This window comes from Arthrobacter sp. TJ-265, assembly GCF_058269135.1.
This window is the reverse complement of sequence record NZ_JBZCND010000002.1, coordinates 1-56,822: the sequence shown is the minus strand read 5'-3', so window position 1 is coordinate 56,822 and position 56,822 is coordinate 1. Positions and strand designations below refer to the sequence as shown.

The 56,822-nt window shown below is 71.2% G+C and carries 51 protein-coding genes, 1 tRNA gene, 1 pseudogene and 1 riboswitch (1 of these 54 running past the window's edge); of the genes and pseudogenes, 35 read left to right on the top strand and 18 right to left on the bottom strand.

Going from position 1 to position 56,822, the window contains the following annotated elements; all coding sequences use genetic code 11:
- The 3 genes in view from ligA to AC4D2E_RS08965 are tightly spaced (each overlapping or abutting the next) and all read left to right on the top strand, a layout consistent with a single transcriptional unit that may run on beyond the window.
- Nucleotides 1–970 carry the final stretch of an NAD-dependent DNA ligase LigA gene (gene ligA / locus AC4D2E_RS08975; RefSeq protein WP_490952379.1) on the top strand. The gene continues 1,358 nt to the left of window position 1, outside the view, so the window shows 970 of its 2,328 coding nt (coding positions 1,359–2,328); its start codon lies beyond the left edge, outside the window; its stop codon occupies nt 968–970.
- On the top strand, nt 967–1,878 hold the full coding sequence (locus AC4D2E_RS08970; RefSeq protein ID WP_490952378.1) for an inositol monophosphatase family protein: 912 nt from the start codon (nt 967–969) through the stop codon (nt 1,876–1,878). The genes ligA and AC4D2E_RS08970 overlap by 4 nt, the downstream gene beginning before the upstream one ends.
- Nucleotides 1,875–2,339, top strand: coding sequence for a DUF2087 domain-containing protein (locus AC4D2E_RS08965; protein WP_490952377.1), 465 nt, complete (start codon nt 1,875–1,877; stop codon nt 2,337–2,339). Before AC4D2E_RS08970 ends, AC4D2E_RS08965 begins: the two co-directional genes overlap by 4 nt.
- 45 nt (nt 2,340–2,384) lie before the next feature.
- On the opposite strand, the gene AC4D2E_RS08960 is transcribed toward AC4D2E_RS08965, so the two are convergent.
- Nucleotides 2,385–3,890, bottom strand: a complete 1,506-nt coding sequence (locus AC4D2E_RS08960; RefSeq protein ID WP_490952376.1) for a glycosyltransferase family 39 protein — start codon at nt 3,888–3,890, stop codon at nt 2,385–2,387.
- A 351-nt stretch (nt 3,891–4,241) separates the two neighbouring features.
- A pseudogene (locus AC4D2E_RS08955) lies at nt 4,242–5,704 on the bottom strand (HNH endonuclease).
- Nucleotides 5,705–5,809: 105 nt separating this feature from the next.
- On the opposite strand from AC4D2E_RS08955, the gene AC4D2E_RS08950 reads away from it, so the two are divergent.
- Complete coding sequence (locus tag AC4D2E_RS08950; RefSeq protein ID WP_490952375.1) at nt 5,810–6,040, top strand: hypothetical protein; 231 nt, start codon at nt 5,810–5,812, stop codon at nt 6,038–6,040.
- Between the two features lie 272 nt (nt 6,041–6,312).
- Here AC4D2E_RS08950 and AC4D2E_RS08945 read toward each other — a convergent pair whose 3' ends face one another.
- Complete coding sequence (locus AC4D2E_RS08945) at nt 6,313–7,770, bottom strand: peptidase M16 family protein (protein WP_490952374.1); 1,458 nt, start codon at nt 7,768–7,770, stop codon at nt 6,313–6,315.
- Between the two features lie 194 nt (nt 7,771–7,964).
- Here AC4D2E_RS08945 and AC4D2E_RS08940 point away from each other — a divergent pair, with 194 nt between their 5' ends.
- The 11 genes from AC4D2E_RS08940 (at nt 7,965) to AC4D2E_RS08890 (ending at nt 18,924) form a co-directional block, all read left to right on the top strand.
- Nucleotides 7,965–8,435 (top strand): Hsp20/alpha crystallin family protein, encoded by a 471-nt coding sequence (locus AC4D2E_RS08940; protein ID WP_104168352.1) that lies wholly within the window; start codon nt 7,965–7,967, stop codon nt 8,433–8,435.
- A 71-nt stretch (nt 8,436–8,506) separates the two neighbouring features.
- Nucleotides 8,507–9,040, top strand: coding sequence for a GNAT family N-acetyltransferase (locus AC4D2E_RS08935; RefSeq protein ID WP_490952373.1), 534 nt, complete (start codon nt 8,507–8,509; stop codon nt 9,038–9,040).
- A 108-nt stretch (nt 9,041–9,148) separates the two neighbouring features.
- Nucleotides 9,149–9,445 (top strand): Asp-tRNA(Asn)/Glu-tRNA(Gln) amidotransferase subunit GatC, encoded by a 297-nt coding sequence (gene gatC / locus AC4D2E_RS08930; protein ID WP_104168350.1) that lies wholly within the window; start codon nt 9,149–9,151, stop codon nt 9,443–9,445.
- A 3-nt stretch (nt 9,446–9,448) separates the two neighbouring features.
- Entirely contained in the window at nt 9,449–10,954 is a 1,506-nt protein-coding gene (gene gatA / locus AC4D2E_RS08925) for an Asp-tRNA(Asn)/Glu-tRNA(Gln) amidotransferase subunit GatA (protein WP_490952372.1), read from the top strand.
- Entirely contained in the window at nt 10,954–12,468 is a 1,515-nt protein-coding gene (gene gatB, locus AC4D2E_RS08920) for an Asp-tRNA(Asn)/Glu-tRNA(Gln) amidotransferase subunit GatB (RefSeq protein ID WP_490952371.1), read from the top strand. The genes gatA and gatB overlap by 1 nt, the downstream gene beginning before the upstream one ends.
- A gap of 103 nt (nt 12,469–12,571) precedes the next feature.
- The gene (locus AC4D2E_RS08915; RefSeq protein WP_490952370.1) at nt 12,572–13,477 is read left to right on the top strand and encodes an aminoglycoside phosphotransferase family protein; all 906 of its coding nucleotides are present in this window, start codon (nt 12,572–12,574) and stop codon (nt 13,475–13,477) included.
- A gap of 179 nt (nt 13,478–13,656) precedes the next feature.
- Nucleotides 13,657–14,700 (top strand): L-threonine 3-dehydrogenase, encoded by a 1,044-nt coding sequence (tdh, locus tag AC4D2E_RS08910; RefSeq protein WP_104168346.1) that lies wholly within the window; start codon nt 13,657–13,659, stop codon nt 14,698–14,700.
- Between the two features lie 14 nt (nt 14,701–14,714).
- Entirely contained in the window at nt 14,715–15,953 is a 1,239-nt protein-coding gene (locus AC4D2E_RS08905) for a glycine C-acetyltransferase (RefSeq protein ID WP_490952369.1), read from the top strand.
- 64 nt (nt 15,954–16,017) lie between these two features.
- Complete coding sequence (locus tag AC4D2E_RS08900; RefSeq protein WP_490952368.1) at nt 16,018–17,115, top strand: NAD(P)/FAD-dependent oxidoreductase; 1,098 nt, start codon at nt 16,018–16,020, stop codon at nt 17,113–17,115.
- 123 nt (nt 17,116–17,238) lie between these two features.
- The gene (locus AC4D2E_RS08895) at nt 17,239–17,721 is read left to right on the top strand and encodes a cation:proton antiporter regulatory subunit (RefSeq protein ID WP_104168343.1); all 483 of its coding nucleotides are present in this window, start codon (nt 17,239–17,241) and stop codon (nt 17,719–17,721) included.
- Nucleotides 17,722–17,730: 9 nt separating this feature from the next.
- Nucleotides 17,731–18,924: a cation:proton antiporter gene (locus AC4D2E_RS08890; RefSeq protein ID WP_490952367.1), complete on the top strand. Its 1,194-nt coding sequence runs from the start codon at nt 17,731–17,733 to the stop codon at nt 18,922–18,924.
- Nucleotides 18,925–18,951: 27 nt separating this feature from the next.
- Here AC4D2E_RS08890 and AC4D2E_RS08885 read toward each other — a convergent pair whose 3' ends face one another.
- Entirely contained in the window at nt 18,952–19,797 is an 846-nt protein-coding gene (locus AC4D2E_RS08885) for a siderophore-interacting protein (protein ID WP_490952366.1), read from the bottom strand.
- Between the two features lie 46 nt (nt 19,798–19,843).
- Entirely contained in the window at nt 19,844–21,427 is a 1,584-nt protein-coding gene (gene hutH, locus AC4D2E_RS08880) for a histidine ammonia-lyase (RefSeq protein ID WP_104168340.1), read from the bottom strand.
- A 101-nt stretch (nt 21,428–21,528) separates the two neighbouring features.
- On the opposite strand from hutH, the gene AC4D2E_RS08875 reads away from it, so the two are divergent.
- The 7 genes from AC4D2E_RS08875 (at nt 21,529) to AC4D2E_RS08845 (ending at nt 29,218) form a co-directional block, all read left to right on the top strand.
- Entirely contained in the window at nt 21,529–22,218 is a 690-nt protein-coding gene (locus AC4D2E_RS08875; RefSeq protein ID WP_104168339.1) for an IclR family transcriptional regulator, read from the top strand.
- A complete protein-coding gene (hutU, locus tag AC4D2E_RS08870) occupies nt 22,215–23,891 on the top strand; it encodes a urocanate hydratase (RefSeq protein ID WP_490952365.1) in 1,677 nt (558 codons plus the stop codon). The genes AC4D2E_RS08875 and hutU overlap by 4 nt, the downstream gene beginning before the upstream one ends.
- 29 nt (nt 23,892–23,920) lie before the next feature.
- Complete coding sequence (locus AC4D2E_RS08865) at nt 23,921–25,138, top strand: allantoate amidohydrolase (RefSeq protein WP_490952364.1); 1,218 nt, start codon at nt 23,921–23,923, stop codon at nt 25,136–25,138.
- Entirely contained in the window at nt 25,135–26,565 is a 1,431-nt protein-coding gene (locus tag AC4D2E_RS08860; protein ID WP_490952363.1) for a formimidoylglutamate deiminase, read from the top strand. Before AC4D2E_RS08865 ends, AC4D2E_RS08860 begins: the two co-directional genes overlap by 4 nt.
- Entirely contained in the window at nt 26,565–27,767 is a 1,203-nt protein-coding gene (gene hutI, locus AC4D2E_RS08855; RefSeq protein WP_490952362.1) for an imidazolonepropionase, read from the top strand. The genes AC4D2E_RS08860 and hutI overlap by 1 nt, the downstream gene beginning before the upstream one ends.
- Before the next feature lie 857 nt (nt 27,768–28,624).
- Nucleotides 28,625–28,747 carry a type B 50S ribosomal protein L36 gene (ykgO, locus tag AC4D2E_RS08850; protein ID WP_490952705.1) on the top strand — a complete coding sequence of 41 codons (123 nt, stop codon included), beginning with the start codon at nt 28,625–28,627 and terminating at the stop codon, nt 28,745–28,747.
- 15 nt (nt 28,748–28,762) lie between these two features.
- The gene (locus AC4D2E_RS08845; RefSeq protein WP_490952718.1) at nt 28,763–29,218 is read left to right on the top strand and encodes a hypothetical protein; all 456 of its coding nucleotides are present in this window, start codon (nt 28,763–28,765) and stop codon (nt 29,216–29,218) included.
- Here AC4D2E_RS08845 and AC4D2E_RS08840 read toward each other — a convergent pair.
- From AC4D2E_RS08840 to AC4D2E_RS08810, 7 genes are all read right to left on the bottom strand, one after another.
- Entirely contained in the window at nt 29,131–29,727 is a 597-nt protein-coding gene (locus AC4D2E_RS08840) for an ArsR/SmtB family transcription factor (protein WP_490952361.1), read from the bottom strand. The two genes, AC4D2E_RS08845 and AC4D2E_RS08840, sit on opposite strands and share 88 nt — an antisense overlap.
- 58 nt (nt 29,728–29,785) lie before the next feature.
- Nucleotides 29,786–31,579, bottom strand: coding sequence for an ABC transporter permease subunit (locus AC4D2E_RS08835; RefSeq protein ID WP_490952360.1), 1,794 nt, complete (start codon nt 31,577–31,579; stop codon nt 29,786–29,788).
- Nucleotides 31,576–32,961, bottom strand: coding sequence for an ABC transporter substrate-binding protein (locus AC4D2E_RS08830; RefSeq protein ID WP_490952359.1), 1,386 nt, complete (start codon nt 32,959–32,961; stop codon nt 31,576–31,578). The genes AC4D2E_RS08835 and AC4D2E_RS08830 overlap by 4 nt, the downstream gene beginning before the upstream one ends.
- Nucleotides 32,962–33,098: 137 nt before the next feature.
- Entirely contained in the window at nt 33,099–34,373 is a 1,275-nt protein-coding gene (locus tag AC4D2E_RS08825; protein WP_490952358.1) for an MFS transporter, read from the bottom strand.
- A gap of 32 nt (nt 34,374–34,405) precedes the next feature.
- The gene (locus tag AC4D2E_RS08820) at nt 34,406–35,209 is read right to left on the bottom strand and encodes an ABC transporter ATP-binding protein (protein WP_490952357.1); all 804 of its coding nucleotides are present in this window, start codon (nt 35,207–35,209) and stop codon (nt 34,406–34,408) included.
- Nucleotides 35,206–35,907 (bottom strand): ATP-binding cassette domain-containing protein, encoded by a 702-nt coding sequence (locus AC4D2E_RS08815; RefSeq protein WP_490911095.1) that lies wholly within the window; start codon nt 35,905–35,907, stop codon nt 35,206–35,208. The genes AC4D2E_RS08820 and AC4D2E_RS08815 overlap by 4 nt, the downstream gene beginning before the upstream one ends.
- Nucleotides 35,908–36,270: 363 nt before the next feature.
- The gene (locus tag AC4D2E_RS08810; protein WP_490952356.1) at nt 36,271–36,555 is read right to left on the bottom strand and encodes a DUF1540 domain-containing protein; all 285 of its coding nucleotides are present in this window, start codon (nt 36,553–36,555) and stop codon (nt 36,271–36,273) included.
- Nucleotides 36,556–36,745: 190 nt separating this feature from the next.
- Here AC4D2E_RS08810 and AC4D2E_RS08805 point away from each other — a divergent pair, with 190 nt between their 5' ends.
- Nucleotides 36,746–37,549 carry a CPBP family intramembrane glutamic endopeptidase gene (locus AC4D2E_RS08805; RefSeq protein WP_490952355.1) on the top strand — a complete coding sequence of 268 codons (804 nt, stop codon included), beginning with the start codon at nt 36,746–36,748 and terminating at the stop codon, nt 37,547–37,549.
- A 7-nt stretch (nt 37,550–37,556) separates the two neighbouring features.
- Here the strand turns inward: AC4D2E_RS08805 and AC4D2E_RS08800 are convergent, their stop codons facing one another.
- Nucleotides 37,557–38,198 carry a VOC family protein gene (locus AC4D2E_RS08800; protein ID WP_104168328.1) on the bottom strand — a complete coding sequence of 214 codons (642 nt, stop codon included), beginning with the start codon at nt 38,196–38,198 and terminating at the stop codon, nt 37,557–37,559.
- A 177-nt stretch (nt 38,199–38,375) separates the two neighbouring features.
- A riboswitch (SAM riboswitch) is annotated at nt 38,376–38,491 on the top strand.
- An 80-nt stretch (nt 38,492–38,571) separates the two neighbouring features.
- Here AC4D2E_RS08800 and AC4D2E_RS08795 point away from each other — a divergent pair.
- From AC4D2E_RS08795 to AC4D2E_RS08785, 3 genes are all read left to right on the top strand, one after another.
- Nucleotides 38,572–39,888, top strand: a complete 1,317-nt coding sequence (locus AC4D2E_RS08795) for a bifunctional o-acetylhomoserine/o-acetylserine sulfhydrylase (RefSeq protein WP_490952354.1) — start codon at nt 38,572–38,574, stop codon at nt 39,886–39,888.
- Nucleotides 39,889–39,894: 6 nt separating this feature from the next.
- Nucleotides 39,895–41,037, top strand: coding sequence for a homoserine O-acetyltransferase MetX (metX, locus tag AC4D2E_RS08790; RefSeq protein WP_258069947.1), 1,143 nt, complete (start codon nt 39,895–39,897; stop codon nt 41,035–41,037).
- A 114-nt stretch (nt 41,038–41,151) separates the two neighbouring features.
- Nucleotides 41,152–41,394, top strand: a complete 243-nt coding sequence (locus tag AC4D2E_RS08785; RefSeq protein ID WP_490952353.1) for a hypothetical protein — start codon at nt 41,152–41,154, stop codon at nt 41,392–41,394.
- Nucleotides 41,395–41,506: 112 nt separating this feature from the next.
- On the opposite strand, the gene AC4D2E_RS08780 is transcribed toward AC4D2E_RS08785, so the two are convergent.
- Nucleotides 41,507–42,325, bottom strand: a complete 819-nt coding sequence (locus AC4D2E_RS08780) for an SGNH/GDSL hydrolase family protein (RefSeq protein WP_490911094.1) — start codon at nt 42,323–42,325, stop codon at nt 41,507–41,509.
- Nucleotides 42,326–42,464: 139 nt separating this feature from the next.
- Here AC4D2E_RS08780 and AC4D2E_RS08775 point away from each other — a divergent pair, with 139 nt between their 5' ends.
- Entirely contained in the window at nt 42,465–43,145 is a 681-nt protein-coding gene (locus tag AC4D2E_RS08775) for an alpha/beta hydrolase (RefSeq protein WP_490952352.1), read from the top strand.
- 19 nt (nt 43,146–43,164) lie between these two features.
- On the opposite strand, the gene AC4D2E_RS08770 is transcribed toward AC4D2E_RS08775, so the two are convergent.
- Complete coding sequence (locus tag AC4D2E_RS08770) at nt 43,165–43,410, bottom strand: RNA-binding S4 domain-containing protein (RefSeq protein ID WP_490952704.1); 246 nt, start codon at nt 43,408–43,410, stop codon at nt 43,165–43,167.
- A 31-nt stretch (nt 43,411–43,441) separates the two neighbouring features.
- Between AC4D2E_RS08770 and AC4D2E_RS08765 the strand changes: the two genes are divergently transcribed.
- Entirely contained in the window at nt 43,442–44,404 is a 963-nt protein-coding gene (locus tag AC4D2E_RS08765; RefSeq protein ID WP_490910668.1) for a DMT family transporter, read from the top strand.
- Nucleotides 44,405–44,494: 90 nt separating this feature from the next.
- On the opposite strand, the gene AC4D2E_RS08760 is transcribed toward AC4D2E_RS08765, so the two are convergent.
- Nucleotides 44,495–46,117, bottom strand: a complete 1,623-nt coding sequence (locus tag AC4D2E_RS08760; RefSeq protein ID WP_490952351.1) for a M28 family peptidase — start codon at nt 46,115–46,117, stop codon at nt 44,495–44,497.
- 273 nt (nt 46,118–46,390) lie between these two features.
- Here AC4D2E_RS08760 and AC4D2E_RS08755 point away from each other — a divergent pair, with 273 nt between their 5' ends.
- Together AC4D2E_RS08755 and AC4D2E_RS08750 are read left to right on the top strand one after the other, a co-directional pair.
- Nucleotides 46,391–47,779 (top strand): glycine--tRNA ligase, encoded by a 1,389-nt coding sequence (locus AC4D2E_RS08755; protein ID WP_490952350.1) that lies wholly within the window; start codon nt 46,391–46,393, stop codon nt 47,777–47,779.
- Nucleotides 47,779–48,690 carry a GNAT family N-acetyltransferase gene (locus tag AC4D2E_RS08750; protein ID WP_490952349.1) on the top strand — a complete coding sequence of 304 codons (912 nt, stop codon included), beginning with the start codon at nt 47,779–47,781 and terminating at the stop codon, nt 48,688–48,690. The genes AC4D2E_RS08755 and AC4D2E_RS08750 overlap by 1 nt, the downstream gene beginning before the upstream one ends.
- A gap of 13 nt (nt 48,691–48,703) precedes the next feature.
- Here the strand turns inward: AC4D2E_RS08750 and AC4D2E_RS08745 are convergent, their stop codons facing one another.
- Nucleotides 48,704–49,519 (bottom strand): lysophospholipid acyltransferase family protein, encoded by an 816-nt coding sequence (locus AC4D2E_RS08745; protein ID WP_104168319.1) that lies wholly within the window; start codon nt 49,517–49,519, stop codon nt 48,704–48,706.
- Nucleotides 49,520–49,626: 107 nt separating this feature from the next.
- Nucleotides 49,627–50,361 carry an alpha/beta hydrolase gene (locus tag AC4D2E_RS08740; protein WP_490910663.1) on the bottom strand — a complete coding sequence of 245 codons (735 nt, stop codon included), beginning with the start codon at nt 50,359–50,361 and terminating at the stop codon, nt 49,627–49,629.
- Between the two features lie 119 nt (nt 50,362–50,480).
- Here AC4D2E_RS08740 and AC4D2E_RS08735 point away from each other — a divergent pair, with 119 nt between their 5' ends.
- The 5 genes from AC4D2E_RS08735 to AC4D2E_RS08715 all read left to right on the top strand — a co-directional run bounded on the left by AC4D2E_RS08735 (nt 50,481) and on the right by AC4D2E_RS08715 (nt 56,733).
- Entirely contained in the window at nt 50,481–51,860 is a 1,380-nt protein-coding gene (locus tag AC4D2E_RS08735) for a YibE/F family protein (RefSeq protein WP_490952348.1), read from the top strand.
- 197 nt (nt 51,861–52,057) lie between these two features.
- A complete protein-coding gene (gene dusB, locus AC4D2E_RS08730; protein ID WP_490952703.1) occupies nt 52,058–53,209 on the top strand; it encodes a tRNA dihydrouridine synthase DusB in 1,152 nt (383 codons plus the stop codon).
- Nucleotides 53,210–53,279: 70 nt separating this feature from the next.
- A complete protein-coding gene (locus tag AC4D2E_RS08725; RefSeq protein WP_104168316.1) occupies nt 53,280–54,563 on the top strand; it encodes a deoxyguanosinetriphosphate triphosphohydrolase in 1,284 nt (427 codons plus the stop codon).
- Nucleotides 54,564–54,647: 84 nt separating this feature from the next.
- A complete protein-coding gene (dnaG, locus tag AC4D2E_RS08720; RefSeq protein WP_490952347.1) occupies nt 54,648–56,606 on the top strand; it encodes a DNA primase in 1,959 nt (652 codons plus the stop codon).
- A gap of 54 nt (nt 56,607–56,660) precedes the next feature.
- Nucleotides 56,661–56,733 (top strand) — tRNA-Asn (locus AC4D2E_RS08715).
- Nucleotides 56,734–56,822: the final 89 nt, after the last annotated feature.

Here is a 56,822-nt window from a genome sequence, read left to right as displayed (position 1 = left end):
CATCCGCTGCCCCAACGCCCGCTCGTGCCCCTCGCAGCTGCGCGAGCGCGTGTTCCACCTCGCAGGACGCGGCGCCTTCGACATCGAGGCCCTCGGCTGGGAGGCGGCCATCGCCCTCACGCAGCCCGCCGAGCCCTCGGTACCGCCCATCACCACCGAGGCCGACATCTTCGACCTCACCCCGGAGAAGCTGGCGGACGTCAGGATCGAGCGGGACAAGAAGGTCAAGGGCGTCGTCACGGGCCGCGAACTCGTGCCCTACTTCTACTCCAAGGGCACCGCGAAGAAGCCCTCCGAACCCAGTGCCACCACCCGGAAGCTCTTCACCGAACTGGAGAAGGCGAAGACGCAGCCGCTGTGGCGCGTGCTCGTGGCGCTCTCCATCCGGCACGTCGGCCCCACCGCGTCGCGCGCCCTCGCCACGGCCTTCGGCTCCATGGAGCGGATCCGCGCCGCGAGCGAGGAGGAGCTCGCCGGCGTCGACGGCGTCGGCCCCACCATCGCCGTCGCGCTCACCGAGTGGTTCGCGGAGGACTGGCACCGCGAGATCGTGGACCGGTGGGCCGCGGCCGGGGTCCGCATGGAGGACGACGTCGACGAGAGCACGCCGCGCACCCTCGAGGGCCTCACCGTCGTCGTGACGGGGTCCCTCGAGCGGTACAACCGCGACGAGGCGAAGGAAGCGATCATCACGCGCGGCGGCAAGGCCGCCGGCTCGGTGTCGAAGAACACGAGCTACGTGGTGGCCGGGGAGAACGCCGGCACCAAGCTGGAGAAGGCCGAGACGCTCGGCATCCCGGTCCTCGACGAGGAGGGCTTCATCGCCCTCCTCGAGAACGGCCCCGCAAATGGGGAGCCCGACGACGGCGGACCGGCCGGGAACGACGGCGACGAGAGCGAGGACACCGAGCTGGCCGAGGAGCTCGAGGCCAGGGCCGGCACGGATCCGGACGGACGGACCGTCCGATGACCGCCGCGCCCGGGACCGGCGACGCCCGGGCACCCGCCCCGGAGGTGCTCCTCCATCTGGCCCGGCAGGCCGCCGCGGCAGGCGCCGCCGTGCTGGCCCGGCGTGATCCCGAGGCGCTGGACGCCACCAGCAAGAGCTCGGACAGCGACTGGGTGACCGCGTTCGACGTCGCCGCGGAACACGCGGTCCGGACCGTCATCGCGGGCGCGCGGCCGCACGACGCGATCACGGGCGAGGAGCTCGGCACCACGGTGCCCGGCGGGTTCACCCCGGGCGGCGACGGCGTCCGCTGGTCGATCGATCCCCTCGACGGCACCACCAACTTCATCCGCAACATCGTCTACTACGGCACGTCCGTGGCCGCCGCCGGCCCCGACGGCACCTGGCTCGCCGGCGTCGTCCACGCGCCCGCGCTGCACCGCATCTACTGGGCGTCCCGCGGCGGGGGAGCCTGGCTGAGCGACCACGGGGCCGTGCGGCGCCTCGGGGGCCCGCGCACCAGGCAGGGACGGCTCCTCGGCACCGGATTCTCCTACGACGCCGCCATCCGGGCGGAGCAGGTCGTCGCCCTCGGGACGCTCCTCGAGGGCTACGGGGACGTCCGCCGCCTCGGCTCGGCGGCCCTGGACCTGTGCCTCGTGGCCGACAGCACGCTCGACGCCTTCGTGGAACGCGGCCTGCACGAGCACGACTACGCGGCCGGCGCCCTGATCGCCGAGGAGGCCGGCCTGTCCGTCCACCGGCCGGCGCTCCGACCCCTGCTCGACGGCGGCCCTACCGAGGCCGAGCGGCTGGCGGAGGTCACCGCGGCCGCACCCGCCGCGTTCATCGGCTCCCTCACCGGGTCTGTGCCCGGTTCCGCGCCCGGGTCTGTGCCCGGTTCCACGCCCGGTGAGGGCCGGGCATGACCGCTCCGTCCTGGCAGAAGGTGCTGTCCACCCTGGCCGGCGGCCGCTCCCGCGAACTGTATGCCCGGGCCGTGCTCGGGCAGCCGCTCGACGCCACACCGAAGGAGCTGCAGCGGCTGGTCGATGCCGGACTGCTGACGCCGGAACACGCCGTCGCGGAGGGGCTCTTCACGGACGTGCTCGCCGCCGCGGCGCCCACCCCGAAAGGGGTGGACCGGTTCTTCCGGGACGGGCGTGTCGACGGCCTGCCGCGCGCCGGGCAGGACCGCACCGCCCTGCTGGCGCACCTCGCCGGGAGGCTCCTCCCGGCCGACATGGAACTCGGCGAACCCGAGGTCAACCGTCTGCTGGCGACCGTCACGCACGACATACCGACGCTGCGCCGCGCGCTCGTGGACCACGGGTATCTGGAGCGCTATCCGGACGGGACGGGCTATCGACGGGTCACAGAGGCTCCCTGAAACACGGCCAGGCGTTCGGTCGGGGTGCCGTCGGCCCAGGTGCCGTCAGTCCAGGTGCCGGAACCGCGGCCAGAGCTCCGACCACGGCCGGGTCCGCTCGCACACGAGGACGGGCTGCCCCTGTTCCTCGTTGTCGACGTCGAGCCCGTTGTCCAGGCGGACCACCTCCTCACAGGACACGAACAGGGTCGACGCCAGCCCGGCCTGCCCGCCGATCACGATCACGGTGCGCGCATCCTCAGGAGGCGTGGAGAGGTAGTACAGCTCGTTGTGGCCGCTGTGCGCCGGGGGCAGTCCGCGGGCGGGCCCGTACCGGTGCAGGGCCCCGGCCTCACCGTAATTGCTGGCGATGAGGGTGGCGTCGGACGGGTCGGGAAGACTCGCGACGACGCCGCCGATCTGGTCGACATACGCGGGCCAGCCCACCTGATCGCGCGCCAGCTGGTTGATCTCCGGGACCAGGGTCCGGCCCAGGACACCCACGGGGATGACCGGGAGGGTGATCGCCATGGAGACGACCGCGTTGACGGCCACCACCGCCCACACCGTGCGGCGTCGCCCCCGGGAGCGCATGATCGCGGCGGCGGGGACACACCCGACGGCGAAGAGCACGACGACGAGCCCGGCCGGGTAGTAGATCTGTCCTCCGGCCAGGAAGGCGAGGGCCAGGAGCACCACGAACGCGGCGGCGATGAAGCGCACCTGTCTCCATTCAGCGCGGCGCAGCAGGTGCCACCAGCCGAGGCACCAGACCAACGCCAGCGGCGGGCCGAGGGTGACGACCAGGAACCACCACATGTCCACGCGGGTGTCCGCGGCGTTGTTCTCGTTCAGGGCCGCCCCCATGGACAGCTGCGGCCAGTCATGGGCCCACTGGAACAGGACGTTGGGCGCCGCCACGGCCAGGGTGAGGGCGCCGCCGAGCCATGGCCACGGCGTCGCGAGCAGCCGGCGGGGGCCGGCGACGAGCAGCCCGGCCAGGAGCGACATCAGCAGGCCCGCGATCAGCAACTTGTTGTAGGTGGCCAGGCCGGCGACGATCCCGGCCGCCAGCCACCACGCGGGCGCATCCCGAAGGACTGCCCGGACCACGCACAGGACGACGGCGGGCCAGAACACGAGGTCCACGGAGGCGGTCAGCATCACGTGACCGAAGAGCAGGGGGACCACGCCGAAGCCGAACCCCCACGCGCACAAACCCTGTGCGTACGCCGCGCCGCCGAACTCCCGCGTAATCAGGACCACGACCACGAGTGCCAGGAGGGTCGAGAGGGTCGCAGGGATCCGGACGGCCCACACCTCGTCCGCGATGAGGCCGAAGGATCGGACCAGCCACGGCGTCAGGGGCGGCTGGTCGATGTACCCCCACGCCGGGGGAAGCATCCGAAAGTACAGTTCGTCCCGGTGATAGCCGTAACTTCCGGACACGAGCGTGAGCAGCAGGCAGAGCACCGCTGCCGGGACCGCCACCGTGCGACCCGCGAAGGGTGGCAGGGTGCGCGTCGGCGGCGCCCGGTACATCGCGGGCCGTGCCGTCCAGTCACCGCTCATCGGGACGGCTCACGTCGGTGCCGTCGACAGAGTGGGCGCGGGTGGACAGCAGGCATACGATCTCCCCTTCGTCGCGTGCTTGGCGGATGTCAGCGCGGGCTTAGCAGGAAGCTTGCAGTGTTGCACCCCTGCCGTCACCGCACCAGTGGCCGTTCCGGTCCTGCGCCTCGGCGGTGCCGATCCCGCCCATGGAAGCTACCGGGTCGGAGCTGCCGGCCCCGCGAGTCCGGACGTCACGTCGCCCGGAGGTCACGGCTCGACGTCGACTGATACGAGCATGACCTGTGGAACCGTCTGGCGATCCACCCTGCCCTCGCGGTGGGCGGGTCGGTCAGGCGTTCTGCCTGCCGGTCAGGCGAAGAGCAGTTCGGCTCGTCGGGACCGCCGCGCGTAGGGGTATGCCGGAGTGCTGTGATCGTCCGGGGCCTGGCTCAGCGATGGTGGAGGTGTCGGCGGGTGGGCCCGTCCCTCCAGACCCTGCGCATTCCCCCACTCCTGCTCGCGTTCATGCTCCGGACGGTGCGCGTATTCTCGCTCGTGCCCGCGTTCGCGTTTGTTCGGGCTGCTGCCGGGGAGGGGCGGTGCGGTGGAGTGGTAGGTGTGGCCGGTGGGCGTGCTGATCTCGATGACGTGCCGGCTCCCTGGGCTAGAGCGTGGCCTTGTGTGCCAGCCGGGGAGTTCCTTGGTGTGGTTGCACGCCTCACACAGCCCGGCACCGTTGGACAGGCTCGTGGGCCCGTCCTTGTGCCAGGGGATGATGTGGTCGTAGTGGCGGATCGGCGCATCACAGTACGGGGCCCGGCACAGATGGTCGCGGGCCTGGATGAACCGGCGCTGCCCGGCCGTGAAAAGCCGAGCCCGGGACTCGACGGCCACCAGCTCCCCGCTACCGGGGGCGGTATACAGGCGCCGCAGCCAGACCTCGAATGCCCGCCGGTGATCTGCTGACGGGCCGGAGGCCCGCTCGGAGGCCGGCCCGGTGGTGAGGAGGTCCCGCGCCCAGCCGGCCGGGACGATCCCGTAGCCCGGCAGCCTCGCGGGTTCGCTGTCGCCCTGGAACAGGGTCCGGTCCGTCATGACCAGCTGCACCTCGACCCGGGAGAACCCGCCCGGGGTGCCGGTGGTCCGCTCCACCAGCGCATCGGCCATCAGCTGGCCCGACTCCGGGGATCCCCGGCGGCCCGCCGGGTGTCGGCGTGCCGGGTCAGTTCCGCGTGCACCGCGACCCCCTGCGCGACCGGCAGCAGGGCGGTCAGATACGTCATGGTGTCCGGCGCCGGTCGCAGACTCACCCGCCGGTCCGCCGCCGCGTGGCTCGCCCGCTGGGTCACCGAGCGCGGGTCCCTCCGGTACGCCGCCGCCCGCGCCGCGGCCACGATCTGCCGGTCCCCGGCCCCGTCGAAGGCACCCGTGTCCGCGGCCAGGTCCTCATCGACCGCGCACCGATCCGCAGCGGAGAGGCACGCCGTCTCCCGGACCAGCAGCGTCGCCCGCCACTCATTCAACAACCCGGTTTCGAGGGCGGCCATCGTGTGCGGCATCTCCGTCACCAGAGCCCGCGCGAACCCGAGCAACCGTCCGCCCCGGGCCGGGGACTCACGCCGGGCCAAAGCCACCTGCGCCGCCACACCCCTGCCCCGCTCCGCCACCGGCACACCGGCCGCGGCCTGGGACCGGCGCTCATCCAGGTCGAACGCGACCGCGATCCGGGCCTGCCGGGCGGCGATCGCCGACGTGTAATCCTCCAAGGACCGCATCTCATCGATCAGCTCCGCACCACCGGCACCCATGGGAAGCGAGAGCATCTCCTCCATCAACTCCCGCACCCGAGCCGCCGACGAAGAGGCAGGGACAGCAGCAGGTGCGACGTGGTCTGCCGAGGACGTGGCCAGGCCGGCAGTAGCCGAAACGTCGCCCTGATGCTCAGCCCCACCGAACATGGGAGCGCCTTGGTGGGCAGCGCCACCGGTCACGGTGGCGCTGAACCGATGAATCTGTTCGCGCAGCTGCTGGATGAATTCAGCACTCCCGGGGCCCGTTGGAAGGGACGCCACCAGATCGATCAGATCCTGCACAGAGTCAGCATGAACCGCAGCGGACGGGACAGCGCCACGCCGCAGAGCACCACCAGGATCGGTGGTTTCAGGTGAAGCGTTCGAGCTGCTGGCCATACTGAATTCTCCCAACCACCACCGACATTCTGAGGTCGTCACGGCCTGCCGGTGCACGGTGAAGTCCCGCCGGTTGCCGGTGGCGGCGCTCGTCCTCCACTCGTCCTGAGGCGACGGAGATCGGCCTGACCCCGGAGGACACCAAGGGAACTCGAGCTCATCGCCACCACGGCGACCGTGGCGGGTGAAACCATCCACGCGATGCCGTTCGAGGTCGGGCAGGACACCGACATCGAGGACGGGAGGACCGATCAGCCGATGTCGACCCGATAGGTGAGGGCGCTGTCGACGCGGTCCTCGATGAGCGCGAGAGCTTCATGGCCTCTGGCAAACCACGATCGCTGCAATTCCAGTGATACGGCGTCGACGCCGTGAAGAGCGATCCCGTAAGGCGTGTACTCGAGTCCGCGGACGTCGTCCCAGAAGATCGTCGTGACCGCCTGGTCCACGAGGCTGACGCCGTCATCGCCGACCACGAGACGAGCCTTCGACGGGACGCCCTGGAAGGAGCCCCGGAGGCTGCGCTTGAAGGATCGCCCGGACACCGGCTCATGGTTCTCGCCGCCGAGCATTCGGAGGGACGGATCCGACGTGGATGTTCCCTCGGGCATGCCGACCATGAGCGTCAGGTCGAGGAGGGAGAGCGCGTTCTGCGCCGACTGCCGGGTCACCGCGGCGGTGTCGGTGACCATCTGCTCCGGGCTGATGAGCTGCTCGCCGAGTAGATAGCGTCGCGCGGCATCCGTGGCGGCGACGGCCGCTGAGCGAGGATCGGCGGCGAAATCCGTGATGTCGTCCGTGAGTTGCCGCAGTTCCAGTTCATCGGGCCCGTGGGAGCTGAGGTCATCGAGGATGCTTCGGAGCTCGCGCAGCGCCAGTTCTGCGTCCTCCTTCCGCGGATCGGCGGTGAGGCAGACGACGCCTCGCCCCCCTCCGGCCTCCAGGACGTGATGGCCGACGTCGTAGATGATTCCTCGTTTCCTGCGCAGAAGGTCGAGTGCACGCTGGCACGCGACCTGCGCGATGACGGACGCGCTGTTCCTCGCCAGTTCGGAACCGGATTCGAACTCGAAGGACAGGGCGAGGGGAGGCCCGCCCAACTCGAACCAGAGTGGCGTCGGGAGGCTCGTGATCGGACGGGCGGCGCGCGGGGGCTGTGCTTCGCCTGGAGGCAGGACCAGTGAAAGGCCCGGAGGAGGAGGGCCTGTGAGCGCCAGTGCGGCATTGCCGCTGGTGAAGTACTTGCTGATGGCTGCTATGACAGCACTGTCATCGATGCTGTTCAGCGCCGGCTGATCGACCCCTGCAAGGCCGAGTGAGGAGAGCCCGTACCTGCGAAGTAGATGCTCCGCGACCGCGGGTTCGACGACCGAGGACGCTTCTGCAACCAGCACCTTCTTCTCGATGTCCAGCGAGCTCACGTCGGGAGTGCGGATGCTTGCGCAGATGTCCCTGAGGAACGCGATCACCTGCTCCGGACGGCCGGTCGCCTCGAACGAGGTGAAGCTCAGTTCCACGGTCGCATTGTGGTCGTACCGGGGCGAGGGTGCTCCAGCCATCACGAGGTGTTCGGCGAGATGGGTGATGCCCGACGTCACCAGCGACTCGTCCCGGACGCCGACACGGAACACGAGTTCGGCGCTCAACGGAGGAGGACCCTCGACCCAGAAGACCGGTATGCCGTCGACCTCGGCCCTGTTGAGTGTCATGCGCCTGATCCTAGGACGGTCAAGGTCGCTCTTCGGCGCGACACGAGGAATGGTGCGGACAGCTGCCCGACCGGCGGCCGCTCACCGGACGGAACGGGGGGTCTTTCGTCCCTGTCGGCGCCGGCGGCGTCGGTGTCTACTCGGAAGGACCTGCCCCTGATCGGGCCGATCCCATCGAGTGTCTGGAGTTCGTCATGACTGATGCGCGGCGCTGGCCTCCGTTCGGCTCCAGCCGGCGGAACTTCCCCTTCAACGCGGGCACCAGGTCCCCCATGGACCTGCTGGATTCGATGGAGCGGCTGTTCGAGTCGTCGTCGTCCGGGCCGGCCTCGATCCGGGTCGAGGAATTCGTCGACGGGACCGACATGGTGGTCCGCGCGGAGATGCCGGGACTCGATCCCGACCAGGACATCGAAGTGAGCATCGAGAACGGCTTCCTGCGGATCCGCGCCCAGCGCGAGGAGAACGAGGAGCACAAGGACAAGGACCGGTACCGGTCCGAGTTCCGGTACGGATCCTTCCGCCGCGACATCGTGCTCCCCGACGGCGTGAAGGACGAGGACATCCGGGCCACCTACGCCGACGGCGTGCTGGACGTGCGGACGCCGCTGCCGGACAGTACGAAGCGCGAGGGCCCGAGGAAACTCCCCATCACCCGCGCCTGACCCGGCCCGGAAAGGATCGGCGTCCGCCGGGCCGGCGTCCCGGCGGCGTCGACGCGTGGCAAGATGAGCCGGTGACCAACGCACCCTCCGGGGACGCCCTCTCGGACGCCCGCATCACCATCCGGCCCATCCAGCCCGGGGACTACGACGACGTCCGCCGCATCACGCGCGGCGCCTACCTCGAGGCCGGGTACTTCGCCGACGAGGCGCACCCCTACATGGCCGTGCTCTCCGACATCGAGCACCGCGCCGAGCACGCCGAGGTCTGGGTGGCCGAGCGCGACGGCGTCGTCGTCGGGTCGGTCGCTCTCACCTTCGCGGGCCAGCGGTACACCGACATCGCCGTCGAGGGGGAGCTGGAGTTCCGGATGCTCGCGGTGGACCCGGCCGTGCAGCGCGGCGGCATCGGCCGCGCCATGGTGGAGCGCATCATCGGGCACGCGCGCACCCTGCCGGGCATCGAGGCCGTGAGCCTCACGAGCGGCTCCGACATGGTGCGGGCGCACCGCCTCTACGAGTCGATGGGCTTCGTCCGCATGCCGGGCCGCGACTGGGAGGTCCCCAACGAGGACATCCTGCTCTGGGTCTTCCGCCTGTCCCTGTAGGCGCACGCGTCCGCCGTCGTCGGGTCCGGTCTCCGCTGATGCCGGGCGCCGAGCGCGCCAGCACTAGACTGGAGGAAGATACCCACCTCCGACTTCCAGGGGAGATCCATGGCTGAGATCAACCGGGACGACGTCGCGCATCTTGCGCGGCTCGCCCACATCGACATGACCGACGACGAGCTCGACCGCATGGCCGGGGAACTCGCGGTGATCGTCGATTCCATCAAGAGCGTGAGCGAGGTCGCCGGCGACGACGTCCCCGCGACGAGCCACCCGATCCCGCTGAGCAACGTGTTCCGCGACGACGTCGTGGGGGAGACCCTCAGCAACGAGGAAGCCCTCCTCGGCGCTCCCGACAACGCCGACGGCCGCTTCAAGGTCCCGGCAATCCTGGACGGGGAGTAACCCATGACAGACCTGATCCACCTCTCCGCCGACGCCCTCGCGCAGAAGCTCGCCGCGAAGGAGGTCTCCGCCGTCGAGGCGACGCAGGCCTACCTGGACCGCATCGACGCCGTGGACGGCGCGATCAACGCGTTCCTGCACGTCAACACCGACGAGGCGCTGCTCGTCGCCGCCGGCGTCGACAAGGCACGTACCGACGGCGACACGCTGCACCCGCTCGCGGGCGTCCCCATCGCCGTGAAGGACCTGATCGTCACCAAGGGCCAGCCCACCACGGCCGGGTCGAAGATCCTCGAGGGCTGGCAGAGCCCCTACGACGCCACCGTGGTCCGCAAGCTCCGTGCCGCGAGGATGCCGATCCTCGGCAAGACGAACCTCGACGAGTTCGCCATGGGCTCCTCCACCGAGCACTCCGCGTTCGGACCCACCCGCAACCCCTGGGACCTCGACCGCATCCCCGGCGGGTCCGGCGGCGGGTCCGCGGCCGCCGTCGCCGCGTTCGAGGCACCGCTGGCGCTCGGCACCGACACCGGCGGCTCCATCCGCCAGCCCGGCGCCGTCACCGGCACGGTCGGCGTGAAGCCCACCTACGGCGGTGTCTCCCGCTACGGGGCGATCGCCATGGCGTCCTCGCTCGACCAGATCGGCCCGGTGTCCCGCACGGTCCTCGACAGCGCCCTGCTGCACGAGGTCATCGGCGGACACGATCCCCACGATTCGACGTCGCTCACCGACCCGGTGGGCGCACTCGTCGAGGCCGCCCGCCTCGGCCAGGTCGACGGCATGCGCATCGGTGTCATCAAGGAGCTGCAGGGCGAGGGCTACCAGGCCGGCGTCCTCACGCGCTTCCACGAGTCGCTCGAGCTGCTGCGCTCGGCGGGCGCCGAGATCGTCGAGGTCTCCTGCCCCAACTTCCAGTACGCGCTCGGCGCCTACTACCTGATCATGCCGTCGGAGGCCTCCAGCAACCTGGCCAAGTACGACGGCGTGCGCTTCGGCCTGCGCGTGGTGCCCGAGGGCATGCCCACGATCGAGCGCGTCATGGGCGCCACCCGCGCGGCCGGCTTCGGCGACGAGGTCAAGCGCCGCATCATCCTCGGCACCTACGCGCTGAGCGCCGGCTACTACGACGCCTACTACGGGTCGGCGCAGAAGGTGCGCACGCTCATCCAGCGCGACTTCGCCGCCGCGTTCGAGCAGGCCGACGTCCTGATCTCGCCGACCGCCCCGACCACGGCGTTCAAGCTGGGCGAGAAGCTCAACGACCCGCTGGCGATGTACCTGAACGACGTCGCCACCATCCCGGCGAACCTGGCCGGCGTCCCCGGGCTGTCCCTGCCCGGTGGCCTCGCGGACGAGGACGGGCTGCCCGTCGGCATCCAGCTCCTCGCCCCCGCCCGCAAGGACGCGCGCCTCTACCGCGTGGGCGCCGTCCTCGAATCGCTGCTCGAAGCCACGTGGGGCGGGCCGCTGCTGGCCCAGGCCCCCGAGATCACAGGTGGTAAGTAATGACTGCTGTAACCGATGAGGTCCTGTCCTTCGACGAGGCCATGGAGAAGTACGATCCCGTGCTCGGGTTCGAGGTCCACGTGGAGCTCAACACGCGGACGAAGATGTTCTCCTCCGCGCCCAACGCGTTCGGGGACGTGCCCAACACCAACGTGACCCCGGTGGACCTCGGCCTGCCCGGCGTCCTGCCCGTCGTCAACGGCGTCGCCGTCGAGTCCGCGATCAAGATCGGCCTGGCGCTCAACTGCAGGATCGCCGAGAAGTGCTACTTCGCGCGGAAGAACTACTTCTACCCGGACACCCCGAAGAACTTCCAGACCTCCCAGTTCGAGGACCCGATCGCCTACGACGGCAGCATCGACATCGAGCTCGCCGACGGCACCGTCTTCACGGTGGAGATCGAGCGCGCCCACATGGAGGAGGACGCCGGCAAGCTCACCCACATGGGGGGCGCGACGGGCCGCATCCAGGGCGCCGAGTTCTCCCTCGTGGACTACAACCGCGCGGGCGTGCCCCTCATCGAGATCGTCACGAAGCCGATCGTCGGCGCCGGCTCGCGTGCCCCCGAGCTCGCGAAGGCCTACGTGGCCGCCATCCGCGAGATCGTCAAGAACCTCGGCGTCTCGGACGCCCGCATGGAGCGCGGCAACGTGCGGTGCGACGCGAACGTCTCCCTCAAGCCGAAGGGCCAGGAGAAGTTCGGCACGCGCACCGAGACCAAGAACGTGAACTCGCTGCGCGCCGTCGAGCACGCCGTCCGCTACGAGATCCAGCGGCACGCCGCCGTCCTCGACTCGGGCACGCCGATCCAGCAGGAGACGCGCCACTGGCACGAGGACACGCGCTCGACGACGTCGGGACGCCCCAAGTCCGACGCCGACGACTACCGCTACTTCCCCGAGCCGGACCTCGTGCCGGTCGTGACGAACGACGCGTGGATCGAGAAGCTCCGCGCCGAACTCCCCGAGCCGCCGGCCGAGCGGCGCAAGCGCCTGCAGGCCGACTGGGGCTACTCCGACGCCGAGTTCCGCGATGTCGTCAACGCCGGGGTCATGTCCTCGATCGAGGACACCATCGCCGCCGGCGTCAGCGCCGCCGTCGCCCGCAAGTGGTGGATGGGCGAGATCTCCCGCCGCGCCAAGCTGGCCGACGTCGAGCCCGCCGAGCTCGGCGTCACGCCCGAGCTGATCGTCGGGCTCAACGCGCTCATCGAGACCGGCAAGATCAACGACAAGCTCTCCCGCGACGTGTTCGACGGCGTCCTCGCCGGCGAGGGCACGCCCGCGGAAGTCGTCGAGAAGCGCGGCCTCGCCGTCGTGTCCGACGACGGCCCGCTGCTCGAGGCGATCGACGGCGCCCTCGCGGCCCAGCCCGACGTCGCGGACAAGATCCGCGGCGGCAAGGTCCAGGCCGTCGGCGCGATCGTGGGCGGCGTCATGAAGGCCACCCGCGGGCAGGCCGACGCCGGCCGCGTGCGCGAGCTCATCCTGCAGCGCCTCGGCGTCGAGGGCTAGCCCCCGACGCCGGGCTGCCGGGGCGGAGCGCGGGGCAGGCCCGGGGGCGACGTTCCCGCGGGTCCGCCCCGTCGCTCCGGTCCTGCGTACCGAGGAGGTCCACGTGGCCGTGAGGCCCCAGGCGGAGGTCGACGTCGCGGCGTCCCTCGTCGTCGCCCTGCTCGGCCTCCAGATGCCGGATCTGGCGCACCTGCCGGTGCGGTTCGTGGACGGCGGCTGGGACAACACGCTGTTCCGGGTGGGGGAGGACCTCGTGGCGCGCCTGCCCCGGCGCGCCGTCGCCGACGCGCTCATGGTCGCGGAGCAGCAATGGCTGCCTGGTCTCAGCGCGCCCCTGTCCGTCGCGACGTCGGCGCCCGTGCGGATCGGCCGACCCGGTGCCGGATACCCGTGGCACTGGTCCGTCTCCCGATGGATCGACGGCGCGAGCGGCATCACGGTCCCGCGGGCCGGGCGCTTCCCTGCCGCCGCCCCGCTCGCGCGCTTCCTCGCGGACTTCCACCGACCCGCGCCCGCCGACGCCCCCGTCAGCCCCGTGGGGCGTGGCGGCCCGCTGGCAGCCCGCGACGGCGTCGTCCGTCCGCGGCTGGCGTCGCTCCCGGAGATCCCCGGCGCACTTGCGGCTTCCCTGCAGCGCGTCTGGGACTCCGCCCTCGCGGCACCGAGGTGGTCGGGGGAGCCGCTCTGGCTGCACGGTGACCTGCATCCGGCCAACGTCGTCCTCGCGCCCGACGGCGGGCTGGAGGGCGTCGTCGACTTCGGTGACCTGTGCTCCGGGGATCCCGCGATGGATCTCGCGGCGGCGTGGCTGCACTTCGACGCCGTCGGTCGGTCCGCGTTCCGCACGGCACTCGAGGGGCTGCGCCCGATCGACGCCGCCACCTGGGATCGGGCCAGGGGCTGGGCGCTGAGCATGGGGAGCGCCATGGCGGCATCCTCCGACGACTCCCCGGCGTTCCTCCGCCTCGGCGTCGAGACCCTGGCCGCCGTCCTCGACGACGCGCCGTAGCCTGCCCGCGGGGGGTCCATCCGGCCCTGCCCACCCGCCGCGACGGCGCACCCATGATGACGGCCCGCCGCCGCACGCCGCTGCTACTGTTGCTCCGGGCACATTCCGCCCTCGCACTCGTACCGCACGGCCCCGACGCGATCCGTCGGGGACAGGCGCGGCATGGAAGGAACCGTTCAGTGAAGGCGCTGTACAAATCCGGGGCACACCCCGGCTTCGAGCTCGTCGACCGGCCCGAACCCGACGCCGGGTGGGGTGAGGTCAAGATCCGGGTCATCACCACCGGCATCTGCGGCACGGACCTCCACATCGAGAGCTGGGATCCCTGGGCGCAGGGCATGATCGACGGTCCCCTGATCCCTGGCCACGAGTTCTACGGCGAGGTCGTCGCCCTCGGCGAGGGCATCCGGGACGTCCGCATCGGGGACCGCGTCTCCGGTGAAGGCCACATCGTCTGCGGGATCTGCCGCAACTGCCGCGCCGGCCGCCGCCAGATGTGCATCCGCACCTCGAGCGTCGGCGTCCAGCGCGACGGCGCGTTCGCCGAGTTCGTCGTCGTACCCGAGACCAACGTCTGGGTGCACGACGCGACCGTCACGCCCGAGCTCGGCGCCGTCTTCGACCCCTTCGGCAACGCCGTCCACACCGCGCTCAGCTTCCCGCTCGTCGGGGAGGACGTGCTGATCACCGGGGCCGGCCCCATCGGCCTGATGGCGGTTGCCGTCGCCCGTCATGCCGGTGCCCGCAAGATCGCCATCACCGACGTCTCCGCGCCGCGGCTCGCCCTCGCCCGCGGCGTCGGGGCGGACCTCGCCATCGACGTCAGCCGGAGGCGCGTCGCCGACGCGCAGCGCGAGCTCGGCATGAAGGAGGGCTTCGACGTCGGGATGGAGATGTCCGGTCATGCCACGGCACTGCCCGAGATGATCGACAACATGAACCACGGCGGGCGCATCGCGATGCTCGGCCTGCCGGCAGGCCCGATCTCCATCGACTGGGGGAAGGTGGTCACGCATATGCTGACCCTCAAGGGCATCTACGGCCGGGAGATGTTCGAGACCTGGTACGCGATGAGCGCCATGCTGCAGTCCAACGGGACCCTGCGCGAGGCCGTCTCGTCCGTGGTCACCGACTGCCTGCCCGCCCGGGACTGGCAGCAGGGCTTCGCAACAGCGCGCAGCGGCGCGAGCGGCAAAGTGGTCCTCGACTGGACCACCTTCTAGGAGGCAGGAACACCATGTATTCAGCAGTCCGCGACCAGTTCGCCGGAGAACTCGACGAGATCCGCAGTGCAGGCCTGTTCAAGCACGAGCGCCGCATCTCCTCACCGCAGTCCAGCCACATCACGGCCGGCGCGCTGGGGGCCGACGACGCCCGGGTGCTGAACTTCTGCGCCAACAACTACCTCGGCCTCGCCGACCACCCGGAGATCATCGCCGCGGCCAAGACCGCCCTGGACGAGCGCGGCTTCGGCATGGCGTCCGTGCGCTTCATCTGCGGCACCCAGGACCTGCACCTCGAACTCGAACGTCGCGTCTCGCGGTTCCTCGGCACCGAGGACACCATCCTGTTCTCCTCCTGCTTCGACGCGAACGGCGGCGTGTTCGAATCGCTCCTGGGACCGGAGGACGCCGTCATCTCCGACGCCCTGAACCACGCGTCCATCATCGACGGCATCCGGCTGTCGAAGGCGCAGCGCCTCCGCTACGCCAACCGCGACATGGCGGACCTCGAGGCGAAGCTGCAGGAGGCGTCGGGGGCACGACGGCGCCTGGTCGTCACCGACGGCGTCTTCTCCATGGACGGCTACCTCGCCCCCCTCGAGGCCATCTGCGACCTCGCCGAGCGCTACGACGCGATGGTCATGGTGGACGACTCGCACGCCGTCGGGTTCATGGGTGCCACCGGCGCCGGGACGCCCGAACACGCCGGGGTCGCCGACCGGGTGGACATCTTCACGGGCACGTTCGGCAAGGCGCTCGGCGGGGCGTCCGGCGGCTACGTGGCCGCCCGCGCCGAGATCGTCGCCCTCCTGCGGCAGCGCGCGCGCCCCTACCTGTTCTCGAACTCGCTCGCACCATCGATCGTCGCCGCGACCCTGACCGCCCTGGACCTGGTGCAGAACAGCACCGACCTGCGGTCCACACTGACCGCCAATGCCGCGCTGTTCCGCCGCCGCATGACGGAGGAGGGCTTCGACCTGCTGGAAGGGGAGCACGCGATCGTCCCGGTCATGTTCGGCGACGCCGTCCTCGCGGCCCGCACGGCCGACGCCATGCTCGCGCAGGGCGTCTTCGTGACGGCCTTCAGCTACCCCGTGGTCCCGAAGGGCGCCGCCCGGATCCGTGTGCAGCTCTCGGCAGCGCACACGGCGGAGGACATCGAGGCCTGCGTGCAGGCGTTCGTCGCCGCCCGCGCCGAGGTGGCCGCGAGCCCGGCCGACGTCGGCGACGCCCCGGGCGCACACGTCGGCTGAGGAACAACGGGAAGGGCACGGAACGGAGGCGCCGGCTGGGGGAGGGCGAGCCTAGGATGACGGGATGAGCTCCCTCGAGTGCGACGTCCTGATCATCGGCGGCGGGATCGCCGGCCTCTCGCTGGCCTCCGCGCTGGCCCCCTTCTCCAGCGTGGTCCTCGTGGAAGCCGAGCCGACCCTCGGCTACCACACCTCCTCCCGCTCGGCGCGGCAACTGATCCCCAGCTACGGCCCCGAGCCCGTCGTGGACCTGACCCGGCGCACCCTCGAGCTGCTGGGCGGCGTGCAGTCCTCCACGGGGCTCCCCCTGACCGAGCCGCGGTCCTTCCTCCTGATCGGATCCGAGGCCGACGTCGACGCGCGGGCCAGCGTCGCGATGCACCGCCTCACCCACGCCCAGGCCCTCGACCTCTGCCCGCAGCTGCGCCCCGAGGCCTTCGCGGCCGCCGCCATCGACACGGACTGCGTGGGGACGGACACGGACCTGCTGCTCGAGTACCACCGGCGGAGCGCGAGCGACGACGGCGTCATCATCCTCACCGGGGCGCAGGTCACCGAGGCCCGCTACGACGGCTCCGCGTGGAGCGTCCGCGCCGGCTACCGGCCGATCACCGCGGGGGTCGTGGTCGACGCGGCGGGAGCCTGGGCCGACGGCGTCGCGACGCTGTGCGGCGTCGCGCCCCAGGGACTCGTGCCGCACCGACGGACCGCGGCGATCGTGGCGGCGGGCAACGCGCCGCGGGCAGGGTCCCCGATGGTCGCGGCGGCCGACGAGTCCTTCTACTACCGCCCGGACGCCGACGGCGTCCTCATCTCGCCCGCCGAATCGGAACCGGCGGAGGCGGGGGACGCCCAACCGCACCCGGGCGACGTCGAGCGCCTCATCGAGCGGCTCGGAGCCGTGACGACCCTCGGGATCACGGCCGTCCACCGATCCTGGACGGGGCTGCGGACCCAGCGGGACTCCACCGTGCCGGTCGTGGGGTTCGATCCCGGCCACCCCGGGTTCTTCTGGCTCGCGGGGCAGGGCGGGTACGGGTTCCAGACGTCGTCGGGCATCGCCGAACTGGCCTCCGTCCTCCTCACCGGCGCCGATCCGGCCGATCTCGGCGCCGACCCGGACCGCGTGGGCGCCGCGGCCGCCGCGCTCCGTCCGGCCTGAGGACCATCCATCCGGAGCCCGATCCGTCGGCGCCGAACGAGGCCTCGACGCCCTCAGCGAACGGGCCGCGCCACCAGCGCCCTGCCCGCCGGCGAGCAGTCCACGCAGGTCTAGGATGATCGCATGAACGTCATCGAAACGCGCCTTCCCGGCATCGGGGTGCGGCGAGAGATCGTCACCGGGTCCGGCCGGAGGGTCGGCATCGTCGCGCAGCGCGACGGCGAGCTCGACCTCATCATCTCCAAGGCCAATGACCCGGACGCCTGCGTCGCCTCCATCCCGCTGACCCCGGACGAGGCGGCGACGATCGGCAGCCTCCTCGGGTCCCGGCAGCTCGTGGCCCAGCTGACGGAGGAGCACCGGGACCTCCCCGGGGTCTCGACGCGCCAGTTCTACATCGACCACGGATCGCCCTTCGACGGCCGCACCCTCGGTGACACCAGGATGCGGTCGCGCTCCGGCGCATCCCTCGTCGCCGTGCTCCGCTCCGGCCAGGTCCAGGCCTCACCCGCCCCCGACTTCACGCTCGCCGGCGGCGACCTGCTGGTGGTGGTGGGGACCTCGGAGGGCCTGGACACCGCAGCGGACATCCTGCGCAACGGCTGATCGCCGTCTATGCACACGACCGCCCTCACCCTGATCGAACTCGGCGCGATTCTCCTGTTCCTCGGGGTCCTCGGGCGGCTTGCGGGCCGGATCGGACTCTCGCCCATCCCGCTGTACCTCCTCGGTGGCCTGTTCTTCGGGCAGGGTGGCTTCCTCGAGCTCGACGGGGTCATGGAATTCAGCGAGGTGGCCGGTGAGATCGGCGTCATCCTCCTCCTGCTGCTGCTCGGCCTGGAGTACACGGCCAAGGAACTCGTCACCGGGATGCGGCAGTCCTGGATGGCGGGGATCGTGGACCTCGTCCTGAACTTCACGCCGGGCGCCCTCGTCGCGGTCATCCTGGGCTGGGGGCCGGTCGCGGCCCTCGTGATGGGCGGCGTCACGTACATCTCCTCCTCGGGTATCGCCGCGAAGGTGATGAGCGATCTCGGCCGCCTCGGCAACCGGGAGACGCCCACCGTCCTCGCGATCCTCGTCTTCGAGGACCTCGCGATGGCCGTCTACCTGCCCGTCCTGACCGCGGTGCTGGCGGGGCTCAGCTTCGCCGGCGGACTCGGGACGGTCGGCGTCTCCCTCCTCGTCGTCACCCTCGTGCTCGTCGTCGCGCTGCGCTGGGGGAACGCGGTCTCCGCGGTCGTCGACAGCAAGGACCGCGAGGTCTTCCTCCTGACGCTCATCGGGGCGGCCCTGCTCGTCGCGGGTGTGGCCTCCGCCCTGCAGGTCTCGGCGGCCGTGGGGGCGTTCCTCCTCGGCATCGCGATCTCCGGCGCGACGGCGGAGAACGCGGCCCGCCTCCTCGAACCGCTGCGGGATCTCTTCGCCGCCATCTTCTTCGTGGTCTTCGGGCTCAATACCGACCCGGCGTCGATCCCCCCGGTCCTCGGGGTCGCGTTGCTCCTCGCGCTCGTCACGACGGCGACGAAGATCGCGACCGGCTGGTGGGCGGCCCGCCGCCAGGGCATCGGGCGCCTCGGCCGGGCCCGGGCCGGCACGGCCCTCGTGGCGCGCGGGGAGTTCTCGATCGTCATCGCCGGGCTCGCGGTGGCCTCCGGCTCCGTGATCCCTGAGATCGCCGCGCTGGCGACGACGTACGTGCTGATCATGGCCGTGCTCGGGCCCGTACTGGCGCGTATCGCCGAGCCCGCGATGGAACTCCTGGAACGGTTGCCGAGGCGGGGCCCCCGCGCGGTGCCGGTCGCCTGAGGCGCACCGGGCCGCACGTGCCCGGGGTCAGTCGTCGAGGATCTTGCCGATCGGCTCACGCTTCTCCGCCTGGAAGGTGTCCTCCTCGCGGCCGTACGCCCAGTAGCCGGAGAGCGAGACCTGCGCGCGGGTGAGCCCCCTGTCCCGGAACAGGATGTCCCGCAGGGCCTTCATGGCGCCGCGCTCCCCGTGGACGAAGGCGTCGACGCGTCCCTCGGGCCATGGTCCGGCGGCGACGGCGTCCGCGAGCAGCGTCGTCGTGCCCGGTTCCCGGCCGTCCCGCGTCAGCCAGTGCAGCTCCACCCCCGCGGGGGCGGCGAGCGCGAGTACGTCGGCGGCGGTGTCCACCTCGAGGTAGGCGTGTCCGACGGCGGCCGGGTGCAGGGCCTCGAGGCCGGCGGCGATCGCGGGGAGCGCGGAGTCGTCCCCTGCGAAGAGGTGCCAGTCGGCGTCCGGGTCCGGCGACCACTTGCCGGAGGGGCCCATGAGGACCAGGGGATCGCCCGGGGCGGCCTGCGCCGCCCACGGGCCGGCGATGCCGGAGACCCCGTGCACCACGAAGTCGATGGCCAGGCGCTCCGCCGCGGCGTCGAGCCACCGTACGGTGTAGGTCCGCTTCACGGGTCGGTCGCCCGCGGGCAGGGCGTGCTTGAGGGCCGCGAGGTCGTAGGGCGGGGTCAGCCCGAGGTGGGGTTTGGTGAACAGCAGTTTGGCGTACCTGTCCGTCGCGTCGCAGTCCTGCAGGTCCCGGAAGCCGGGACCACCCGCCACGACCCGCACCAGGTGGGGGCTCAGCCACTGCGTCTCGAGCACGGTGAGGACCGCCTGGGGGCGCGGGGGTTTGACGGAGGGCACGGGGACGGGGGAGGACATGGGGCGGCGCCTCTTTCTCGGGGTGGTCAGCCCACCCTAACAAGCCCTACTGGAGGGACCCCGGGACTGCCCTCCGGGCTGCGGCGAGCAGGGAGCCGTCGTCCACCAGCCGCCGGGCGGCCTCGATCTCCGGGGCCAGGTAGCGGTCGGTGCCGGGGCCCTCGACGTCCTGCCGGAGCCGGGCCCGGACGGCGGTGATCGGCGCGGAACTGCGCCCGACCGCGCCCGTGCCCGCCCCGCCTCCGCGCATGTCCAGGGCGCGTGCTGCGGTGAGGATCTCGATCGCGAGGACGCGCGTGAGGCCGTCGACGGCCCGGCGCAGCTTCAGACCCGCGGCCCAGCCCATCGAGACGTGGTCCTCCTGCATGGCCGAGGAGGGGATGGAGTCCACGGATGCCGGCGCGGCGAGGCGCTTGAGCTCGGACACGATGCCGGCCTGCGTGTACTGGGCGATCATGTGGCCGGAGTCGACGCCGGGATCGTGGGCGAGGAAGGCGTTGAGCCCGTGGCTGCGGGACGTGTCGAGGAAGCGGTCCGTGCGGCGCTCGCTCATGGAGGCGACGTCCGCGACGGCGATCGCGAGGAAGTCCAGCACGTAGCCCACCGGCGCCCCGTGGAAGTTGCCGTTGGACTCGATCCTGCCGTCGGGGGTGATGACCGGGTTGTCGATCGCGGACCCCAGCTCGATCGCGGCGACGGCGTCGGCGTGCGCGAGGGTGGCGCGGGCGGCTCCGTGGACCTGGGGCGCGCACCGCAGGGAATACGCGTCCTGGACGCGGGTGAACCGGTGCCGGCCGGTCTCGGACGTGAACTGGTCGGCGAGCAGCGGGGACCCCGCCAGCAGGGCGCGGATGTTCGCGGCGGACGCCAGCTGGCCCGGGTGCGGGCGCAGGGCGTGGAGATCCTCGGCGAACACGGCGTCGGTACCCAGCAGCCCCTCCACGCTCATGGCCGCGGCGAGATCCGCCGTCGTGAGGAGCCGGTGCAGGTCCGCGGCGGCGAGGACGAGCATCCCGAGCATCCCGTCCGTACCGTTGATGAGGGCCAGCCCCTCCTTCTCGCGCAGCTCGACCGGGGCGATGCCTGCCTCGGCGAGCGCCTCGGCCGCCTCCACCAGGTGCCCGGCGCGGTCCCGTACCTGCCCCTCGCCCATCAGCGCCAGGGCCACGTGGGAGAGCGGCGCGAGATCGCCCGAGCAGCCCAGCGAACCGTACTCGCCGACCACCGGTGTGATGCCGGCGTTCAGCAGGGCGGCGTAGGTGGACGCGACGAGCGGGCGCACCCCGGTACGGCCCGTGGCGAGGGTGGAGAGGCGGCCGAGCATCAGGCCGCGCACCACCTCGCGATCCACCTCGGCCCCCGAGGACGCCGCGTGGCTGCGGATGAGGCTGCGCTGCAGCCGGGTGCGCTGGTCCAGCGGGATGTGCCGGGTGGCCAGGGCACCGAAGCCGGTCGAGACCCCGTAGTGCGGCGTGCCGTCGTCCACGAGCGCGTCGACCACCGCTCGGGATCCGGCCATCGCGGCGAGGGCCTCGGGTGCCAGATCCACCCGGGCGCCGTCCCGCGCCACCGCGACGACGTCGGCGGGGGACAGCGGGCCGGTGCCCACGATCACGGTCTGCTGGTTCACGCTGTGCCTCGGTTCCCGCGGCGCCTGCCGCTCTTGCCATTGAGTGAAAATGGAGTTTCAATAAGTGAAATATACGTCGACCACGAAAGCAAGGAGCGAGCATGGCCGAATCATCGACCCGCACCGTCGAGCGGGCCCTCGTGCTGCTCGGGGCGGTCTGCGGGGCCGGCTCGCTGACACTCGCGGACGCGGCCCGGGAGGCCGACCTGTCGGCGTCGACGGCGCTGCGGCTCCTGCGCACCCTCGAAGGGACGGGGTTCGTCCGCCGGGACGCCCTCGGCGCCTACCGGCCCGGCCTCCGCGTGGTGCAGCTCGGCGCGCAGGCCCTCGGCCACGAATCCCTGGTCTCCCTCGCGGAGCCCGCCCTGGATCGCCTCGTGGAGCGGACCGGCGAGTCGGCCTACCTCAGCGTCCCCTCGCACGACGGCGAGGGCGTCTACCTCGCGATGCGCGAGGGCACCCACTCGGTGCGCCACGCCAGCTGGGTGGGGCGCAGCATCCCGCTCGCGCAGACCGCCGTCGGTGCTGTGCTCACGGGTGGGCCCCCGGACGGCGGCTTCGTCGTCGTGCGCGACGGCGTCGAGAAGGATGTCACGGCCATCGCGGCGCCTCTCTCGCCGGGCGGCCGGACGGTCGCGGCGCTCAGCGTCGTCGTCCCCAGCTACCGCATCACCGAGGCGGAGGCCCACCGCATCGGTTCGCTCGTGGCACAGGAGGCCGCGGCCCTCCTGACGGAGCCCGGTGCGGGCGCCGTCCCGGTGCCCGAGGACCTGACAGGAGAACCGGCATGACCACCCCCACCTCCGCGACCCACGATCCCTCCCGGTCCATCCGGGCCGCGCGCGGCACCCGCCTGACCGCGAAGAGCTGGCAGACCGAGGCGCCGCTGCGGATGCTCATGAACAACCTCGATCCCGAGGTCGCCGAACGGCCCGAGGACCTGGTGGTGTACGGCGGGACCGGCCGGGCGGCCCGCAGCTGGGACGCCTACGACGCCATCGTCCGCACCCTCACGGAGCTCGAGGACGACGAGACGCTGCTCGTCCAGTCCGGCAAGCCCGTCGGGGTGTTCCGCACCCACCCGTGGGCGCCGCGCGTGCTGCTCGCCAACTCCAACCTCGTGGGGGACTGGGCCACGTGGCCCGAGTTCCGGCGCCTCGAGGCGGAGGGCCTCATGATGTACGGGCAGATGACCGCGGGCTCCTGGATCTACATCGGCACGCAGGGCATCCTGCAGGGCACCTTCGAGACGTTCGCGGCGATCGCCCGCACACGGTTCGGCGGCAGCCTCGCCGGCACCCTCACCCTGACCGGGGGCTGTGGCGGCATGGGCGGCGCCCAGCCCCTCGCCGTCACGCTCAACGGCGGAGCCGTCCTCATCGTGGACGTCAGTGAGGCGCGCCTGCGCCGCCGCGTCGCGAAACGCTACCTGGACACCGTCGCGGACACGCTCGACGACGCCGTCGCGCAGGTCCTCGCCGCGAAACGCGAGCAGCGGGCGCTGTCCGTGGGCGTCGTCGGCAACGCGGCCACCGTGTTCCCGGAACTGCTCCGGCGGGGGCTCGACGTCGACATCGTCACCGACCAGACCTCCGCCCACGACCCGCTCAGCTATCTGCCCGAGGGGATCGCCGTCGACGAGTGGGAGCGTGAGGCCGCCGCGGACCCGGACGGCTTCACGAAGAAGGCCCAGGCGTCGATGGCCCTGCAGGTCGAGGCGATGGTCGGATTCCTCGACGCCGGAGCGGAGGTCTTCGACTACGGCAACTCGATCCGCGACGAGGCCCGGAAGGGCGGCTACGGCCGTGCGTTCGCCTTCCCGGGGTTCGTCCCCGCCTATATCCGACCCCTGTTCTGCGAGGGGCTCGGCCCGTTCCGCTGGGTCGCGCTCTCGGGGGATCCGGCGGACATCGCCGTCACCGACGCCGCCCTCAAGGAGCTGTTCCCGGACAACGGGCACCTGCACCGCTGGCTCGACGCCGCGGCCGAGCACGTGGAGTTCGAGGGCCTGCCCGCCCGGATCTGCTGGCTCGGCTACGGGGACCGCGCGAAGGCGGGCCTGCTCCTCAACCGGCTCGTCGCGGAGGGGAGGGTCTCGGCCCCGATCGTCATCGGCCGCGACCACCTCGACTCCGGGTCCGTCGCCTCGCCCTACCGGGAGACCGAGGCGATGGCGGACGGCTCCGACGCCGTCGCCGACTGGCCCCTGCTGAACGCCCTCCTGAACACCGCCTCCGGGGCCACCTGGGTGTCCATCCACCACGGCGGCGGCGTCGGGATCGGCCGCTCCATCCACGCCGGGCAGGTCTCCGTCGCCGACGGGACCGACCTCGCGGCGCAGAAGCTCGAGCGGCTCCTCACCAACGATCCCGGGACGGGCGTGATCCGCCACGTCGACGCCGGGTACGGGCGCGCCCGCGAGGTCGCGGCGGAGCACGGCGTCCGCATCCCCATGCAATCCTGAAGACCCGTCCCCGACCGGAAGGTACCCCCGTGCAGACCGTCTCCTCCGTCCTCGACTCCATCAGTGACATCGGCCGCGACGCCACCCGCGGGGGCTACTCGCGCGGCGTGTACACCCCCGCCGAGTCCTCGCTGCGCGAATGGTTCAGCGCCGAGGCCCAGGCCCGCGGACTGGCCGTCGAGACGGACCGCAACGGCATCCTCTGGGCGTGGTGGGACGCCACGGACAGCCGGGACGGCGCGCTCGTCACGGGCAGCCACCTCGACTCGGTGCCCGGCGGCGGCGCCTACGACGGCCCGCTCGGCGTCGCCTCCGCCCTCGTGGCCGTGGACCTGCTGCGCGAGCGCGGGGCGACCCCGCAGCGCTCCCTCGCGATCGCCGTGTTCCCCGAGGAGGAGGGGTCCCGCTTCGGGGTCTCCTGCCTGGGATCGCGCCTGCTCACCGGCACGCTCGACCCTGATGCCGTCCGGTCCCTGACGGACGCGGACGGCACCACCTTCGCCGAGGCCTCCCGCGCCGCGGGGGTCGACCCCACGCACCTGGGCCGCGACGAGGAGGCGATCCGGCGCATCGGGGACTTCGTGGAACTCCACGTCGAGCAGGGGCGAGGCCTGATCGATCTCGACTCCGCCGTGGCCATCGGCTCCACGATGCTGGGTCACGGCCGCTGGCGCCTGTCCATCACCGGCCAGGGCAACCACGCGGGCACCACGCTCATGGCCGACCGCGCCGACCCCATGGTCGCCGCCGCCCAGGTGGTCCTCGCCGTCCGGAAGGCCGCCGCGGAGCAGGACGGCGCCCGCGCGACGGTGGGACGCCTGCAGCCCGTGCCGGGCGGGACGAACGTCATCGCCTCCCGCGTGGACCTGTGGCTGGACGTGCGCCACGAGGAGGACGCCGTCACGGCGTCGCTCATCGAGAGGATCCACGGCCAGGCCCAGAAGATCTGCGCGTTCGAGGGCTGCCGGACCACCCTGACCGAGGAATCGCGCAGCGGCACGGTCCATTTCGACGGTGCGCTCCAGCGCACGCTCAGCAACGCCCTCGGCCGCTCCTTCCCCGGCGCACCGACCCTGCCGACGGGCGCCGGGCACGATGCCGGCATCCTCGGCGCCATCGCGCCCACCGCCATGCTGTTCGTCCGCAACCCCACCGGCGTCAGCCATTCGCCCGAGGAGTTCGTGGAGCGCGACGACGCGGACGCCGGGGCCACCGCGCTCGCGGACGTCCTCGACAACCTGCTGTGACCGGACCCCGCACCGATCGGGCCGTCCGCGCCGTCTGGTGCGAGCACGCGTGGCTGGGAGCCGACGGGATCCGCGACGCCGTGCGCGTCGAGGTGGACGACGACGGCCTGGTGCTCGGCGTGCTCGCGGGCGTGCCGGCGCGGGAGGGCGACGTCGTCCTCCGCGGCGTGGTGTTCCCCGCCGCCGCCAACGCGCATTCGCACGCGTTCCACCGCGCGCTGCGCGGGCGCACCCACGGGAGCGGCGGGACGTTCTGGACCTGGCGGGAGACGATGTACCGCGCGGCGGGTGCCCTCACGCCCGCACTGTACGAGGAGCTCGCCGCCGCGGTGTACGCCGAGATGGTGGTGGCGGGGTGGACGAGTGTCGCCGAATTCCACTACGTGCACCACCGCCCGGACGGTACGCCGTACGGGCAGGGGGACGACGACGGACCGCATGCCATGGAGCTGGCCCTCGCCCGGGCCGCCGTCCGTGCGGGCATCCGCCTGACGCTGCTCGACACGTGCTACCTCGCCGGCGGCTTCGGGACACCCCTCGCGGCGGGCCAGCGCCGTTTCTCCGACGGGACCGCGGAGCGGTGGCTCGCGCGGCTGGCGTCCCTGCGTACAGCGATCTCCTCGCGCTACCCCGTACGCCAGGTCACGGTCGGCGCAGCCATCCATTCGGTCCGCGCGGTGCCGGAGCAGGACCTCGCCGTGATCGCTCGTCGGCTGCCGCCGGACCTGCCCCTGCACATCCACCTGTCCGAGCAGCCCGCCGAGAACGAGGAGTGCCTCCGGGCGACCGGCCGCACCCCGACGGCGCTGCTCCACCGGCACGGCCTCGTGACCGACCGCCTGTCCGCCGTCCATGCCACCCACGTCACCGACCGCGACATCGCGACCCTCGCCGACGCCGGAGCGGTGATCGTGTTCTGCCCCACCACGGAGGCGGATCTCGCCGACGGGCTCGGGCCGGCCGGGGACTTCCGGGAGGCCGGAGCGCAGCTCGCTCTCGGCACCGACCAGCACGCCGCCGTCGACCCGTGGCTGGAGATGCGGGCCCTCGAGCTCGGGGAGCGCCTGCGCACCGGGCGGCGGGGGCACTTCGCCCCGGAGCGGCTGCACGGCATCGCGTCCCTCGGCGGCGCGCGGGCCCAGGGCCGTCCCGGCGCGGGCTTCGGTCCGGGCCACCCGGCCGATCTCATGGCGGTCGACCCGCACAGTGCACGCACCGCCGGATCCTCCCGGGAGCAGCTCGCCTCGACGGCGACGGCTCAGGACGTCACGGGCGTCGTCGTCGGCGGTGTCCTCAGGGCGCGGGACGGCGTGCACACGACGCTCGGGGATCCCGGGCCACTGCTGGTCGCGGCCATCGCCCGCCTCGACGCAGCACACCCCACCGCCGCACCCTCCACCGCCGCACATCCCGGGGGCCGGTCCTGATGTCCGTCCTCATCACCAACATCGGCGAACTCATGACGCAGGACGCCGACGGCGCCGTCCTGCGGGACGCCGCCCTGGTCCTCGAGGGGGAGCGGATCAGCTGGATCGGCCCGGCCACCCGCGCGCCCGCGGCGGACGAGGCCTACGATGCCGGGGGCCGCGCGGGACTGCCCGGCTGGGTCGACAGCCACACGCACCTCGTGTTCGCCGGGGACCGGACGGCGGAGTTCGAGGCCCGCATGGCGGGGGAGTCGTACGCCGCGGGCGGCATCGCGGTCACCGTGGAGGCCACGCGCGCCGCGGAGGACTACGACCTCACGCGGCTCCTGCTGGCCCGCGCCGCGGAGGCCGCCGCGGGCGGCACCACGTACCTCGAGACGAAGACGGGCTACGGGCTCGACGTCGCGCAGGAGGCGCGCAGCGCGCGGATCGCGGCCGGCGTGGTGGACGAGGTCACCTTCCTCGGCGCGCACCTCGTGCCCGCAGGGGAGGACGCCGAGGACTACACGGATCTCGTGTGCGGGCCGATGCTCGACGCCGTCCGCCCGTACGTGCGCTGGGCCGACGTCTTCTGCGAGACCGGCGCCTTCACCCCGGACCAGTCACGCCGCGTCCTCGCGGCCTGCGCCGCCGCGGGCCTCGGCCTGCGCGTGCACGGCAACCAGCTCGGCCCGGGCGCCGGCGTGGCGCTCGCCGTCGAGTTCGGCGCCGCCAGCGTCGACCACGTGAACCACCTCTCCGACGCCGACGTCGACGCGCTCGCGGGCACGTGGTCGGGATCGGGCGCGGACGACGCGCCGGGTACCGTCGCCACGTGCCTGCCGGCCTGCGATCTGTCGACGCGCCAGCCGTTCGCACCCGCCCGGCGGCTGCTCGACGCCGGTGCCCGGATCGCCCTGGCGAGCAACTGCAATCCCGGCACCTCCTACACGAGCTCCATGGCCTTCTGCGTCGCCACCGCCGTCCTGCAGATGGGGCTGACGGTCCACGAGGCGGTCCGTGCCGCCACCCACGGCGGGGCGCTGGCGCTGCGTCGTCACACGGGACGCGACGCCGACGGACTCCGCGCCGTCGGGTCCCTCGCCGTCGGGCACCGCGCGGACCTGCAGCTGCTGAACGCGCCGTCGGCCACGCACCTGGCGTACCGACCTGGGATGCCGCTCGTGCACGCCGTCTGGCGGGCGGGCACGCGCCTTCGGTAGGAGGGCTGACGCTGGGGACTCTTCACCGACTTTATATTTGAGAATCATTCTCATATGGTGGGGGTATGCACCTCATCCTCGTCACCTCCCTCGATGGGCTCAGCCGCAACAGCGCCGCGTCCGCCCTGGCAGGACGCACCTCCGCCACGCCTGTCGTCCTGCACGATCTGCTCGACGGCGGGGTGGTGGTGCGCCGCGTCCATAACGCGGACCGGCTCGTCGAGCGGGAGTCGATGGTCCTGGAGCACGGCTGCCTGAGTTGCACGGTGCGGTTCGATCTTGCGCCGGCGCTCCTGCGCCTGGCCGAGGACGGCGCCACCCGTGCGATCGTGGGTCTGCCGCCGGGGACGACCGCCGAGGATGCGATCGAGGGCCTGCGCACGGTCGCCTCGCGGACATTCATCGTGGACACCGTTGCCTTGGCAGTGCGTCCGGAGGACCTGGAGGACCAGCTGTGGGACCACCACACGCTCTTCGAGTCCGGGTACACCGCTGTGCGGGAGGACTCCCGCACGCCGGGCGAGTTCCTCGTCGGGGAGTTCCTCTTCGCCGACACCGTCCTCACCACCACGAACGACCTCCTGCCGCGCGACCCGGCCCTGTGGGATCGCGGCCTGCACCTCGTCGGCGAACTCGCCCCGGATCTCCCTCGGCAACGAAGGGGCCTGGACCGCGGGTTCGCGGCATGGCGAGTGGTGCAGGGGCACGCACCTGGCCCTCACCGGCGACGCTCTCGACGACGACGACATCATGACCCTGCTGGACGCCTGTGCGCTCACCGACGAGGAGCTGGACCTGGCGACGGCGCATCATCCGGGCAGGACGAGCCGAAGCACCACCACCACAGAAGGAGCACCATGAAGGTACGCCATTCCCTCCGCGCCCTCAAGAAGATCCCCGGGGCGCAGATCGTCCGCCGTCGCGGCAGGACCTTCGTCATCAACAAGAAGAATCCCCGCATGAAAGCCCGCCAGGGCTAGGGTCGGTGGTCCGCCATGACACGGGGTACCGGCAAGCCATCCGGCACCGATGCGGTCGACCGGCCGAGGGCACGGCAGGACGCCACAGAGACCGGCACGCCCGCCGGCGTCGTCGTCGCCCTCTGTGCGGGTCACCGGTGTGCTGCCCTGACCAGGACGAGCGGTGACGGCGGTCTCGCGGCTGCCGTCGCGCGCTCCTCGGGGGGTGTGTTGATTTCTGCACCCTGCCTGCAGCAGTGCGCGCAGGGAGCATTCGCCGCTGTCGCGATCCGCACCTCGGAGAGCGACCTGACGGGACCGTCCGTGTGGTTGGGTGGCATCGACGCTGCCGGACACCTGCGGACACTCGGTGATTGGGTGGAGCAGTGGCGACCCGTTGCGGGTCAGGACAACGCCCTGCCCGACGATCTATCCGGTACGGTGCTCGGTGTCGGCCCACCGGTCCGCCTGGCGCCGCCGAGCCATCCATAGCCCTCGCCAGCCCTCGCCCCAAATGATGCGCGAAGCATCGAGGACCACTCGTTCGATCCGCACCGGTTCCAGCGCCTCGGCGCTCGAACACACTGATTCTGTGCTGATCCAGTGCTGACTCGGTGATCGGGGCCAGCAGTACAGCTAGGTGTACTGCCCGCGGAAGTCGTAGGTTCATGGCTGTGATCCGTCGTCGGGGAGGCTTCGACCATGTGGGCGATCGCGTCATCGATGACGTGTGCGACGTGCTCGTCGGTCAGCGCACAGATCGCTTCGCGTCCTGACCTGCTGACGGTGACGAGGTTCATGCTCCGCAGCACCCGTACATGCTGCGACACGAGCGGCTGGGACAGCCCCGTTGCCTCCACGAGTGAACCCACAGAGCCCGCACTGCCGGCAACGGACGTCAGGATCCTCAACCGGGATACCGTGCTGAGCGCCTTGAACAGCTCCGCTACCTTCTCGAGTTGAGCGTCATCCGTCGTACCAATACATGAACGCGTATGCATGCGACCATGCACGTAGGAAAAAGGGGCCCTCGTCCTCTGAGCCGGTGGGTCACCGGGATCAGGCTGCTACGGGTGCGCCGTCCTCGATGGCCGCCCTCGTCCGGCGGCGTGGGGTTGGGGGGAGGGTGAGCCCGGACGTCGATACGGCCAGGACGGACGCGAGGATCAGGGCCGACGCCGGAGCGAGAACCGTCCAGGGCGCCCGTTCGACGTAGGCCATGCCTTCGGCGAGCACCAGGCCCCAGTCGGGGCTGGGCGGGTTGGCTCCGAGTCCGAGGAAGCCCAGCGCCGCAAGGGCGAGGGCCGTTCCGGGGAGGCGGAGCATCGCGTGCCGGACCAGGGGTCCGAGGATGTGCGGGAGGATGTGCCGGAGCAGGATCCGGGCCGGCCCGACGCCGAGGACCGGGAGGACGGTGACGAAGGGCAGGCTGCGGGCCTGCAGGGTCAGGGCGGAGGTGTGCGCTGCCAAGGACGCCCAGCTCACCAGGGCGACAGCGAGGGCGGCGCCTCCAATGGATGCCCCGGAGATCGCGGCGACGATGATCCCCGCGATGACGGGAGGGGCGGCGTTGGCGACCTCGAGCGGCCCTGTTCCCAGGCGTGGCAGGGAACCGATCAGGATGCCGATCAGCAGGGACACGAGGACGACGACGAGGGCGGTGCCCACGGTGGTCACGGTGCCGTGTCCTACGCGGGCGAGCAGGTCGCGGCCGCTGGCATCGGCCCCGAACGGTAGAGCCCAGCTCGGCGGGGCGAGGCGCGGGTGGGCTGAGGCGAACGGGTCGCGGAGGATCCCGGCGATGGTGATCAGGCCGAGCAGTGTCGCTGCCCCGAGGGGCACGGCGAGGTCCCGCCGGTGGAAGACGGGAGGGACGACGGCGACGGGGATCACGCCCAGCCGTCCGGCCGGCCCGAGGAGCGCCGTGCGGATCAGTGCCGCGGCGATGCCGGCCATGATCGCCAGGACGAGGAGGGCGAGGACGCCGGCCTGCAGCACGGGGATGTCCTGCGACGTGGCGGCACCGAGGGTGGCCCTGCCGATTCCGGGGATGGCGAAGACCCGTTCGACGGCGACCGCCCCGCCGGTGAGCCCGACGACGACCAGGGCAGCCTGGCTGGAGACTGTCGGCAACGCCCGCCGCAGGAGACCGGCAGCGATCTGGCGGCGAGAAAAACCGGCCGACAGCCACGCGGACACCCACTGTTCATCGCCGGCGGAGCTGATGGCGTCGGCCAGGAGTTTGCCCATCAGCCCTCCGGCCGGCAGGCCCAGGGCGAGGGACGGCAGGACCGCGTAGTGCAGTCCCAGCCACCCCGACGGCGGGAACCAGCGTAACCAGACCGCACCGATGACCAGGAACAGGGAGGCCAGCAGGAAATCGGGCATGGAGGTCGCCGTCGTCGCGAAGAGCCCGGCCCCTCGCCGCCGCTCACCCCGGGAGCCGCGCAGGAGCGAGGGGAGTGCGAACAACCCGGCAATCAGCAGTGCGATCACACCGGCGCAGATCATGAGCGTCACGGACACAGCGAGGGCTGTGAGGGTTCCCGGCAGCACCGGGGAGTTGGAGATCCAGGATCGGCCGAAGTCCCCGGTGAGGATCCCGGCGAACCAGTCGAGGAAGACCAGGAGCGGGCCCCTGTCCAGGCCGAGTTCGGCACGGACCATCGCCAATGCCGCCGGTGTTGCTTCCAGGTCGGTGTACCGGGCGCGCAGGACCGTGTATTCAGGGCTCTGTCCGGAGAGCCAGGGCAGCATCCCGATCACCATGATGACGGCGAGCAGGGCCCCCGCCCGGGACAGGCCGACCAGGATGGCACTGGCCGGGAATGCCCTGGGAGGGAAACGCGTCACTGCTCGACGCGGGTGTCGCCGGTCACCAGCGACCGCTCGCGTGGGTCCCGGGCCGCGCCGTCCACGCCTGCCGCTTCGCCCTGGATGACGCGCTCGTGCAGCATCGGGATCGCGGCATCCCGAGCAAGGATCTCCGCCTCGGCGGCGATGATCGCCTCCCGCCGTTCGGCGCCCGCCGGGGTGGCGGCGGCTTTCTGCAGGGCGTCGTCGACGGCCGGGTCGCAGAACTGGGAGATGTTGAAGGACCCTTCGCAGGCGAAGTCGCTGTACATGTAGGCCACAGGATCCCCGGAGTCGAGGACGGTGGCCCGGGAGAGGATGAAGGCGTCGAAGGCCCCGTCCAGGGCGTCGGCCTCGATGAACTGGTACTCGCGCACGTCCTGTTCGACGACGAAGCCGGCGGTTTCGAGCTGCTGCTCGAGTTGCACGGCGACCTCGGGGAGTTCGGCACGATCCGTGAACGTGCCCAGGGTGATCCGCACCCCGTCGACCGGTGCCGGCTCGGGCCGGCCCTCGAGAATTCCCTGGTAGGCGTCGTCGCGTTCCTCCGCAGCCCAGGGCAGGGCGGGGCCGAGGAGTCCTTCGGCGACGTCCGCACGGCCCTCGTACACGTTCGCGACGATGGTCGCCCGGTCGATGGCCTCCCGGGCGGCGGCACGCACGGCGGGGTCCGCGAACGGGCCCGATTCCGTGTTCAGGTAAAGGGTGTTCGTGCGCGGCATCGGTACCTCGAAGACCAAGTCCTCGTCGATCTGCGCGACCTGGCTGACCGGGATGGACTCGACGACGTCAGCGGTGCCTGCACGCAGGGCCGCGGCGCGGGCGGTGCCGTCCGGCACGAACTGGACGTCGATGCCGGACGAGGCAGCGAGTTCCCCCCAGTAGTCCTCGTTCCGGTCCAGGGTCGCACTGGAGGTGCCGTCCACCGCAGTGAGGACGAACGGGCCGGTGCCGGTACCCAGCGAGTCAACGGTGTCGCCGTCGTAGGCGCTGGCGGCCAGGATGGAGAGTTGGGGGCTGGACAGGCGCTGCGGCACGAGCGGGTCCTCGATCGCCGTTGTGACGGTCACCGTCATCCCATCGGTGGCCGCAGCGGCCAGGTCGACGCCGTCCAGGATCCGCGGGGTGGGTGACGCGCCCGCGGCCGCGGTCAGGGAGCGGGCGACGTCCTCGGCGGTCAGCGGGGTGCCGTCGTGGAAGCGCACCCCGTCGCGGATGGTGAACGTCCATTCCGTCGCAGCGGTCTGTTCCCACTCCGACGCCAGGGAGGGCTGGGCCTCTCCCAGGTCATCGAGAATGACGAGCGTCTCGGCTGCAGACCAGCGTGAGAGCTTGAACGCATCGTCGCTGAGCGGGGTGAGGCCCGAGCGGGGTGGCTGCATATGGACGATCGAAAGACGGCCGCCATTTGCCTCGTCCGTAGCAGGGGCCGACTCGGAAGGCCCGGTCGAGAAGCAGCTCGTCAGGGCCAGGCAACTGATGGTCGAGACAGCGACAAGGGCAAGGGAGCGGCGGTGGGTCATGACTGAACCTTCTGATCGGGAACGGACGGAAGGACGGGACGTGCAGGACGTCCGGGATGCACGGAGGTGGCGGGAAGGAAGCGGGGAAGCAACGTCGCGCTGACGAGGGCCAGGAGGATGAGGAGCACCCAGCTGGAGGTGCTGCCGAGGGTGTCGCGGAGGACACCGGTCAGGCCGTTACCTATCAGCACGGCGATGCCACCGCAGCTGGCGAGGAGGCCGTAGTAGGCGCCCAAGGGCCGGTGGCCTGCGAACCGGTGGACCTGCTGCAGCCCGGCGGGTCCGACGAGCATGTGCCCCAGGCTGAGAAGCGTGACGAGAGCGACCGGTCCGGTCAGGACGGGAAGCCCTGGCACAAGATGCAGTCCGGCACTTCCGAGGAGGACGATCGCCGCGAATCCCGCCGCGATGCAGGTGAAGCCGGCGCACAGAGCAGCAGCCGGGCCGAGGTGGGTTGCCAGGGCGGACATCGGCAGCTGCAACGCGATGGTCAGGGCCGAGGCAACGGCGAACAGGATGGCCAGTGTCCCGGCGCCGCCTCGACCCAGTTCGAGCGGGAGGGCGAAGTACAGCTGGTTGTAGGCCAGCAGGTTCACGCCGAACAGCGCGGCGAAGAGGATGAACCGGCGATCCTCCAGGCAGGCGAAGGCACCGCGTATCCCTGAGTTGTCAGGCTCGGGGTCGGCACCGTTCCCGGTCGAGCCGGCGTGGTGTGGCAGGAGGAGCCACAGCGCCATGCCGACGATGAGGAAGAGGCCCCCGGCCGATACTGCGACCACGGGAAACCCGAAGGACAGAAGACCGAGGCCGATGAGGGGCCCGGCGACAGCGCCGACCTCCCCGAACAGCACGAGCCAGGCGAACACGTTCCGCGGCGGGGTGCCTCGTCCTCCGCTGTCTGTCGTGGTCGCTGAGGTGCGGGCACGATCGAGCGTGCCGACGAGCCCTTCGATGGCCGGTGAGAAGAAAGCACCGCCAACACCAGTGAGCACGGCGCTGAGCAGGAAGGGCCAGAAGCTGTCGGAGGCCGCGAGCCCGAAGTATCCGGCGGCGCGGATGGCGCAGCCGGTGAGGATGCTGCGGCGTGGCCCCCAACGGTCGGCGATGACCCCGCCGAGGAGGAACATGCCCTGCTGGCTGAAGGTGCGCGCACCCAGGACGAGGCCGACCGCCGCGGCGCCAAGACCGAGGTCCTCGCTCATGACGAGGAAGGGGACGACCGCGTAGAAACCGATGTTGAACACCAGTTGGGTGGGCAAAAGCAAGGACACCGAGGTGTGGGTCCTCGGAGGAAAGGAGGGGGTCATCGAGTAACAGCACCCCGCGACAGTCGTGCGGCATTGAGTGCGCGGGTCGCCTCGTGCTGCGGATCATCGAGGATCCGCTCGGTGGGTCCTTCTTCCACGATCCGGCCATCGGCGAGGACCGCGGTCCTGGCGCACACGGTGGCGATCGCGTCGAGGTCATGGGATACGAACAGCAGCCCCATCCCCTGATCGCTGATCAGCATGTTCAGGACATCGAGCACCTGGTTGCGTAACGGCAGGTCCAGCCCGCTCACCGGCTCGTCCGCGAGGAGGATCATCGGGGAGACCACGAGGGCGCGGGCGATCGCCACACGCTGGTTCTGCCCGCCGGACAATTCGGAGGGCCGCTTCCCGGAAGCCGCCGCGGGAAGCTCGACCCGGGACAGTGCATCGCGGATCCGGGTGGTGTGCTGTCCGTCGACGCCGAGGCACACCAGGGGTTCACGCAGGAGCTGGTCGACGGTCATCCTGGGATCGAGACTGCTCGCGGGATCCTGGGGTACGTACTGCACCTGTTGCCGGTACCAGCGGAGCGACTTCAGCGACCCGGGCCGGATCGCCTGGTCCTGCAGGGTCACCGATCCGGAGTCCGGTGTCTCGAGGGCCAGCAGTGTGCGCAGAAGCGTCGACTTCCCGGAGCCGGAGCTGCCGACAAGTCCCATGCTGCTGCCGCTGGAGACCTGCAGCGACACCCCGTGGAGGATGCCCGTGGGCACACTTCTGCTGAAGGACCGCCCGGGACGCGACAGGGAGAGCCGTAGTTCCCGTGCCGTGAGCGTCCCGGTAGGAGTGGAAGTCATGCGGCCGTGATGCTTTCCCCGCCGGGCGCATGCCGTACGGACTGCATCAGCGCATGCGCGGTACTGCCGGCGAGGTCGACGAAGGAACCCTCACCGACGACCATCCCGTCATCGATGACCACTGCCCGGGAACACAGGGAAGCGGCCGCCGGGACGTCATGGGTGATGAGCAGGATGCCGGTGCCGGCTCGGGCTGCTGTCCGCAACGCCGAGAGCACGAGCTGCTGTGACACGACGTCGAGGGCCGTCGTCGGTTCATCCGCAACCAGGAACGAGGCACGACAGGCCAGCGCCTGAACGATGCAGACGCGTTGCCTCTGTCCGCCGGAGAGTTCCATCGGGAAGCTGCGCAGGACCCGCAGTGGGTCGGCGAAACCGACCTCCTCGAGCATCGACGCAACACGGCCGGTCGCCGCTTCCCGGGTCGTGGCGGCACCTGATCGAAGGAGAACGGGCACGAGTTGCCGATCGATCCGCACCAACGGATGAAGAGCAGTCAGGGAGTCCTGACGCACCGCGGCCACCTCCGGGCGGAGCCTCGTGGCAGGACGAACGTCCCGACCCCGAATTTCCAAGCGACCGGTGACGTGTGCGCTTCGCGGGAGGGATCCCGTGATGGCCGCGGCAGTCATCGACTTGCCCGACCCGGAAGCCCCGATCAAGGCCACTGCTTCACCAGGAGCAACCGCCAGGGTCACATCCCTGATGATCCGCCGGTCCCCGATCCGCACGGACAGACCACTGAGGGCAAGATCCACCCCACACCCACCCTCCCGTTATTGACTACCGTTCTCACCAACGATAGCGAGATGAGTATGGTTCTCAAAACCGGGTCGGTCACTCGAGCCGGGTGACGTCCTGCCCCGGACACCAGCGATCTGCCTGCAGACGGCCACCGCGTCAACGACAGGAGGAATCCCACCTGGTGCCGGCTCGTGGCGGGATGGGCACGGCAGGCAGAGCGGGTGCGGCCATCGGACGATTCCTGCGGGACAGGCGCGAGGGGTCAGGCACGCCGCCGCAGTGATGGGACTGACCGAGTTGCCGGAGGGTGATTCGCGCTACCGGTGGCTGTAGGTGAGGCAGTCGGCGTTGTCGGGTCCTGGGCCAACGCGGACTTCGGGCGCGTTGCACATCAGATGATCGTTGTGGGCGCATTCGGTGCGCTGGCACGCTCCGACGCCGGCCAGGACCTTGGGCAGGCCGCCGTGGACACCGATGTCGATGAAGGTGGCGCACGCTGCGTGGTCCTCTTGTCCGCCTACTGTGATGGCGGCTGCGTTGCAATGGGAATGGTCGTTGAAGGAACAACTGGCGACACTGCATTCTGCAACTTGTGTGCTCATGACGAAGGTCCTCCCTGGTTCAGCTGCCCGGCCGGGCTGCATCCTGCGTCCACGGTAGGCCTGATGGAGGCGATCAAAAAGACCCAATCGGGTGACGTAATCCGCGGCTCGGGGTGGCGCATCTCTATCGCCTGACCGACGACGACGGGATCCGGGGACAGGCCGTCCTTCCCGCTGGCAGGATAGCGTCATGACTGCCGAGTCCTCGTCCTCCACCGTCCCGTCCGCAGCGGGAGGTTCCGTGGATCCGCTCCCGAGGCGGCGGATCACCGCAGAACTGCTGATCGTCTTCGGGCTCTCCCTGGGGCAGTCCGGCGTGTACGCCGTCGTGAGCCTCGCGGACAAGCTCACGCGGGGACCCCTCGCGGGCCAGACCACCACCCTGAACCCGGTGCTGAACGAGCGCGAGTACTTCGACCTCGCCTACCAGCTCCTGGACATCCTCTTCGCGCTGATGCCCGTGGCCCTGGTCCTGTTCCTGCTCAGCGGTCCCGGCGTCTCGGCCGTCCGGCGCCTGGGCCTCACCTTCGAGCAGCCGCTGCGCACCGTCGGTTTCGGGGTGGGGCTCGCCGCGATCATCGCCGTCGGAACGCTCGGGGTGTACGCGGGAGGCCGCGCGCTCGGCATCACGACGGCGCTCGTGCCGGCCGCGCTCGACGACCACTGGTGGACCATCCCGGTACTCGTGCTGTCCGCGCTCCGGCACGCGGTGCTCGAGGAGGTCATCGTGGTCGGGTACCTGTTCATCCGCCTGCGGGACCTCGGCTGGTCCACCCCCGCAATCATCATCACGAGTGCCCTCATCCGGGGCAGCTACCACCTCTACCAGGGGTTCGGGCCGTTCATCGGGAACGTGCTGATGGGCCTGCTGTTCGCCTGGTTCTACACGCGGACACGGCGGGTCATGCCGCTCGTGATCGCCCACGCGCTCATCGACATCACGGGCTTCGTCGGCTACGCCCTGCTCGGGCCGGCCCTGGGGATCGGCACGTGACCGGAGCCTAGATCTCGACGCGACCGCTGTCGGTCTCGAACGTCACCGACATGACCCCGGGCGTCCCGTTGGGGGCGATCCACTGGACCTGCACGCCGTCGAGCGTCCTCTCGACGTCCGTCCCGAGCCAGTCGGTCACCCGCTCGGACGAGCCGGCGATGGTGAGGCAGTCCAGCTTCACCGAGGCGGGGCGGGCCTTCGAGGGGTGGAGGTCCTCCGTGCCGTCGTCCCAGCGGAGCAGGTAGGGGACCTGGGGGTCCGCGATGAGTCCCTTGATGCCGATCTGCTGCCAGGTGAGCTCCTGGCCGTCCGGGAACTTCCGGTTGCCGGGCACCGCGCTGCGCCCGAGGCGCTCCTCGAACGGTGCCAGATCGTCGACGGCGACGCACCAGCCCATCCAGCCTCCGCCGGCCTCGGAGCGGGCGCGGACGGCCTGGCCGAACGGAGCCTTGTCCGACGCCGGGTGGTTCAGCACCTCGACGACCTCCAAATACTGGCCGTTGACCAGGGGGAAGATCATGTTGCGGGTGCCGAAGCGGGGGTGCACACCACCCTTCACCGGCTCCACGCCGAGCTTGGCCGAGATTCGATCGGCCGTCGCGGCAAGTCCATCGGGTTCGCAGGCATAAGATACATGGTCCAGGCGCATGCGGCTATCTTGGCACTAAGTGATCTGGGTCTCGACTAAGGCTTGCCTTACTCCCGGGAGCGTGTCCTGGGAGCCGGTCGGGAGCCGACGTCGGGCGTACCGGGAGCGAACCCTCGGGCGGCTTCACGGAGGGTCACACGGTTGCCGGATCCGCCCGGATCGGTTTACATGAATGCAGGTCATGAGTGCCAGCACACAGCCCCGGCTTGCTGGCCGGCAACCCTCCAACCGCGGTGGGGTGCCCCGGGTGAAGACCAGGTCCGGCGCCCATCGGCGTCGTTCAAGCGCGGGCTCCTGCGGGGTCCGGTCTCCCGGAGCGGCGTCCACCGGCCGGAGCATCGGACAGGCGGAGCCCCTGATCAGAGGGAACACCATGTCCGACGATTGGTCCTTTGAAACACGCCAGATCCACGCCGGCCAGGTGCCGGATGCCACCACAGGGGCGCGTGCGCTCCCCATCTACCAGACGACGTCGTTCGTCTTCCCGAGCGCGGAGAGCGCCGCGAACCGGTTCGCCCTGACCGAACTCGAGCCCATCTACACGCGGATCGGCAACCCGACCCAAGAGGTCGTGGAGACCCGCATCGCGAGCCTCGAAGGCGGCGTCGGCGCGCTCCTGCTGGCCTCCGGCCAGGCCGCCGAGACGTTCGCCGTGCTGAACATCGCGGAGGCGGGGGACCACATCGTGGCCAGCCCCAGCCTCTACGGCGGCACCTACAACCTCTTCAAGCACACGCTGAAGAAGTTCGGGATCGAGACCACGTTCGTCGAGGACCCGGACGACCTCGGGCAGTGGCGCGCGGCACTCCGGCCGAACACCAAGCTCTTCTTCGGCGAGGTGGTCTCCAATCCGCGGCAGGACGTCCTCGACATCGAGGGCATCAGCGCCGTCGCCCACGAGCACGGCATCCCGCTGATCGTCGACAACACGCTGTCCACGCCGTACCTGATCCGGCCCATCGAGTGGGGAGCGGACATCGTGGTGCACTCGGCCACCAAGTACCTAGGCGGGCACGGCAACGCCATCGCCGGGGTCATCGTGGACTCGGGCAACTTCGACTTCGCGCAGGACCCCGAACGGTTCCCGGGCTTCAACACGCCGGACGAGAGCTATCAGGGGCTCGTGTACGCCCGCGATCTCGGGGTGGGCAGTGCGCTGGGCGCCAACCTCGCCTACATCCTCAAGGCCCGCGTCCAGCTGCTCCGCGATCTCGGCTCTGCCGTCTCCCCGTTCAACGCCTTCCTGATCGCCCAGGGACTGGAGACCCTCAGCCTGCGCATGGAACGCCACGTGCAGAACGCGCAGGCGGTCGCCGAGTGGCTGGAGGGACACGACGACGTCGAGCGCGTCACCTACGCGGGGCTCTCCTCGAGTCCGTGGTACGAGCGCGGGAGGAAGTACGGACCCAACGGCACGGGGGCGATCGTGAGCTTCGACATCGCCGGAGGGCTGGAGGCGGGGAAGCGCTTCGTCGACGGCCTCGAACTGCTCTCGCACGTCGCGAACGTGGGCGACGTCCGCTCGCTGGTCATCCACCCCGCGTCCACGACGCACAGCCAGCTCGGGGCGGAGGCGCAGCTCACCGCGGGCGTCCGGCCTGGCCTGGTGCGGCTGTCCGTCGGCGTCGAGAACATCACCGACATCCTCGCCGATCTGGATGCGGGCTTCCGCGCCGCCAAGGGAGCCTGACCGTTCGTGACCACGTACCCTCCTGCTCCGCTGCCCGCATGGACCGACGACGCACCTCCCCAGGGGGACGGGCTGCTCCGTGTCGCGTCGATCGGGCCGCTGGTCCTCGAGACCGGGGGTGAGCTGCCCGACGTCCAGCTGGCGTTCGAGACCTGGGGCCGGCTGGACCGGGACGGCTCCAACGCCGTCCTCGTGCAGCACGCCCTGACCGGCAGCTCGCACGTGGCCCGTGGCGCCTCGGAGGAGGAGGGCTGGTGGGACTCGCTCGTGGGCCCCGGCCGCACGGTGGACACCGACCGCTACTTCGTGGTGGCCGTCAACATGCTGGGAGGCTGCTACGGCTCGACGGGGCCGGCCAGCCTGGCACCCGACGGCGAACCCTGGGGTGCGCGGTTCCCCTTCGTCACCATCCGCGACGCCGTCCGCGCGGAGGGCCTGCTCGCCGACCAGCTCGGTATCCGGCGCTGGCACTCCGTGCTCGGCGGGTCGATGGGCGGCGCCCGGGCCCTCGAATGGGCACTCATGTACCCGCAGCGGGTGGAGCGGTGCGCCGTCATCGCCTGCACTGCCGCCAGTTCGGCCGAACAGATAGCGTTCGCCCAGGCACAGCTGCAGGCCATCCGGCTCGACCCCGCCTACCGCGGCGGCGACTACTACGGCGGCCCGCATCCGGAGGCGGGCCTCGGTATCGCGCGGCGGATCGCGCACATCACCTACCGCGCGGAGCAGGAACTGGAAGCACGCTTCGGTCGCGCGGAGCAGGACGCCGAGCAGCCCCTCGGGGCCGTCCTGCCCGCCGACCGGGGCCGCTACCGGGTGGAGAGCTACCTCGACCACCAGGCCGACAAGCTCGTGGACCGCTTCGACGCCAACAGCTACGTGATCCTCACCGAGGCGCTGATGAGCCACGACGCCGCGCGCGATCGCGGAAGCCTGGAGGACGTCCTGGGGGCGGCGACGTCGGAGTTCTTCATAGCCGCGGTGGACACGGACCGCCTGTACTTCCCCTGGCAGTCGCACCGGCTCGCGGCCGGCCTGCCCGGCGATGTCCCCGTCCACATGATCTCCTCGCCCATGGGCCACGACGCCTTCCTCACCCAGATCCACCAGCTCGACCACCAGCTCGGGTCGGCCTTCTACGGCTGGTAGCCGATTCCCCCGGCAAGCACCTAGGGTGGCAGTAAGCCTGCTTAGGAAGTGGTGGCGGGCCCGTCCGGGGCAAGGGTCTCGGACGCATCGATCCGCGAGGAAGAGGAGCTGTTCATGGAACTGAGCACCATCGGCTGGAACCAGGAAGCCCGCGACAAGATCCTGCTCGACGCCGACCACGCGCTGCAGGGTGCGGTCCGGGAGGCCGCGGAGACCATGGACGGGAAGTCCCGCGACGAGGTCTACGAGTTCCTCTTCCAGAAGCTGCAGCCGCAGTTCGTCGACTTCAAGCCCGGGCCGGATCTCAGCGCCTGCGCCGACGCCGTGGCCAACGGCGAGGTCTCGCTCGACGGCTGAGTCCCGGCGGCCGGACCGCCGACGCACGATAGAGCCGACGCACGATGGAGCAGGGATGACCGGGCGGAAGCCCGGTCATCCCTGTCGTCCGGGCGAGGGGCCGCGGCGGGAGCTAGCCCGCGGTGCCCGGCGGCATGCCCGGACCGAAGATGGGCCCGGGCTCGGGACGCTTCGCGATCACGCCGTCGCCGGAGGACTGGTGCCGGAGCCGCCGCAGCACCCAGGGTACGAGGTGCTCGCGCGCCCAGACGAGGTCCTCGGACCGTGCCGTCCGCCAGCTCCGCGCCGGCAGGTCCTTGGGCTGCAGCGGCAGCAGGGTGTGCCGGACGGCGAGGGTGTCGAGCACCATGGCGGCGATGGTGTGGTGCCCGAGGGGGGAGAAGTGCAGCCGGTCCGCGGACCACATCTGCGGATTGGTGAGCTGGCGGAGTGCCCACATGTCGCCGATGACCGCTTCGTGCCGGGCGGCGATGGTGCGCAGGTTCTCGTTGTAGATGGCGGTCCTCGACCGCACGCTCCCGAGAACCGTCTCGCGGACGTCGGGCCCCGTAAGCAGGACGACCGTCGCGCCGGAAGCGCCGAGGGTCCCGACCACCGGGTCGAGCTTCTCGGCGAGCAGGTCCGGGTCCCCGCCACGGCGCAGGAGGTCGTTTCCGCCGGCCGAGATGGTGACGAGGTCCGGGTGGAGGGCCAGGCCGGCGTCCACCTGCTGGTCGATGATCTGCTGCAGCAGGCGCCCGCGCACCGCGAGGTTCGCGTAGGCGAAGTCCGCCTGCCCCCGGGCCAGCTCCTCCGCGGTCCTGTCCGCCCAGCCCCGGTTGCCTCCGATGCTCTCCGGGTTGGGGTCGCCGATGCCCTCGGTGAAGGAGTCCCCCAGCGCCACGTACCGGTGCCACGGATGAGGGTCGGGGTTGAGGCCGGGGTCGACCACCGGACCGTCCTGGACGGGTGCGGCGTCGGGGGGCAGCAGGGTCTCGCCGTCGGAAAGGTTCACCGGGCCATTCTGCAACGGGCTCCGCCCGCGCGCCACCGTACGACCTCCGCGGGGGAGAGGTGAAAGGATAGGAGCCATGACTGAACCTGCCACCGGCACCGCCGCGCCCTCCACCGACTCCCGGACCCCTGTGGTCCTGTGGTCGAAGCCGGAATCCGAGCGCGGGGGCACGCCCCTGCTCGTCCTGTTCCACGGCTACATGGCCGACGAGCAGGACCTCATGGGCCTCGCCGACCACCTGCCCGCCGATTTCACCGTGGCGTCCGTGCGGGCGCCCCTGGCGGCCGGGCCCGGTTACTCCTGGTTCCCGCTCTCCCGCGAGGCCGACTACTCCGTGGAGCGCGTCGTCGAGAGCGTCACCGCGGTGTCCGGGTGGCTCGACTCCGTCCGCGGGAACCACTCCAGCGTCAGCATCCTCGGCTTCTCCCAGGGCATGGCGGTCGCGACGTCGCTCCTGCGGCACCGGCCCACGGACTTCGCGTGCGTCGTCGGGCTCTCGGGGTTCACCGTGCCGTCGGAGGGCCACGCGTTCTTCCGGGACGACGAGGCCGCCGCGTCGCCCGTGCAGTTCTTCTGGGGACGCGACCAGGAGGACCAGGTCATCATGCCCGAGATGATCGAGGTCACCCACGCCTGGCTGGTGAAGCACACGAAGCTGACGAAGATCCTCTACCCGAACATGTTCCACAGCATCAACCAGCAGGAACTGGCGCACGTCCGGGAGTTCCTCACCATGACGGTCCTCGGCCGCCGCTGACCCGGCCCGGCAGCGAGATTCACGCCCGGGTGCGGCTGATCCGGATCGTCTGCCCGTTGACGCTGACGGTGTCCCCGGCGTGCAGTTGCCGGCCGCGGCGCTCCTCGATCTCGCCGTTCACCTGCACGAGTCCGTTGTCGATCAGCGTCTTGGCCTCGGCGCCGTCCTCCGCGAGCGAGGCGAGCTTCAGCGCCTGCCCCAGCCGGATCATGTCGTCGCGGATGGGCAGTTCGGCGGTGCCTGCGTCGTCGGTCATGCATCCCATCATGCCGGATGCGCCGCACTAGGCTGTACGGGTGCCTGATGCCCCCGTGCTGCCCCCTGCCCTCGGCTTCCCGCTCGCCCTCGTGGCCGGCCTCGCCATCCCCGTCCAGGGCAGGATCAACGGCGCCCTCGGCACGGTGCTCGGCGACGGCATCGCAGCCGCGCTGATCAGCTTCGGCACGGGACTGGTGGTCATGATCGTCCTGACGCTCGCGCTGCCGGGCGCGCGGGCGGGTGCTCTGCAGATCATCCCGTCCGTCCGGGAGCGGCGGTTCCCGCCCTTCTACATCGCCGCCGGGGCCATCGGGGCGTTCTTCGTGTTCTCCCAGTCCCTGACCATCGGGATCCTCGGCGTCGCCCTGTTCACCGTGGCGACCGTCATGGGCCAGTCGCTCAGCGGGCTCCTCGTCGACAAGGCAGGGATCGGGCCCGGCGGCAAGCGCGCCGCGACGCCCATGCGGGTGATCGGCGTCGTCCTGACCGTCCTGTCCGTCATCTGGGCGGTGTCCCCGCGCTTCGGTGCGGCCGGCGACGTCTCGGCCTGGCTGGTCCCGGTCCTGCTCCCCGTCGTGGCCGGAGTGCTCCTGAGTTTCCAGCAGGCCATGAACGGGACGGCGGCGCTCCACTACGGCACGCCGCTCGCGGCCACGCTGATGAACTTCATCGCCGGCACGGCGGTCCTGCTGTCGGCGTGGCTGGTCAAGGTCGCGATCGCCGGGCCGGGAAACCCGCTGCCCACCGAGTGGTGGTACTACCTCGGCGGGCCCATGGGATGCATCTTCATCGCGCTGGGGGCGCTGCTCGTGCGCAGCCTCGGCGTCCTGCTCACGGGGCTGTGCATGATCGGCGGCCAGCTCGTGGGGTCGCTCCTCCTGGACCTCGTGGTTCCCGCGCCCGGCACCATCGTGGTGTTAGCCACGGTTGCCGGCACGCTCCTGACCCTCGCGGCGATCATCCTCACCACGCTGCCCTGGCCGCGGCGCGCCCGGGCCTAGCGTCCAGCGCTCGGCAGCAGGGGAGGGCTCCAGCACGCAGCAGGGGCCGGTCCCGGAGGACCGGCCCCTGCCGTGAGCGGTTCGGGTCAGCTAGCGGTCCGCGACCTCGTGGTCGTGGTCGTGCTCCGGGTGGAGCCCACCGCCACTCTCGGTGCCGCCGCCGAGGGGGTTGCCCTCGAAGCGGTCCTTCGCGCCCTTGCCCTTCACGGGGGCACCGGCGCCGTTCACGTCCGCCGTGCTCATGGCGTAGGTGATCGTGAGGTGGGCGACGGCGTCGCTCATCTGGTCGAGGGCCTCGATGCTGAGGTTGTCGGTGTCGTCACACGCCGCGTGGTAGCACGCGTCGTAGGGGGCACCCGCTTCCCCGCCGAAGAGCTCTGCCTGCTCGGCGGTCTTGATGCCCTCGGCACCCGTGAACAGTCCGCCGGCCGGGATGCCCTCGGCGATGAACGGCCCGTAGTCGCTGCGGCCGCTGAACGCGGTCTCACCGGACGCCAGGCCCACCGAGGCGAAGTAGTTATGGAAGTCCTGCTCGATCTGCCCGGAACCGGCAGGCCCCGCTGCGGCCCCCGGGCCGACGGGGAAGGCCGAGTTGTCGCCGTCGTACACGAAGCGCCCGAAGTTCGGGGAGCCGATCATGTCGAAGTTGAGGTACAGGCCCACGGAGTCCAGCTGGTCCTTCGCGACGAGATCGGCCACGTAGTGCTCGGAGCCGAGCAGGCCTTCCTCCTCCGCGCCCCACCAGGCGAAGCGGACCTTGTTCGCGGGCTTGACCTTGCTCATGCCCTCGGCGACGGCGAGGATGCCGGCGCTGCCCGTCCCGTTGTCGTTGATGCCCGGGCCGGCGAGGACGCTGTCCAGGTGCGCGCCGATCATGACGACGTTGTCCGGGTTGCCGGTGGCCGTCTCGGCGATCACGTTGTACGTCTCGCGGTTCTCGGAGATGGTGTCGACGGCCACCCTGCCGCTGACGCCCTCGCCGAGAAGGGCCTCGCCGGCCGCGAAGCTGGCCCCGACGACGGGGATGTCGACGAGGTCGGGTGCCCCGAGGGTCCCGGCCACGGGGCCGGTGTTCGCCCCCACCCCGGTGTTGAAGATGATGACGGCACGGGCGCCCGCCGCCTCGGCGTTGGCGGCCTTGACCGCGAAGGTGCAGCTGCCGCGCTGTACGAGCGCGATGGCGTCGTCCGGGAACCCGGCGAAATCGGAGGCCTCGCAGCCGCTCGTGCCGGTCGCGTTCGCCGCACCGGTCGTGTCGACGGCCCTGATGGTCCCGGAGACGTCGCCGGGGGCGGAGTAGGTCATCGTGGCCACGTCGTCGGGGCCGTAGGTGACGTCGTTCGGCGCGGTCTGCTCCAGGACGGCGGGGCTGACTTCCGCGAAGAACGGGAAGGTGAAGGGCTGGACGGTGGGCGTGTAGCCCGCCGCGGTCAGCTTGCCCACGATGTAGTCGACCGAGTCCGAGTAGCCCTCGGTGCCGGAGGCCCGGGTGTCACCGTTGGCCTCGGCGATGGCGTCCAGGGCGGTGAGGTGACCCACCACCTTCTCCACCGTGACGGCGGTCCGGAGCTTCTTGGAGGAGTTGTTGTTGCTGTTGTCGAAGGTCGGGGCGGCATTGGCCGCGAAGCTGCCGCTGGCGACGAAGGCGACAGTGCCCGCGAGTGCCAGCGCCGAGCGCCCGAGGCGGGCGCGCGGCGGTATGGATAGGGTCATGGGATTCCTCAGGATGCGAGCGCCCGGTCCGTCCGGGCTCAAGTGACATGGATCACACGTCACCGTGGGTTCAACCTAGGAACACTTCGGGTGTCGCGTCAAGGTCCGGCGGGTCCCGGTGCGGGCCGCCGCGGAGGACGGCCCCTGACGCGCGGGGCAGACCGGTAGGCTGGCGGGTAGCTTCCGTGCCCGTCGTCCGGGCCGGACGGCCCGATCCACGCGACCCCACCAGCGACCGCACCCAGCGGCCTGCCCAGAACTGGAGACATCACCATGGCAGCAGCCAAGTCAGCGCTCGACCCCATCATCTCGCTCGCCAAGCGGCGCGGCTTCGTGTTCCAGTCGGGGGAGATCTACGGCGGTTCACGGTCTGCCTGGGATTACGGGCCCCTCGGCGCCGAGTTCAAGGAGAACATCAAGCGGCAGTGGTGGCAGACGATGGTGCGCGGCCGCGAGGACGTCGTCGGACTCGATTCCGCCGTCATCCTTCCCCGCCAGGTCTGGGAGGCCTCCGGGCACGTCGAGGTCTTCAGCGATCCGCTGGTCGAGTGCCTCTCCTGCCACAAGCGGTACCGGGCCGACCACCTCGAGGAGGAGTACGAGGAGAAGAAGGGCCGCGCCCCGGAGAACGGGCTGCAGGACGTCACGTGCGCCAACTGCGGCACCAGGGGCCAGTGGACCGAACCGCAGGAGTTCTCCGGACTCCTGAAGACGTTCCTTGGCCCCGTCGCCTCCGAGGAGGGCATGCACTACCTCCGCCCGGAGACCGCGCAGGGCATCTTCGTGAACTTCAACAACGTGCTCACCACGGCGCGCAAGAAGCCGCCGTTCGGCATCGGGCAGATCGGCAAGAGCTTCCGGAACGAGATCACGCCGGGCAACTTCATCTTCCGCACGCGGGAGTTCGAACAGATGGAGATGGAGTTCTTCGTGGAGCCGGGTACCGACGAGGAGTGGCACCGCTACTGGATCGACCAGCGGTTCTCCTGGTACACGGACCTCGGCATCGCCCCGGACAACCTGCGCCTCTTCGAGCACCCGCTCGAGAAGCTGAGCCACTACTCCAAGGGCACCACGGACATCGAATACCGTTTCGGGTTCGCCGGCTCCGAGTGGGGCGAGCTCGAGGGCATCGCGAACCGCACCGACTTCGACCTGTCTACGCACTCCAGGCACTCGGGCACCGATCTCGGCTATTTCAACCAGGCCACCAACGAGCGCTACACGCCGTACGTGATCGAGCCGGCCGCCGGCCTGACCCGCTCCTTCATGGCGTTCCTCGTGGACTCGTACACCGAGGACGAGGCACCCAACGCGAAGGGCGGCGTGGACAAGCGCACCGTACTGAAGCTGGATCCGCGCCTCGCCCCGGTGAAGGCCGCCGTCCTGCCGCTCAGCCGCAACGAGGACCTCTCCCCGAAGGCCAAGGACCTCGCGGCCCAGCTGCGAAAGTCCTGGAACATCGAGTTCGACGACGCCGGCGCCATCGGCCGCCGCTACCGCCGGCAGGACGAGATCGGCACGCCGTTCTGCATCACGGTGGACTTCGAGACCCTCGAGGACCAGGCCGTGACCATCCGCGAGCGCGACAGCATGACGCAGGAGCGCGTGTCCCTCGACAAGGTGCAGGGCTACCTCGCCGAGCGCCTGATCGGAGCCTGATGGCCCTGGACTACCGTGCCTGGCAGGACGGGGACGATCTCGAGCTCCTCCAGCTCTGGGGAGGCCCCGAATCGGCGGCCGCCGAGCAGTTCCGCGGCTCGTTCCGCCCGCCGTCGGACGCCCCCTGGAACCGCTGTATCACGGCGGTCGACCAGGGCATCCCCGTGGCGGCGGGCTGCGTGTACGGGGCGGCGCTCCACCCGGACCGGCTCTGGTGCTACATCGAGGTCGCCGAGGACCACCGGCGGGCCGGCGTCGGCTCGACGCTCCTCACCATGCTCCAGCACGAGGCCGCGGCGTCGCCGTCGGGGGTCACGGTCCTGCGGTCGAAGGTGTCGCCCGGGACCACCGGCGCTGCGTTCGCCGAGGCCACGGGCTTCGGGACCCTGCAGCGCTCGCGGCTCGTCGTCGTCGCGCCCGGGGCCCTCGCGGCGCCGGCCTTCGACGACGCGGCCGGGCCGCAGCTGGAGGAGGCGGCCACCGGGTCCGTGGAGCTGACGCGGGCCGTCGCGGCCTTCTACGAGTCCGTCCACGCCTGGGACCGGGCGGACATCAGCCTGGGCCGGGCCCAGCAGCTGTTCCTCGGGGACGCCAGCGGTGCCGGGGGAGCGATCGTGCTGCGGGACCGGCCGAAGGCCGACGGCGGTGCCATCGCGGCGTTCGCGGTCAGCTATACGCAGGCGCGGACCGACGACCCGGCGGACGTGCTGCTCGGCTACGACACGACGCTGCCCCAGCAGGAGCAGCAGGCCGCGGTCGCCACCCTGATCGCGATGCTCGTGCACCAGTACCCCATCCAGCTGGAGGTCGACGACGCCATGGAGGCGCTGGTCGCCGTCGTCGATCCCCTGCTGGCCACGGGTGCGGCACGCCTGGCCGGACCGGAGACACTGGTCGTCGCGACGGGCTGACGCTCACCCGTGCTCAGCCGCGGTCGTGCCGGCCGGCCTTCTGGTCCGCGAGGTCCGCGGCTTCCCGCTCGGTCACGGTCATGGCCCCGCCGCCGAGGTGCGCGGGCATCCACCAGGCGCCGGGCTCCGGGGCCACCGGGAAGTCGGCGATGCACGTCTCGATGCCGTCCTGGAGTTCCTGGCGGAGCTTCTCCGTCTCCTCGGCGACGTCGAGTCCCGGGGCGTGGTGGATGGCGGGGCTGATGTGGACGCGGACGGGGGACTTCCAGGCGCGCCGGACGGAGAAGCCGTGGCCGCGGGTCAGCAGCCGGTGGGACCCCCAGACGGAGACGGGGATCACGGGGACGCCGGCCTCGGCGGCGAGCCGCACCGCGCCGGTCTTGAGCGCGCGCACCGTGTAGCTGCGGGACACCCCGGCTTCGGGGAGGATCGCCACGTACTCGCCGGCCCGCAGCTTCGCGAGGGCGTCGTCGTATGCCGCCGCCCCCGCCTTCCGGTCCGTGATGACGTGGCCGAGGCCGACGACGAACGGGCTGACGAACCAGTGCTCCGCCGCGCGCTTGGAGATCATGTAGCGCGCCTGGATGCGGGCGTGGTTCCACAGGACGAGTTCCGCGAAGGCGAAGTCCAGGTAGCCGAAGTGCGTGATGGCGACGACGGCGCCGTGCCCGGGCACGGCCCGGCGCGAGCGCCCGTTCAGGGGGTCCGACGCGGGCAGGTTCTGCGTCCCGGTGACCGTGACCGGCAGGCGCAGCGCCGCGAACGCGGTCTTGCCCGCGTAGACGACGAACCGGTACATGCGGTCGCTCTGCCGCGGCTTCCATCCCATGCTCAGATCCCTCTTCCTGCCCTCGGCGGTCGCGGGACGAACCCGCTGGTGCACTCTCTGTACTCTTTGTACCCCGGACGGGGGGACCTGCGCTGCACGGCCGGGGCTCACGCGGTGATGTCGAGCGGATCCGCGGCGCTGAAGAGCGGAGCGGAGCGCGCGAGGACGCGGCGGTCGATCACCGCACCGGTGTCCTCGGCGAAGCGGCCCAGCAGGAACGACGTGCTCATGCCGTGCCAGACCGGCACCGTGCGGAACATGAAATGGCCGGCGCCGAGCATCCGCACGTAGCGCACGTCCGCCGCCACTGGCTGGGCCCGGCGGGCGAAGGCGAGCGACGCCGTCGGGCTCGTCCACCGGTCGGTGTCCCCGTGCATGATCAGGAGGCTGCGCCCGCGGACCGGTTCGACGGGGCTCGAGGGCGCCAGCCACGGGGCGAGGGCCGCGACGGCGCGGACCTGCGGGTGGCCCGCCACGGAGAGCGCCGTCAGCCCGCCCATGGAATGGCCGAGGAGGTAGACCGGTACGTCGGGATGCTCCGCAGTGATCCGTCCCAACGCCCAGCGCGCGTCCCGGAGGGCCGACCGGTCCTCCCCGTTCCACCCGCGGACCCGGTTGCGGAGCGTCCAGACCGCGAGCCCCTGCCCGCCGCCGGCGGCTGCCAGGCGCGCGGCGAAGGGGCGCATCCGGAGAGGGCTGAGGTGCGTGGGCTGCACGGCGTCATAGCTGTCCGCCCGGCCGCCGTGCAGCACGAGCGCCACGCCGCGCACCGGCGACGACGCACCGCGGATCGAGAGCACCGGATCCCTGTCCCGTGCGGGAGGTGATGCCTTCGCTGCCACGTACCACCTCTCTCCGCCCCGGACGGGGCTGCCGCTGCCCGGCGGGCTCCCTGCGTAGAATCGCAGACGGTGCCCGGCGCACCTGCCACCGCACCATCAAACCAGCCCGACCACCGAGGATGCCCGTGGGCCACAGCCACCAGCACACCAGGGGGAGTTCGGAGCCGTCCGCCCCCGCGACTGCCGCGCGACGCCGGGCGAACCTCCTGCTCTCGGCCATCCTCGTGCCCCTGGGCGTGGTCACCCTCATCGCCATGGTGCTCCTGTGGCCGGGCGGGGACCGCAGCTCGCTCACCGTCGCCAGTCCGTACGCGACGGCGGAGGGCGTCAGCTTCGACCGCGGGACGGTCCGCGAGGTCGGGGAGGGCGACTGCCCGTCCTCCCGGGCCACGGTCGACGCCGGCGGAACGGCGCTCACCTGCACCATCGCCTACACGCAGCCGGCGCTCGGGGGCGGCCTCATCCCCGTCGAGGTGACGCCCGAGCTCGCGAAGACCGACGCCGTCGAGCCGGGCGACGAGATCCGCTACCTCGACCTGGCGTCCGTGATGCAGGACGGGGCGGCGCCCTACGTGTTCGTCGACTTCGTCCGCTCCGTCCCGATCGTCGCGCTCGCCGTCCTGTACGCCGTCGTCGTCATCGCCGTGGCCCGCTGGCGGGGCCTGCGGGCCATGATCGGCCTCGTCGGCGCCCTCGTGGTCCTGGCGCAGTTCATCCTGCCCGGCCTCGTCGAGGGCGCGCCGCCCCTGCTGCTGGGACTCGTCGGCTCGATCGTGATCATGTACGGCGTCCTCTACTTCGCGCACGGCTTCTCCGCGCGCACCTCGACGGCGCTGCTCGGGACGGTCTTCGGGCTCGGCATCACGGCGGTGCTCGCGGCCTGGGCCACCGACGCCGCGCACCTGACCGGTGTCGGCGACGAGAACGCGTACACGCTCGTGAACGCCTCGGACGAGCTGTCGATCTCCTCGATCATCCTGTGCGGCCTGATCATCTCCGGCCTCGGTGCCCTCAACGACGTGACGATCACGCAGTCCTCGGCGGTGTGGGAACTGTACGAGCTCGCCCCGAACACCTCCGGGCGCCGGCTCTTCGGGTCCGCCATGAGGATCGGCCGCGACCACATCGCCTCCACCGTCTACACCATCGCCTTCGCGTACGCCGGGGCGGCGCTGCCCGTGCTGATCCTTGTCTCCCTCTACGACCGCACCCTCATCGACACCCTCACGAGCGGCGAACTGGCCGAGGAGGTGGTGCGGACCCTGGTGGGCTCCATCGGCCTCGTCCTGGCCATCCCGCTCACCACGCTCATCGCGGTGCTGGTGGTGAAGGCGGTGGGTCCGAGGACCACGCGCGGCAGGCACGACGACGGCGACCCCGGCGAGGGTGCGACGCCGGCGGTCCTCGCCGCCGAGGGCGCGGGAACCCTCGCCCCGGGGGAACGGCTCGTGGCGCTCGGCGAACGCCCTGCCCGGAGCGTCCCGGAGCCGGGCGCATGACGAACGCGTGGCGCAGGGCGGGCAAGGCGGCACGGGCGGCCAGCGCGGACCGAGGACGTGCGGCGGGCGACGACGCCGGATTTGCGGGTGCTTGCGACAATGGAGGGGTGACAGCAGTATCGACCCTCCCCGTCCCTTCCGGCGATCCCGGCTACGGCGACCCCGCGGATGCCCTTCCCGACGCACCCGACGGCGCGCTGAAGCTCGATCTGCCGCCGCTCACGCTCGGGAACATCACCGTGGACACGCCGGTGATCCTCGCCCCCATGGCCGGCATCACCAACAAGGCGTTCCGCAGGCTCTGCCGCGAGTACGGCGGCGGCCTGTACGTCTCCGAGATGGTCACCTCCCGAGCGCTCGTCGAGCGCAGTCCGGAATCGATGCGGATCATCTCGCACGACGACGACGAGGCGGTCCGTTCGGTCCAGCTCTACGGCGTCGATCCGAAGACCGTCGGCGCCGCCGTCCGCCTCCTCGTCGAGGAGGACCGCGCGGACCACATCGACCTGAACTTCGGCTGTCCCGTCCCGAAGGTCACCCGCAAGGGCGGCGGCGCCGCCCTGCCGTGGAAGCTCGACCTCTTCACGGGGATCGTGCAGACCGCCGTGCGCGAGGCGTCGAAGGGGAACGTCCCGCTGACCATCAAGATGCGCAAGGGCATCGACGAGGACCACCTCACCTTCCGCGAGGCCGGCAGGATCGCGCGCGACAGCGGGGTCGCCGCCGTCGCCCTCCACGGCCGCACCGCGGCGCAGTTCTACTCGGGACAGGCCGACTGGAACGCCATCGCGGAGCTGCGGGAGGCCCTGCCGGACATCCCCGTGCTCGGCAACGGCGACATCTGGAGCGCGGAGGACGCCGTCCGGATGGTGCGGCAGACCGGCGTCGACGGCGTGGTCATCGGGCGCGGCTGCCAGGGGCGGCCGTGGCTCTTCGGGGACCTGGTGAACGCCTTCGAGGGCAGCTCGACCCGGCACCGTCCCGGCCTCGGGCAGGTCGCGGACACCGTGTACCGGCACGCGGAGCTGCTCGTGGAGACCTTCGGCAGCGAGATGATGGGGCTGCGCGACATCCGCAAGCACATGGCCTGGTACTTCAAGGGCTACGTCGTCGGCGGGGAGCTGCGCGCCAAGCTGGCCACCGTGCCCACCCTCGAGGTGCTGCGCGGGCTCCTGGACGAACTCGACAAGGACTCGCCGTACCCCGGGCAGGACGCCGAGGGACCCCGGGGCCGCGCGGGCTCGCCCAAGAGGACCGCGCTGCCCGAGCACTGGCTCGACGGCCGCGTCCTCAATGCGGCGCAGCAGGCGGACATCGCCGCTGCCGAGGTGGACGTATCCGGCGGATGACGCCCTCCCCGCAGTCCACAAGGATGCGGACCGGCACACCGTCCCGTCCCCGTTGCGCTAGAAAGGCATCATGAGTTTCCGCGATCCGTCCGTCCCCCCCGGCTACAGTGCCGCGGACACCGAGCGGTGGGTGGAGGAACCGCCCAAGAGCTCGCACCGGACCGACTTCGAACGCGACCGCGCACGGGTGCTGCACTCCTCCGCGCTGCGCCGCCTCGGCGCGAAGACGCAGGTCGTCGCACCCGACACCGACGACTTCGTGCGCACGCGCCTCACCCACTCCCTGGAGGTGGCCCAGGTGGGCCGCGAACTGGGCAGGACCCTCGGCTGCGATCCGGACATCGTGGACACCGCGTGCCTGGCCCACGACCTCGGGCACCCGCCCTTCGGGCACAACGGCGAATCGGCGCTCAACGACCTCGCCCACGGCATCGGAGGGTTCGAGGGCAACGCCCAGACCCTGCGGCTCCTCACCCGGCTGGAGCCGAAGGTCCTCGCTCCGGGCGGCGGTCCCGCGGGGCTGAACCTCACGCGGGCCAGCCTCGACGCCGCCTGCAAGTACCCGTGGACGGCGGCCGCGGCGCCCGTCATCAGCGGTCAGCGGACCACGAAGTTCGGTGCGTACGACGACGACCTCCCGGTCTTCGCGTGGCTGCGCGACGGCGCCCCGGAGGGCCGCTCCTGCCTCGAGGCGCAGGTGATGGACCTCGCGGACGACATCTCCTACTCCGTGCACGACGTCGAGGACGCGATCGTCGCGGGGCACCTGCAGCTCCGGTGGATGGACAGCGCCGACGCCCGCGCCCGGGTGGTCGGCTACACGCAGCAGTGGTACCTGCCGGGCAGCGACCCGGCGGCCGTCGACGCCGCCCTCTCCCGGCTCGAGAGGACACCGGTCTGGGTGCGCGAGGCGGACGGCACGCGACGGTCCATGGCGGCCCTCAAGAACATGACGAGCCAGCTGATCGGCCGGTTCTGCCTGAGCGCCATGCAGTCCACGCGGTCCATCTACGGCCCCGATCCGCTGACCCGCTACAACGCGGAGATGGTGGTCCCGGAGGAGACGGTCATGGAGATCGCCGTCATGAAGGGCCTGGCCACCACCTACGTGATGACCACCGACCACCGCCAGCCCCTCTACGAGCGCCAGCGGGAGATCCTGGGGTCCCTCGTGGCGCAGATCCACGCCGACGGGGACCGGCACCTCGAACCGATGTTCGCCGCGGACTGGCGGGAGGCGGAGGACGACGACGCCCGCCTGCGCGTGGTCGTCGACCAGGTCGCCTCGCTCACCGACGTGTCCGCCCTCGGACTCCATGAACGCATCGTGGGGCCGGTCCCGGCCCTCTGGTAGGCCTGCGCGCTCGCCTGCCCGCTCCCGCCCCCATCGGCCCGGAGGGCGGTCGGAGTGTCGGCGGGGCGGGCCTAAACTGGGGACATGGCCGGACTCATCAAACGCGAAGACATCGATGAGGTACGCCAGCGCACGGACATCAAGGAGGTCGTCGAGGCCTACGTCACCCTGAAGTCCGCGGGCATCGGCTCGTGGAAGGGCCTGTGTCCGTTCCACGACGAGCGGTCGCCGTCCTTCCACGTGCGGCCGCAGATGGGCTCCTACCACTGCTTCGGCTGCGGCGAGGGCGGGGACGTCATCAGCTTCGTGCAGAAGCTGGACCACACCTCCTTCAGCGAGACCGTCGAGAAGCTCGCCGCGCGCATCGGCTTCGAGCTGCACTACGAGGACGGCGGCACCGGGCCGCGCCGCGAGGACGTCGGCCGGCGGCAGCGGCTCCTGGACGCGCACAAGATCGCCGCGGAGTTCTTCCGCGACCAGCTCCTCACCCCCGGCGCCGGCACCGCCCGCCAGTTCCTGCAGGACCGCGGCTTCGACCGCGAGGCGGCAGCGCACTTCGGCGTCGGCTACGCACCCCAGGGCTGGGACGGCCTGCTCACCCACCTCACGGGGCGCGGCTTCACGCTCGACGAGCTGAAGCTCACCGGGATGTTCAGCGCCTCCTCGAGCAACGCCGGGCGCTTCTACGACAGGTTCCGCGGGCGCCTGATCTGGCCCATCCGGGACATCACCGGGGACACCGTGGGCTTCGGTGCGCGCAAGCTGTTCGAGGACGACCAGGGTCCGAAGTACCTCAACACCCCGGAGACCTCGCTCTACAAGAAGTCCCAGGTGCTGTACGGCATCGACCTCGCCAAGCGGGAGATCGCGAAGAACAGGCAGCTCGTCGTCGTCGAGGGGTACACGGATGTCATGGCCTGCCACCTCGCGGGCGTGGGCACCGCCGTCGCCACGTGCGGCACGGCGTTCGGCACGGACCACATCAAGATCGCCCGCCGGCTCCTGTCCGATGACGGCACCGGCGGCGAGGTGATCTTCACGTTCGACGGTGACGCCGCGGGCCAGAAGGCTGCGCTCCGCGCGTTCGAGGAGGACCAGAGGTTCACCTCCCAGACCTATGTCGCCGTCGAGGCCTCCGGCGCGGACCCGTGCGAGCTGCGCCAGAGACGGGGCGACGACGCCGTACGGGAACTCATCGCCGACCGCCGTCCGCTGTTCGAGTTCGCCATCAAGGCCTCGTTCGGCAACTTCGACCTCTCCTCCGGTGAGGGGCAGGTCAAGGCGCTGCGCCATGCGGCGCCGATCGTCGCGCAGATCCGCGACGTGTCGCTGCGGTCCACCTACACGCGGGAGCTCTCCCGCTGGCTCGGGATGCAGTACGTGGGGGAGGACCAGGTGGCGCGGGCGGTGTCCGCGGCCGCGCGCCGGGAGAACTCGTCGTCAGCCGCAGCGAACCGCCAGCAGGGCCAGCAGGGCCGGCAGGCGCACCAGGGAAGCCAGGGGAGCCAAGCCCAGCCGGGGACCGCGGCGTCGGACAGCACCGGGGCGGTGTCGTCGGAGGAGCCGTTCTTCGAGCGGCCGGACCCCCGGGACCCGATCGCCCGCATGGAGCGGGAAGCCCTCGAGGTGGTCCTGCAGCAGCCCACGCTCCTCACGGCGCCCCAGTGGGAGAGCTTCTCGACGATGCACTTCACCGTCCCGGTGTACGAGGCCCTCCACAACGCCGTCCTCGCGGCTGGTGCGGCGGGCACCGAGCTGTCGCGGTGGGTGGAATCGGTGCGCGACGGCGTGCCGGACGTCCTGCGTCCCCTGGTGAGCGAACTGGCGGTCCGTCCGCTGCCGGCCAAGGACGCCGACGCGATGGTGAGCTACTGCCGGGACATCCTGAACCGGCTCACCGAACTGCGGATCACGCAGCAGAAGGCGGAGAAGCTCGGGCAGCTCCAGCGCATGGATCCCGCGACCGATCCGGCACTCTACAACCAGCTGCAGAGGGACCTGATGGAGCTCGAGATGCAGCGGCGGCAGCTGCGCCAGGAGTGACTCCGGGCCGATTTCACTTCGCTGCCCGGGGTATGTAAAGTAGAGACCGCGCTTTCCTCCGTAGCTCAATTGGCAGAGCATTCGACTGTTAATCGAAGGGTTACTGGTTCAAGTCCAGTCGGAGGAGCAACAAAAACGGCCCCTGACCTGCGGAAACGTAGGTGAGGGGCCGTTCTTCTTTTGCCCGAAAACCGCCCTAGTGACCGCTTACTGACC

Coding starts and splice junctions, on each gene's coding strand:
- AC4D2E_RS08970 (WP_490952378.1), top strand. CDS start 967: ATGACCGCCGCGCCCGGGACCGGCGACGCCCGGGCACCCGCCCCGGAG.
- AC4D2E_RS08965 (WP_490952377.1), top strand. CDS start 1,875: ATGACCGCTCCGTCCTGGCAGAAGGTGCTGTCCACCCTGGCCGGCGGC.
- AC4D2E_RS08960 (WP_490952376.1), bottom strand. CDS start 3,890: ATGAGCGGTGACTGGACGGCACGGCCCGCGATGTACCGGGCGCCGCCG.
- AC4D2E_RS08950 (WP_490952375.1), top strand. CDS start 5,810: ATGCTCAGCCCCACCGAACATGGGAGCGCCTTGGTGGGCAGCGCCACC.
- AC4D2E_RS08945 (WP_490952374.1), bottom strand. CDS start 7,770: ATGACACTCAACAGGGCCGAGGTCGACGGCATACCGGTCTTCTGGGTC.
- AC4D2E_RS08940 (WP_104168352.1), top strand. CDS start 7,965: ATGACTGATGCGCGGCGCTGGCCTCCGTTCGGCTCCAGCCGGCGGAAC.
- gatC (WP_104168350.1), top strand. CDS start 9,149: ATGGCTGAGATCAACCGGGACGACGTCGCGCATCTTGCGCGGCTCGCC.
- gatA (WP_490952372.1), top strand. CDS start 9,449: ATGACAGACCTGATCCACCTCTCCGCCGACGCCCTCGCGCAGAAGCTC.
- gatB (WP_490952371.1), top strand. CDS start 10,954: ATGACTGCTGTAACCGATGAGGTCCTGTCCTTCGACGAGGCCATGGAG.
- AC4D2E_RS08905 (WP_490952369.1), top strand. CDS start 14,715: ATGTATTCAGCAGTCCGCGACCAGTTCGCCGGAGAACTCGACGAGATC.
- AC4D2E_RS08900 (WP_490952368.1), top strand. CDS start 16,018: ATGAGCTCCCTCGAGTGCGACGTCCTGATCATCGGCGGCGGGATCGCC.
- AC4D2E_RS08895 (WP_104168343.1), top strand. CDS start 17,239: ATGAACGTCATCGAAACGCGCCTTCCCGGCATCGGGGTGCGGCGAGAG.
- AC4D2E_RS08890 (WP_490952367.1), top strand. CDS start 17,731: ATGCACACGACCGCCCTCACCCTGATCGAACTCGGCGCGATTCTCCTG.
- AC4D2E_RS08885 (WP_490952366.1), bottom strand. CDS start 19,797: ATGTCCTCCCCCGTCCCCGTGCCCTCCGTCAAACCCCCGCGCCCCCAG.
- AC4D2E_RS08875 (WP_104168339.1), top strand. CDS start 21,529: ATGGCCGAATCATCGACCCGCACCGTCGAGCGGGCCCTCGTGCTGCTC.
- hutU (WP_490952365.1), top strand. CDS start 22,215: ATGACCACCCCCACCTCCGCGACCCACGATCCCTCCCGGTCCATCCGG.
- hutI (WP_490952362.1), top strand. CDS start 26,565: ATGTCCGTCCTCATCACCAACATCGGCGAACTCATGACGCAGGACGCC.
- ykgO (WP_490952705.1), top strand. CDS start 28,625: ATGAAGGTACGCCATTCCCTCCGCGCCCTCAAGAAGATCCCCGGGGCG.
- AC4D2E_RS08845 (WP_490952718.1), top strand. CDS start 28,763: ATGACACGGGGTACCGGCAAGCCATCCGGCACCGATGCGGTCGACCGG.
- AC4D2E_RS08840 (WP_490952361.1), bottom strand. CDS start 29,727: ATGCATACGCGTTCATGTATTGGTACGACGGATGACGCTCAACTCGAG.
- AC4D2E_RS08830 (WP_490952359.1), bottom strand. CDS start 32,961: ATGCAGCCACCCCGCTCGGGCCTCACCCCGCTCAGCGACGATGCGTTC.
- AC4D2E_RS08820 (WP_490952357.1), bottom strand. CDS start 35,209: ATGACTTCCACTCCTACCGGGACGCTCACGGCACGGGAACTACGGCTC.
- AC4D2E_RS08810 (WP_490952356.1), bottom strand. CDS start 36,555: ATGAGCACACAAGTTGCAGAATGCAGTGTCGCCAGTTGTTCCTTCAAC.
- AC4D2E_RS08805 (WP_490952355.1), top strand. CDS start 36,746: ATGACTGCCGAGTCCTCGTCCTCCACCGTCCCGTCCGCAGCGGGAGGT.
- AC4D2E_RS08800 (WP_104168328.1), bottom strand. CDS start 38,198: ATGCGCCTGGACCATGTATCTTATGCCTGCGAACCCGATGGACTTGCC.
- AC4D2E_RS08795 (WP_490952354.1), top strand. CDS start 38,572: ATGTCCGACGATTGGTCCTTTGAAACACGCCAGATCCACGCCGGCCAG.
- AC4D2E_RS08785 (WP_490952353.1), top strand. CDS start 41,152: ATGGAACTGAGCACCATCGGCTGGAACCAGGAAGCCCGCGACAAGATC.
- AC4D2E_RS08775 (WP_490952352.1), top strand. CDS start 42,465: ATGACTGAACCTGCCACCGGCACCGCCGCGCCCTCCACCGACTCCCGG.
- AC4D2E_RS08770 (WP_490952704.1), bottom strand. CDS start 43,410: ATGGGATGCATGACCGACGACGCAGGCACCGCCGAACTGCCCATCCGC.
- AC4D2E_RS08760 (WP_490952351.1), bottom strand. CDS start 46,117: ATGACCCTATCCATACCGCCGCGCGCCCGCCTCGGGCGCTCGGCGCTG.
- AC4D2E_RS08755 (WP_490952350.1), top strand. CDS start 46,391: ATGGCAGCAGCCAAGTCAGCGCTCGACCCCATCATCTCGCTCGCCAAG.
- AC4D2E_RS08750 (WP_490952349.1), top strand. CDS start 47,779: ATGGCCCTGGACTACCGTGCCTGGCAGGACGGGGACGATCTCGAGCTC.
- AC4D2E_RS08745 (WP_104168319.1), bottom strand. CDS start 49,519: ATGGGATGGAAGCCGCGGCAGAGCGACCGCATGTACCGGTTCGTCGTC.
- AC4D2E_RS08735 (WP_490952348.1), top strand. CDS start 50,481: ATGCCCGTGGGCCACAGCCACCAGCACACCAGGGGGAGTTCGGAGCCG.
- AC4D2E_RS08725 (WP_104168316.1), top strand. CDS start 53,280: ATGAGTTTCCGCGATCCGTCCGTCCCCCCCGGCTACAGTGCCGCGGAC.
- dnaG (WP_490952347.1), top strand. CDS start 54,648: ATGGCCGGACTCATCAAACGCGAAGACATCGATGAGGTACGCCAGCGC.